The following is a 44,978-nucleotide window of genomic DNA, read 5'->3' as shown; positions in this document are numbered from 1 at the left end:
CTCTTCGCGGGCTTGCCCGCTCCCACAGGTACAACACAGTCTGTGGGAGCGGGCAAGCCCGCGAAGAGGCCGGCACAGCTGCCCCATCAGTTGATATCCCGGTCCTTGGTTTCGGGCAGGAACAGGATCCCCAACACTGCGGTCATTACCGCGATCACGATCGGGTACCACAAGCCGTAATAGATATCCCCGGTAGCCGCCACCATGGCAAATGCAACCGTCGGCAGGAAGCCGCCGAACCAGCCATTACCGATGTGGTAAGGCAGCGACATCGAGGTGTAGCGGATACGCGCCGGGAACAGCTCCACCAGCCAGGCGGCGATTGGCCCGTAGACCATGGTCACGTAGATCACCAGGACGGTCAGCAACAGCAGCACCATCGGGTAGTGGATCTTCGCCGGGTCGGCCTTTTCCGGGTAGCCTGCTTCTTTCAACGCACCACTCAAGGTGGCGGTAAACGCCTCGCTCCGCACTTTGAAGTCCGCTGCGGCCATGCCGCTGCCTTCAAAGCTCGGCAGTACCCGCTCACCAATACGAATCTGCGCCACGCTGCCAGGTTCGGCTGCCTGGTTGGTATAGGGAATGGCGCGCTTGGCCAGCAGGCTCTTGGCAACGTCGCAGGAGCTGGTGAATTTGGCCTTGCCCACCGGGTCGAACTGGAACGCGCACTGGTCAGGGTCAGCCACCACCACGACCGGATTCTGCTCCTGGGCGACGAACACGTCCGGGTTACCGTACTCGGTCAGCGCCTTGAAGATCGGGAAATAAGTCAGCGCAGCGATGATGCAGCCGGCCATGATGATCTTCTTGCGGCCAATGCGGTCGGACAGGCTACCGAAGATGATGAAGAACGGCGTGCCGATCAGCAGCGAACCGGCAATCAGCAGGTTGGCCGTCTGTGGCTCGATCTTGAGCGTCTGCAACAGGAAGAACAACGCATAGAACTGCCCGGTGTACCACACCACGGCCTGGCCGGCGGTACCGCCCAGCAGCGACATGATCACCACCTTGAGGTTCTCCCAGCGGGCGAACGACTCGGTCAGCGGTGCCTTGGATGACTTGCCTTCGGCCTTCATCTTCAGGAACACCGGCGACTCGTTGAGCTGCATGCGGATATACACCGAGATCGCCAGCAGCAGGATCGACAGCAGGAACGGTACCCGCCAGCCCCAGGCCTCGAACACCTCGGTACCCATGACCGTGCGACAGGTCATGATCACCAGCAGCGACAGGAACAGCCCCAGGGTCGCGGTGGTCTGGATCCAGGCGGTAAAGAAGCCACGTCGGCCCTTGGGCGCATGTTCAGCCACATAGGTGGCCGCGCCGCCGTACTCGCCACCCAGGGCCAGGCCCTGCAGCAAACGCAGGGTGATCAGGATGATCGGCGCAGCCACGCCGATCGCGCTGTAGCTGGGTAGCAGGCCCACCAGTGCCGTAGACAGGCCCATGATCACAATAGTGATGAGGAAGGTGTGCTTGCGCCCGATCATGTCGCCCAGGCGACCGAACACGATAGCCCCGAACGGCCGTACGGCAAAACCGGCAGCGAAGGCCAGCAAGGCGAAGATGAACGAGGTGGTTTCATTGACACCGGCAAAGAAGTGCTTGGCGATGATCGCGGCCAGTGAACCATACAGGTAGAAGTCGTACCATTCGAACACTGTGCCCAGGGACGAGGCGAAGATGACCTTGCGCTCCTCCTTGGTAATGCCGCGTTGGGGCGCGCTACTGCCCGTGGATGCGCTGTCGATAACCGCCATGGGTTGCCTCCGTCTTGTCGTCAGGCAGGCCGGAGCACCTCACAGGGAGTCAGTCACACCCCTTTCACCGTCGCACCCAGGCCCTAGGGCTTGCTTTGGTTGCGCGAAGCACGACGAGGCGGGCCGCCTCGGATCGCAGCAAGGTAACTGAAGCATAATCGGGTTTGCCGGGATATCCACCCGCATGGCCATACACAAGAGGGCGACATGAACGACAAGGCAACACCAGGCTGGCAGGGGGATATCTGGTTGGCTGACGATTACTGCCTGCTGCGGTCGACGCTAGGCAGGACCGACAGCCATGTGCACTACGCGCACCAGGTGCTTGTCGGCCTCGGTGCGGATGTCGAGGTGCGCCTGGGCGAGCAGATCTGCAGCGGCCCCCAGGTGCTGATCGCGTCGCGGCAACCCCATGCCATCCTCAGTCATGGCGTACCGTGCCTTACCCTGTTCGCCGAACCGCTGGCGTTCGACCTGGCAAACCTTGCCCACGCCTGCGAGCAAGCCGGCAACAGCGCAGAGCAACTGGCAGAAAACCTTGGGCGCTGGCCGCGCCGCCCGCTCGACCCGCGTCTGGAGAAAGCGCTCGAGCGAATCCGCGCACTCGATGAGCAGACCTTGCCGGCACAGGAACTGGCCAGCACAGCAGCACTGTCGATCAGCCAGCTGGAACGCCTGTTCAGCGGTTCACTGAAACTGTCAGTGCGCCGGCTGGTGCTGTGGCAGCGCTTGCGCGTGGCCCTGCAACGGGCGCTGGGCGGCGCAAGCCTGACCGAGGCGGCACTGGCGGCGGGGTTTGCCGACTCGGCGCATTTCACCCGCAGTGTTCGCCACCAGTTCGGCCTCAGCCCCGGGGCCGCTTTGCGTCACTTGCGCCTACGTACGCTCGGCTAAAGCCTGGCGCAGCCCCGCCGGCAATACCGCAGGTGGATGAACATCCGCGCTTGCCCACGGCTCACACAACTGCGCCAGGTACGCCTGCGGATAGTCCGGCCGATCACTGATACCCATGTCGTCGTCCGCCAGCGCATAGCCAGGCAGGTACAGTAGCGTGCCAAGCAGGCGGTCCCAGAGCGGAAAGAACAGGGCAAAGTTGACGTCGCCGGTGCTGCCATACTTCAGGTGATGCAGGCGATGCACCGGCGCCCAGGCAAACACATGGCGCAAGCCGCCAATGCGCATGTCCACATTGCTGTGCTGTAGCAACAGCTGGATAGACACACTGAACGCCAGCAACGCTGCCACCTCCACGGGTAAGCCGAACAGCAGCAACGGCAAGGTGCCGCCCAGGGTTTCGAGCAACTGGTGTACGGGGTGTTTCATCAAACCATTGAAGCCGTACAAGCGCGTGACACTGTGGTGCACCGCATGCAGACGCCACAGCAGCGGGCTACGGTGGCTGGCGTAATGCACCAGGGTGATGCCCAGGTCGGCCAAGGCAATGGCCAGCAGCAACTGCAAGGCCAACGGCCACTGATCAGGCCAAAGGCCTGTTCCCGGCAGCCAGTGGGCAAGCAGCGGGATGGCCGCCACACTGCAGAGGGTCAGGCATTCATTGATCAGTGCATGGCAAAGGTCGCGGCGGCTATCGCCTTGTGCCTGATTCCAGGCAGTCTTGTAAGGGATGAGCCGTTCGCAGGTGAATGACAGCAGCACAGCACTGGCCAGCAGTGGCAGCAGCCACACCGGGTGGTCTGCCAGTGACAGTGCCGCGGCAATGAAACCGAAGAAGAATAGCGGGGCATAGAGGGTGCGCATGGGTCACTCCAGATAGTCAGGAGCCACCAGTGTCGGGCCTGAGGCCAGGAGGGCGCTTGAAGGAACGGCGCATGTACAGCCGCTGAGTCGTGGGATGGTTCCAGGAGATTGCCCCCTTGGTCTGTGCTGTAATTGAAGAAAACCGTTCGATCCAGTGCTCGCGAATGTACAGGCCCCTCATACCGCCTCCGCGATTGGCCCCTTCAACTCCACCTGGTTGCCATCCGGGTCGTAGCAGTACAGCGAAAGCCCCTCGCCTTCGGCGCCATAACGCTTTTCTGCGGGCTCTACCTTTACCCCGGCAGCGTCCAGGTAGGCGGTCAATGCGGCTTCGTCGAACGGCTCGATACGCAGGCAGAAATGGTGCAGGTTGCGCCCTTCCACCCCAGGTGCCGCCCCGCCCGGCCGCCCCAGCGGGCCGTCAAGGGTCACCAGGTCGATCATTGCCGTGCCCGTGGCCAAGTGCACCATGCCCAGGTCTTCGCGCACGCGGCTGACCGCGCAACCAAGCAACTCGGTGTAGAAAGCAACGCTGCGTGGCAGGTCGCTGACCCGCAACACGAGGTGATCGATATGCTTGATGGTGAACGGTCGCATGCCTGGGCTCCTTATGGCGTTTACGCAATGACGTTCGCCACCATAGCCCAGGTCGCTGGAGCGTGACCAGAATCAGCTACTCGTTCACCAACCGTTGCAGAACGCCCCCTTCATGCTGCGCCAGGATACGCAGCAGCTGGTCGACCAGCGCCCGGTCTGGTGCATCCAGGTGAAAATGGTGCCCGCCCGGGTGCCAGGAGACCTTCGCCTGGCTGGGCAAGGCGGCCTGACGCCGGGTAAAGGCCTCGCCGGTGAAAGCCCCCTGGCGGCCGAACAGCAGGTACAACGGGCAGCGGATCTGGTTCAGCAGGTCGCACGCTTCGCGCTCGGTCAGCGGCATGGGTTCGGGCAACACCAGCCGCGGGTCGTGACGCCAGCAGTAGCCATCGCCCAGTTGCAGCAGGTCGCGCAATGCCAGCAGCCGTGCGGCACCTTCCGACAGCTCGGTGTCCAGGCGCTCGCGGCGTTGCGCCAGGGCGGTGTCCAGGTCGTCGAAACGGCCGACGTCCGGCTCGGCAAAGCCCGGCAGCTGGCTGCGCTGGACCATGCGCCTCAGTCGATAGGCCCGCGCCAGGTGCTGCACGCGGTCATCCTCGGCCACCGTGAACGGTGCCCCCATACCGTCGAGGAAGGTCATGCTGGCAATGCCGCTGGTCATGGCCGCCAGCAGCGACGCTACACCGGTGCCCATCCCATGGGCCAGCACATGGAATTGCGCCAGGCCCAGGCTGTCGGTCACCGCCAACATGTCTTGGGCATGCTCCCATAAGTAGTAGCCACTGTCGTGGCGGCGATGGTCCGAACGACCATGACCGACCAGGTCGGGGGCCACCACGAAGCAGCCGTCCAGCATCGGTGCCAGGCGTTCGAACGAGGCAGCGTTGTCCAGCCAGCCATGCAAGGCCAGTACGGGAATACCGTCTTCGGCGCCCCAGGTGCGGACCGCTATTTCAATACCATCGAGGTCGAGCAGGTGATCTTTCGGACTGCACAGCGAACGCATTGCAATTCTCCTTGGCTGCCTGCGCCTTAGCCTGCCTCACCCTCTCGCAGATCCCCCCTCGCTGCTAGCCCCTCACCGACCCGCGCATGCGCAGGACCGACCGTTGCCGACAACTGTCTACCGCACCATGACGCCTTGATGAGCGTGGACTATCCGCCCCCAACGCAAGAGATCGTTGCCATGACCCACCCCACGCCGTTACATCAAAGCCAGATAACCCGAACATTACCGAAATGGAGCAAGGTTCTTCACCCCGCACATACGCACAAGGTGCTGCAAAGCCTGCGCAAGGATTATCTGGCTGAAGATGGCTCCCCTTACTCGTGGTACGCCGCTGCCGATGAGCCAGCGCGTGAGCAGTTGCACAGCGCTATCGAAACGCGGGACAAACGCCTGGTGCAAGTCAGGCAGGCACTGGCGGGTTTCAAAGACATCATCGGCTTCTGTACCCCTCTGCTGACCGAGCGCTTGAAGGTGAGCGTGCCCGTAGACAGGGCGCAATATGTGTTCCAGCCCTTTGAATCCGATGCCAACATCTGGGTCGGCGCACCCGACGTAGAAACGCCCTTGGTCCCGGACCTTGAGGTGGATGTCCTGGCCACTCGCCCTGTGGGCGAACCGCAAACACGCAGCTTGCTGGAGGCTGCCCTGCACAACTTCGAGGGCCTGGCCGAAGTAGGGGCTTACAGCAGACTCACCAGCGCTGCGGGCAGCGCTACGCCCCTACCGGGCCTGACGATAGCGGACTTCGTCAACCATTGCCGGGCCCTGGACCTTGGCAAACGCTATCAAGAGCACCTGCTGGCAACCCATGAGGGCGTCAATCGCGCCGAAGTCCAGCGCCGGTCGATAGCAGCAAGTCGCGAGGCCCTGAGGGTCCAGGCACTGATTGCAAAGCTCAAAGGCCTGCTGAGCAAACCTGGGCTCAATGCGCTTGGCCAACTCTGCGATGGCGATCCTCACCCCACCTATGAAAAACACCCACTGCATTGCTGGAACTTCAGCCTGTTCGGTATCCCCGTCCACGAAATACTGTTCATCGGGCCAGACAATCCTGACCGGAAAACCCCCTGTGTCCTGTATAAGCCTGGCGATAGCGAGCACCCTATAAGGGAGTTTGCTTCTCGTCAGGAAGCCGGTAAACACCTGCGCAGCCGGCTATTGCAAAGCGAGTTTCGCCGAACCGTGGTGCATTTCGCCTACAAAGACAGGCAAAAGGAACTGGCCGACAAACTGGAGCATGCGCTGTTCGAACAGGATGAAACAGGCAGGCGAAAGCCCCGAAACATGCCCGTGCTCCATTTCACCCCCTCGCCAATCAGAACCGACCCTTGGGCGACCTTGTACAACGCACACCTTGCGCGCATGAAGGCCGACGCAAAAACCATTGCCGTCCCCACCGCCGAGGTCGACGCCAGGGCCCGTGACAAGCGCCTTAAGCAGTGGCTTGAGTTGGGCATGAATGTGCTGAACGTCGCCGCGTTTTTCGTGCCTGGGTTGAACACAGTCATGCTTGGCGTTTTCGCTTTCGATGTGATGAGCTCGGTGTTCACCGGTTTCGAGGCGTGGGAAGAAGGCGATACCCGCCAAGCACTGGCGCAACTGGAGTCGTTGGCAATCAACGCGGCGGTAATTGCCGGTTTTGCCACGGGCGCCAGGATCGTCCAGGCATCAGGCTTTGTCGATGCGCTAACGAGTGTATGGCATGAAGACCAAGAACTGCTCTGGCACCCCGACATGACGCCCTATGCGAGCACAGCGGCTATCCCTGAAGGAGCCCAACCCGACTTGCTCGGCCACGTGCACATCGATGGGAAGACCTTTCTCAAGCTGGACGGGACGCTGTACGAAGTGTTTCAGGGCGCAGAACAACAATGGCACGTGCGCCACCGCGATGACGCGCAGGCTTATGCCCCACGCTTGCTGCACCATGGTAACGCCCGCTGGCAACTGGCCCATGAACAGCCTCTGGAATGGGACCGCGAACAACTCATGCGCCGCCTTGGCGGCTATGGTGCAGGCCTGGACGAGCGCGAACTGGACAACGCCATGCGCAGCACCGATACCGATCAAGACGTAGTGCGCCGTGCCCACGCAGCCGGCCTGCGTCCACCCGCCTTGTTGCTCGACACGCTACAGCGCCTGCAACTGGACAACCAGGCACAACAGATCATCACCCGCGTACGCCATGGGCTGCCGCTGGCTGCGTACGAAAACTTTGCCTTGCCCGAGTTGCTGCGCCTGCCGGGCTGGCCTGAGGGGCACGTGCTCAAGGTTTACCAAGGGCCAGAGCCTTGGGGCAAATCTGTGCACTACGGCCCTGTCCACCCGGTTGGCCAGGTAGAAATCGAAGTTACCCGTAACGACCTGGACAATGGCCAGTTGAGCCAGACAGTGATAGCTCAGATGGGTGAAAAAGCCATTCTCCAGGTGCTCGGCGACACGCCGACCGAGCACCGATCATCCGCATTGAACAACCTGCTCGCAGAACACCTGGAACAACATCGCGGCGCTCTGCTAAGCAGCCTGCAACAAAGTCACCGCCCCACCCTCCCCCCAACCGCGCAACCGCTCGCCCGGCAGTTTCCCGGCCTGCCGGACAGCGCGCTTGAAGCATTGCTGGCCAACATCGGCAACGCCGAACGGGAAAGCCTGACAAACGGACGGGTGCCGCTTCGCATTGCCGAGGAAGCTCGCCTTCTGCAAGCTCGAGCGCGACTTGATCGCGCCATCCTGGGCATTTTCAGGCCCAGCCTGGCCAACGACGACAGCCAGCGCCTGCAACAGGCGCTGCAAGCCGAACACCCGCAGGCTGACTCGGCCCAGTTGCTGCAACTTGCCCTTGGCGATCGCCAGCACTGCGCCTCACTGCTAGGCCAACAACCCATCAACCCCAGGTTCCGCTCGCCCTTGCGGTTGGCCAACGGCCAGCTTGGCTATCCCCTGAGCGGCCGAGGCTTGCAAGGGCGACCCTTGCCGGCCGCGCGTCGACTTCGGGCACTCTACCCCGAACTCAGCAGCCAGCAGATCAGCGTACTGCAAACCGAGCTTGCCCAGGGAGGCGACCTGGGTAGCGCAATCAGCCAACTGGAAGCCGAGCAGCACGCCCTCAACCGTGATCTCAACCGCTGGGTCAGCACCTCGCGCACCCTGGATGAACGCTTAGATCGCCAGCAATTCACCGAGCGACTGATGAGTGCTTCGCGGCGTGAAGGCGGTGCGCAACGCGCAGTGCTTGTGCTGAGCCATATGCAACTGGAAGCGCTGCCAGCGTTCACTGCCCGTATGCCGCATATCCGGCAACTCGTCATTGATGGGTTGCAAATGCGGCGCCTGGAGGGTGGCTTCCTGGCAAACTTCCCTGACCTGGACACCCTGGAAATCGTCGGCAACCCGGACATGGACGCCGAAACATTGTTCGAGGCGCTCAAGTCTGCCCCACGGCTACGCGAACTGGGCCTGACAGGCAATGGCTTGACTACCCTATCAGCCACTGCCCAGCAGGCCATCGGGGCGATGCCTGGCCTGCGGGTACTGGGCCTCAGCCGTAACCGGCTGCGGCTCGATGACGCCAGTCTTGCCTTCCTGACGCGCTTGCCCCTGGATGCACTCGGCCTGGGCCACAACCAGATCACACTGGATGAACGGCTTGCCGCCCAGTTTCAGGACATGATCCACCCCAAGGTGCTGCACATGCCTCGCAACCCATTGCAGCTGGCGCCCGACCTGCGCTTCATGGCCCGCCTCAGCCACCTGGACCTTGAGCGTTGCGAACTGCAGCAGTGGCCCGACAGCCTGACAATCCTCATGAGCCAGCCCCAGTACCAGCTGCGCTATCTGAACCTCTCCTCCAACCGCATTCGTACCCTGCCAGACTTGCCAGGTGTACTGCGCACCCCGTTCGCCCGCGATGTGGCCGCGCGCTTGCCTGAGCGCCGCTGGCTGTTCAACTACAACACGCTGGAAGCCGAGGCACGTGCGCGCTTGGGCAGCAGTGGCGTCAATGTATTCGAGCACGCCGAAGACGTCCCCCCGTGGCAAGGCTTTTTCCGTGACGGGGCGAGCAGTGCCGAAGAGCAGCTGTGGAGCAATCTGTTTGATCAAGGTGAAAACGCAGCGTTGCTGGGGGTACTCGAGCGTCTTGCCCAGTCGGCAGAAGCGCGGCGTGATGCCCAGGCCCTGGGGGCGCGTGTATGGGACCTGCTGGATGCCGCTGCCCAAGACACCGTGCTGCGCGAACGCCTCGCCACCGTGGCCGGGGACTTCCCCCCAACCTGCGGCGACGCAGGTGCCGACGCCTTCAGTGCCTTGGAAATAGAAGTGCTGGCCCATCACGCTGCAGGCCATGCCGGTAGTCGACCGGCCGACCTGCTGAACCTGTACCGAAAGTTGTATCGACGCGATCAGGTCAATCAACTGGCCGACCGCATCAGCTGGAAACGGTCCTTGCGCAAGCAGGCGTTGCTCGATGATGTCTTCGATGAAGATCTCCCCTCATACGATGTGCTCGACGAGCCCTCTGCCTTTCCGGACACAGATTTGGAAACGGGGCTTGTGGACGATATCGAACTGCGCCTGGCCTTGCGCCAGTCCCTGGCTACCGCGCTGGACTACCCTGAGCCGAGCAGCGGCATGTTGTACCGCAGCACGGCCAGGATCAACCAGACAATCATTGACAGGGTGAAAGCTGCGGTGCTTGCTCTGGATACGGATGCCACCGCTCGAGAGCAATGGTTGAACCGGCAGCCGGGCTGGGTTGAGTACCTAAAGCGAGAGCATGCAGCGCAGTTCAGCCTGATTACCGACTTTTGGCGCCCAGGCCTGGACTACCTGTATTACTGCCTGGACGGAACCGCAGACCCGGTGACGTCCCTGGACAGTTCCTTGCTACGAGCCCTGGCCAGCGTCATGCCTGAAAGCCCATTGAATGCCAGCGGCATTCTGCGACGCGTGGCGATCAACGAGCAGCAGTATCGCCAGGGCGTGGACGTGCTGACCGCCGAGCAGCAACAGGTTGAAACCGGTCTGTTGACCAGCCTCACTCGCCAACTGCAGACACTCGGCAGTTAAACCGTACTCTGTCGCCGCGCAGGTCTTCAAAGAGGCCTGCCGGCCATCTACCTGGCAGAACACACGCCGACGACCGCATACGCATGACCGACCTGGGCAGGCAATTATCTACCGCACAGAGCGCCAGCGTATGCGGCCCCATAGCGGCTCCCGTCCATGGAGTGCCGACATGAGCCACACCCCTTATCACCACGCGCAAATGGTGCGAACCCTGCCCGGCTGGAGCAAGGCATTGCACAGCGAGCATGCCAGCCAGATCATGGCGCGCTTGCACAAGGACTACCAGGACAGCCAGGGTAATACCTGCGCCTGGTATCAACAGGCAGACGAACCCACCCGCCAGGCCCTGCGTCGCGCCATCGCCAAGCGTGATGCCAGCAACAGGGCCGTCCACGCGGCGCTCGGCAACTTGCAGGGCGTGACCGAGTTCTGCGCCCCGTTACTGCAAGAACAGCTCAACATCGACACCCCGGTAACCCAGGCGCAATACGTTTATCAAGCCACCACTGTGAAGCAACCACAGGGGGTGCCCGGGGGCCCTGCCGTGCCGCATGAGCGGGGCGAGATTGTGTCCAAGGGTGCCCCTCAGTACCGCAGCCTGCTCGAAGCGGCCCTGCACAATTTCGAAGGCCCGGCCGACACCACGCGGTTCAGCCGCCTGCAACACAGCCGCCAGGACATCAGGTCCATCGCGGGGCTGACGCTGGCAAGCTTCATCGACCAATGTCGGGCGCTGAACCTGGGTCGGCGCTACCAGCAGCACCTTGACCAGGTCTTCGACGGAGCAAACAAAACCGAGCTGCAGCAGTTGGCCATCAACGCCCGGCGCGACGAGTTTCGTGTGCAAACCCGTATCGCTGCCTGCAAAGGCTACCTCAGCCCCGCCGGCTCTTTAGCGCTGCATGGCCTGTGTGCCGAAAACGCCAACCCTACCTATCAGGGCCGCCCCCTGCGTTGCTGGCAGTTGCAGTTGTTTGGCATCCCGATACACGAACTGCTGTTCATCGCGCCCATGCAAAACCGCAAGCATGACCCGGTATTTCTCTACAACCCGGTGGATGGCGATGCGCTAAGGGAGTTCGCTTCGCTGGGCGATGCACGCAAGTACTTGCGCCAGCAACTGCTGCAGGACAGCTACCGCAAGCGCTTCGCCGCCCTGGCATTGCAATCACAACAGGCAACGTTGAACAAGCGGCTCGCGCGCGCCCTGTACAGCAACGCTGACCAGGATGACGGGGCACAGCTGAAACCTCGCAAGTCGATACACCTGGAATCCATCGACAGAAACCTGCCAGATGCCCCTTGGGCATTACTGGAATCCAGCCACCTTGCCCGCCTGAGAGCTGATGCTCGCCGGGTCGCGGTGCCCACCGAAGATGTCGACGCCAGAGTACGCTTGCAGAACATCGAATACTGGCTGGACCTGGGCATGACCGTGCTGAATGTGGCAGCGATGGTCGTGCCATGCCTGAACCCGATCATGCTGACCATCGGCGCCGCGCAGATCATGGGCAGTGTGTTCGAGGGCATCTCGGCCTGGGAGGAAGGTGACAATGACGAGGCTGCAGCCCAGCTTGAGTCGGTGCTGCTGAACATTGTCACGGTCGCTGCCGTAGGTGGCGGTGCCGTGGCGCTGAAGGCTTCCGGCTTCGTCGACGCCATGCAGAGCATCGTCAAGGATGGCAAGGACTACCTGTGGAACGCCACGTTGCAGGACCATGCAAGCCCGGTGTCGATTGCCGAAGACCTCGCACCGGATGTACAGGGCCGCTATACGGTGGACGGGCGCCACTACATACGCATCGAGGGCGTTGTGTACGAACAGTTGCAGGAACGCGGCCAATGGCGGATTCCTCACCCGCAAGACCCGCAGGCCTATCGGCCAGTGGTTCGGGACAATGGCGCAGGCGCGTGGCGCGCGGCACACGAGGTGCCACTGGAGTGGGATGACCTGCAGCTGTTGCGGCGCTTGGGGCCGATCAGTGAAGGGCTGGGTGACAGCGAGTTGCAGGCGGCACTGCAGTGCTCAGGGGTGCAAGGCAATGAACTTCGCCAAACCCAGGTCGCCGCGCAGCATCCCCCCGCCTTGCTGGCCGACGCACTCGACCGACTGAAAGCGCGAAACCAGGCCAGTCTGCCCGAAGAAGCCGGGCCACTGGCCAGGCAGTTCCGGGGCCTGACGCAGCGTGCCATTGGGCAGATCATGGCCAGGACCTGCGCCCGTGAACGTCTGCTGCTGGCCCAAGGCAGGGTACCCTTGCGCGTCGCCGAAGAAGCCCGGGCCCTGCAGGCACACGCCCGGCTGAGCAGGGCCTTGCTGGGGCTCTATCGGCCTGATCTGGCCACTGCCGACAGTGGAGTGCTGGATGCCGCGCTCAAAGCCGAGCACCCTGGCCTTGATGCACGCCAGCGGTATGACATGGCAGTCGCCGATCGGCTGCAAGCAGCCAGGCTGATCGGGCAGCAGCCGATCAGGCCAGGCTACCGTTCGCCGATGCGCCTGGCCGATGGGCGCATCGGCTACCCACTCAGTGGAAGGCTGCCTTGGGCGAATACTGCAGATCGACGCCTGCGTGCGCTCTACCCTGGCCTGAGCGCAAGCGAGCGCAATACCTTGCGGGGCCAACTACGCCAGCGCGGTAGTGTCGCGGCGCAGCTCAGGGCACTGGAAATCGAGCGTGATACCCTGGACGATACGCTGCGTGACTGGGCGAACCAGGGCGACGAGAGCCAGCGCGACGCGCGCACCGTGGTGCGTGACCTGTTCAATGCCGCCTGGCGCCGTGACGACCCTGACAGCCTGACACTGCAAGCACTGGACATCGACGCCCTGCCGTCGTTGCCGGCTCGCTTCGATCACATCACCACCTTGAACATTCGCGCCATCGGCATCCGCCAGCTGCCCGCAGACTTTTTCCAGAGCTTCCCTTCCCTGCACACCCTGCGCCTGGCGCAAAGCCCGGAGCTCGACTTCGAAGGGCTGTTCCAGGCACTGGCCTGCACCCCGCAACTGGAAGTACTGGAACTGGGCAACAACCAGCTCGGCAGCCTGACCGAGGTAATGCGTCAGCGCCTGGGAGGCCTTACCCGCCTGCGCCGGTTGAGCCTACGCCTGAACAGGTTGCAACTTGCCGAAGCCGACTTGCAGACCCTTGCACAACTCCCCCTCGAAAACCTTGATCTGGAGAACAACCACATTGTGCTGAGTGAAGCCCTGGCAGCACGTTTCGCCGGCCTGCGCAGCCTGCGCGACCTGCGCCTGACCAACAACCCGCTGGATCAGGCACCCGACGTGACCGGCCTGACTTTCCTGGCCAACCTGCAGCTGCACAACTGCAGCCTGCACGAATGGCCGCGCGGCCTTTCCTCATTGATGGCGCAGACCGACCTGCAATTGCGTCACCTCAGCCTGAGCGACAACCCGATCGGCCAGGTGCCGGACCTCGATCAGGTGCTGACCAGCCCCTTTGCCGACGCCCTGCGTACGCCAGGTCGCGATACCTTCTGGGACTTCAACGAAAACGCTCTGGACACCGACAGCCGCCGTCGCCTGCGCACGGCTGGCGTGGACCTGCATGGCGACGATGAGCTGTCGGATGCCAGCGTGGAGTTCTGGCTCGTGGATGCCAGCCCGGAACAGGCGCAGCTCTGGGACGAGCTGTTCGAGGGTGACGCAAACCGGCATTTGCGGGAAGTGGTCGAACGCGTAGCGCGCTCGCGGCAAGCCGAGCGCAACCTGCGAGCGCTGACCCAGCAGGTCTGGCAGCTGCTTGAACAGGCGGGGCGAGACGAGGTGTTGCGCACCCATCTGGACAATGTCGCGCAAGACTACCCGCCCACCTGTGGCGACGCCGGTACCGATGCGTTCAGTGCCCTCGAGCTCGAAGCCCAGGTGTTCAGGCAACTGGCCGAGGAAGCGGAGCGCCCTGCCTACCTGTTCAACTTTTTCCGAAACCTCTACCGCCGCGAAATGGTCAACGCCCTGGCCGAACGGATCCAGCTCGCCCGCCAGGCCCGCCAGGCGCGCTTGCTGGAGCTGGAACAGCTGCCCGCCCAGGCTCAGCCCGCAAGGCTCGACGTGCCTGAGCTGGACCGCCTGGACGAACTGAGTGACAACGCCCTGCTCAATGGCGGCACGGACCTGATAGAAATACGCCTGGCCTTGCGCCAGTCACTGGCAGAACCGCTCAATTTCCCTGAAACCAGCCAAGGCATGCTCTATCGCCAGGAAGCGATGATCTCGGCACGTGTGGCCAGCAATGTCGAACGCGCTGTCCTGCGGCTGGACGATACCGCTACAGAACGCAGGGCCTGGGTTGCGCGACAGCCCAGCTGGCAACGCTACCTTGCCCAGCGCTTCGCCAGCCGTTTCGCAGCGCTGGACGCGCGTTGGTACCAAGGCATGCAATACCTGGATTATTGCCTGGATGCCGAAAGCGAAGCAGTTACTTCACTGGATCGCGCGGTGCTGCAAACCCTTACCGAGGTACTGCCCGCGCCACCGCTGGATGCAACCGGCCAATTGCACAGAATGGACCTGGGCAGCCAGGCTTACGACCAGGCCAGCCGGCGCCTGAACGCCGGGCGTGACCAGCAGCGCGAAGCGTTGTTTGAAACGCTCACCCGTGCGCAAGACCCGAACAACTGAAGCTCTCATTTTGAACAGGTTTACCTGAAGCCTCTCAGTCAAGCCATTCGGGGCCGCTTTGCGGCCCTTCGCGGGCACGCCCGTCCCACCAGGACGGCGCATTCCTGAACCTGTGGGAGCGGGCGTGCCCGCGAAGGGCTGCAAAGCAGACCCAGTAATGCTTGGGCTTTGGCCTACTGCCCACGCAGGTCTTCGAAAAAGGCCTGCCTGCCATCTACCTGGCTGGAGGCCCGCGGGGCGGCGACAGCATCACCATTGGCGGCCTCGACATGCCAGTAGCAGTGCTGCACCGCGCGAGTCACCGCCACGTAGGCCAGGCGTTGCACTTCTTCCTTCTGCGCCGTATCGAACGGTTGGGCATCACCGGCCTTGCCCAGGCCGGCCTGGCGATACACCTGGTTCTTGTAGGGCGAGCTGGTCAGGTACTGGCAGTCGCCCAGCATGAACACCGCATCGGCCTGCAAGCCTTTGGCACTGTGGTAGGTCAACTGACGCAGCCGGCGCTGTTCGGCCGGCAATGCTGCCTCGGCGTGCAGCACGCTTTGCAGGTGCTCGCTCATCAAGGCCCTGTCGCTGCCCTTGCGGTACAGCATCATCACCGTCTCGCCCCGCTGGTAGTGCTCGATCAGCGTTTCGCCCAAGGCGGCCTCGTCACGGTCGAATACCTTGACCGCAGAGCCGGGCAACTCGGCCGCCGGGCCGCTGGCGCGGGCTTTCTTGCCGGCAATCGCCGGGGTGCCTTTGACCAGGTGCTCGGCCGCGTCGATCACCTGCTGCTGGCAGCGGTAGTTATCGACCAGCATCACCCGTGTGTTGGCCGGTGACGGGAACGTCTTGCTGAATTCCATGAAGTATTTGGGCGAACTGCCACGCCAGCCATAAATCGACTGCCAGTCGTCACCCACGCATAGCAGCGACGAATGCTGGGCGTGGCGCCCGGTGTGCATGGCCGGGCCACGTCGGCGGATTTCAGCAAGGCTGGCACGCAACCAGCTGACGATCTGCGGGGACACGTCCTGGAACTCGTCGATCATCAGGTGCGCCAAAGGGCGCAACAACGGGTCGGGCAACAGTCGCAGGTTTTCCGGGTTGTTTTCGCCGAACAGGGCGAACATGCGGTTGTAGCTCATCACCGGTGGCGACTGGTCCAGCAGGTGTGCTTCCAGGGCCTTCCAGTACAGGGCCAGGGCCTCGAAAAACAAGGCATCGCTGTCGCCGGACGGGAAGCTCATCGCCGCCACCGCGTTGTTCACGTCCAGGCCAAGGTTCTCGATGAAGTTCGCCGCGCCGACAAAGGCATCCAGCAACGGTGCCGGGGCCAGCTCGCCCTTGACCTTGTACTCGAACCCCGGGCCGGCTACGGCATCGCCAGCCAGCGAAGCGGCCAGGCGCCGGGCCATGGCGTAATTGTCGAGCCAGATCAGCGGCCGATCGCAGAAGGCCTGCAACAAGGTGCGCTTTACCGCCCACTCGGCACGCACCGCCAACTTGGCGCCGGGGCGCTGGTACTGCGCGCTCTCTGCAGGGTCGAAGCCAAGCACGACCAGAGGCCCTTGGCCAGCCAGGCGGCCATGCACATGGAAGCGGCTGCCACGGATATCGACGGTTTCGCGGCAAGGCTCTATGCCCTTGATCGGCCAGGCGCCAGCGGCGAACCACAGGTCCTCGATCACGTCGCACAGCTCTTCGTCGCGCTGGGCTGCTAACTGGGTCACCTGTGCGCGCTTCTGCACGTCGGGGTTGTTCGGGTCCAGGGGTTTGAGTTGCAAAGCTTCGTTGCGCAACAGGCCTGCCAGCTCGGCAAAACGCGGGCTCTCGCCCAGCAAGCTGCTGTAGCACTGGTTCAGTTGCTGACGCTGGGCATCGTTAAGGCGCAGGTCGAACGGGTTGCTGTCAGCCTCGGCTTCACGCCCGGCAGGCATCTCGTTGCCCAGCGTTTCGAAGGCGCGCACCTGGCCAAAGCCCGGCAGGCTGCGCACCAGCGGCAGGATGCGCGAATGGAAGGTACGCACCAGCTCGCGGGCCTGCACCGGTTGCAGGTTGATCTGCCATAAGGCAAATACCTGCAGCAGGCGCTTGATGAAGTCCTTGCGCGACTCGCGGGTGAACGTGACCACGGTCATCGCGTCCAGCTCGTAACCCAGATAATGGCGCAGCAGCAGGGTGCGCAACACCAGCGACGTGGACTTGCCTGCCCCGGCCCCCGCCACCACACAGGTGGACGGGGTGTCACTGAAGATCAGCTTCCACTGTGCGGCGCTGGGTTGCGCCTCGGCGGGCAGGCGCTGGGCGACATCGGCCTTGAAGCGTTTTTTCAGCTCGGCCGTCAGCGGCAGGCGCCAGTCGTCGAACAGGTTGTCGTCCTGGCCGGGTACCGCAGCGGTATCGGGGCGCGAATCGCGAATCACCAGCACCTGGCGCCCAGCCTCATAGCCCTCCACCCGACCGCGCTCGAACCCTTCACGCACGCCATCGGCATGCCCAGTGTGCTGGCCGGTGGCGTGGCCGAGGAACCACGAGTCGCGATGCTGGGCCTGCAGGCGGGTCAGGCCACGCCCCAGCAGGCGGGCGACCAGGCGGCGAAACCAGGGCAATTGGGCAGGAGGGGTAAGGTCGGCGGGGGCCTGGGGTTGCTCGTGGGCCACGGTCACTCCGTTGAAAAACAAAAACAGCCGGCATGTTCGCCGCATCCACGGAAAATCGCCAGCGAATGCTTGCAGATCAGTGGATTAGGCGATGAAGAAAGTCAGGAATCGCTGAAAAAAACATCTATTAACTTGATTGTTTTAAGCCGATATTTACGCTTATTTTCGATGTTTTGTTAGCGCATCATGGCGTCATTCCACCGATTCAAGGAGCACGATCATGCTGCAACTACGACCCTTTGAAGGCCTGGGCCACGCCAACCACGGCTGGCTCGATGCCCACCACCATTTCTCGTTCGCCGAATACTACGACCCGGCGCGCATGCAGTGGGGCAACCTGCGGGTGTGGAACGACGACCTGATCGCGGCTGGCAGCGGCTTCCCCCCGCACCCGCACCGCGACATGGAAATCATCACCTATGTGCGTGAAGGCGCGATCAGCCACCAGGACAGCCTGGGTAACAAGGGCCGTACCGAGGCCGGTGACGTGCAGGTGATGAGTGCCGGCACCGGCATCGTGCACAGCGAGTACAACCTGGAAGACGTCGATACGCGTATTTTCCAGATCTGGATCGTGCCTGAGCGCACCGGTGAAGCACCGCAGTGGGGTAGCCGGCCGTTCCCCAAAGGCGAGCGTGGCGAAGGCTTCGTGACCCTGGCCAGCGGTCGTGCCGGTGATGAAGACAGCCTGCAGATTCGCACCGATGCCCGACTGGTAGCTGCCACCTTGCGTGCCGGTGAAACCGCCGAGTATCGCTTCGATGCCGCACGCCGGGGTTACCTGGTGCCGGCCAAGGGGCTGGTGGAAGTCAACGGGCTGCGGGCCAAGGCGCGCGATGGGGTGGCGATCGAGCAGGAGCAGGTGCTGCGGGTGACCGCCATCGAGGACAGCGAGATCGTGCTGGTGGATGTGGCTTGATGGATCGTGCCAGTGCAGGCTGCCGTGCAATACCTGTACTGGCCTCATCGCCGGCAAGCTAGCTCCCACAGGGACCGCACAGGCCCCGGGCCCACGCTATATTTGTGGGAGCCGCCTTGTGTCACGATAGCGGCGCGCAGCGCACCCGACTGTCGACAAGCAACGCCCAATCCCGCTGAACATTGGCGCCATCGGCCACCCTGCACTAGCGTTGTGCTACCAGCCAGCCCCAACGTTCATGCGGAGGCCTCACCCATCATGCCGGACCTGCGCCCGAACCCGACGCTGTGCCTGGAATACCGTGCCGAACAACCCATTCACCACGCCTTCCTCGAGCAGGCCGGCCGCTGCCCGAATGCAACCGCCATCCTTGCCCGGCACACCCGCTGCAGCTATGCCCAACTGGCGCAGATCAGCCGGGGCATTGCCGCCCACCTGGTGGAAAACGCTTCCAGTGACGCCGATCGTGTGGTCATTGTCGCGAGCCGGGGCGCCGCACTGGTGTACGCCATGCTCGGCTGCCTGCGTGCCGGCCTGGCCTTTACCGTGGCCGACGCTGCGTACCCCCCCGCGCGCATCGGGCAGATCATCCGCACACTGAAGCCAGCCGTGGTCCTGCGCTGTGGCGAGGCATCTGTCGACGCCGACGCCCCCCTTGTCGTTACGGTGCCGGAAGCCGCCGCCGAGGCACTGCAAGCCTTTCCCTGCCAACCGGTCGAGCTGCCCAGCGTCAGCCCCGAGCAACCGGCGTACATCACCTTCACCTCGGGCAGCACCGGTGAACCCAAGGGTATCGTTACCCACCACGCGCCACTGGTGCATTTTATCGACTGGCATGTGCGCCAGCATGGCTTTACCCAGGCCGACACCTTCTCCCTGCTTTCCGGCCTGGGCCACGACCCGGTGTACCGCGACGTGTTCACACCACTGTCAATTGGTGCGACCCTCGCCTGCCCCGCCCAGCCGACCCTGACCGACCCGTCACGGCTGGCGGGCTGGATTCACCAGCATGGCGTGAGCGTGATCCACCTCACCCCGCCGCTAGGCAAGCTGATCGAGACCGGCGCACACATGAATGGCCAGGTACTCGATCAACTGCGCTACCTGTTCTGGGGCGGCGATGCGCTCGGCCCAGCGCTGTACCAGCAGATCCGCGCCATTGCGCCCAATGCTGTCAATGTGAACTTCTACGGCACCACCGAAACGCCACAAGCCATGGCCTTCCATACCCTCAACCCTGATTCGGACAGTTCCCGGGTGCCCTTGGGCAAAGGCATCGCCAATGCGCAGTTGTTGGTGGTCGACTCTACCAATCAGCTGGTCAGCGTGGGCGAAACCGGTGAAATCCTGATCCGCAGCCCCTATCTGTCGCAGGGTTACTGGGGCGACGCGGCGCTGACCGAGGCCAAGTACATCGTCAACCCGTTCACCGGCGCCGCAGGCGACCGCTGTTACCGCACCGGTGACCTGGGCACCTACCTGGCCGATGGCAGCGCCCGTTTTCTGGGGCGCGGGGACAGCCAGGTAAAAATCCGTGGCCATCGCATCGAGCTGGCGGAAATCGAGCACGCCATTACCCGTCACCCGCACATCGGCCAATGCGTGGTCGTGGCCAACCACGACAGCGCGTCGACCCGCCTGGTTGCCTATTGTGTCGCGCAAAAGCCCACCACCGCCGATGAACTGCGCCAGGCGCTCGCCGGCCAGCTACCGGATTACATGGTGCCGGCGCTGTGCGTGTTCGTGGACGCCCTGCCGCTCACCCCTAACGGCAAGGTGGACAAACGCGCCTTGCCTGCGCCATTTGACGACAGCGCCAGCCTTCCCTTGTCCCCCTTGGCCGAAAAACTGAGCACGGCCTGGGCGCGCATTCTGCAGGTGCCGCGCCTGGACGCCAGGTTGAGCTTTGTCGAACTGGGCGGCGACTCGCTGTCGTTCGTGCAGGCCTCACGGGCGCTGGAGGAGCTGATCGGCCACCTGCCGCAGCGTTGGGAAACGCTGCCGGTGTGCCAGCTGGCCGAGCTCAGCGAGCCACCCAAAGGCGCGTTACGGGTGATGGAAATGCCGGTGTTCGTGCGGATGCTCGCCATCATCCTGATCGTGGTCGGCCACCTGAGCGAGTTCGACCATTGGTTGATCGTCGGCGAAACGTCGGTGCTGTTCCTGGTCTCCGGCATCAGCCTGGCGCGGTTCCAGCTCAAAGCCATCGAAGAACGTGGCGATGCGCGCACGCTGCTCAGGTCGCTGGCGGCCATCGTGCTGCCCACGCTGTTGTACACCGCGCTGATCCAGCTGGTGTTCGACCGGTTGCACTGGCAATCGCTGCTGCTGGTGTCCAACTGGTTCCCGGCCAGCGAAGTCAGCCTGTTCAATTACTGGTACATCGAAGTGCTGGTACAGATGATCCTGATCATCGGTGTGGTGCTGTCGATCAGGCGCGTGCGCCACGCCGTCCTCGCCGACCCGTTCCGCTGCCTGATCATTACGGCCTGTGTGCTGGTGGCGCTCGATGTGCTGCTCAGCCAGTTCGTGTTCGACGCCAGTACGCTGCTCAACCGGGTACCGCAGCACTTCCTGGCGGTCATGGTGCTGGGTATGGCCGTGCACCATGCCGACACCACCGCGCGCAAGTGGGTGGCCAGCGCGGTAGCCGTGCTGGTGGTTGGCGAGCTGGACCTGATGGCGGTTGCCGGCGTTGGCTGGGAGGCTTTCTCGCGTTATATCGATATCGCCCTGCCGGCGATGCTGGCCCTTATCTGGTTCCGCTCGGTGCCAGTGCCCGCCCTGGTAGCACGGGGAGGTGCGGTCATCGCATCGTCAACCTTGTTCATCTACCTGACGCATTTCCAGTTCCAGTCGCTGGCGGACCATACTTTCAGGCACCCGCTGTTCGAGGTAGCCCTGGCACTTGCCGGAGGGGTACTGGTGGGTTACTGCTGGAACACCCTGTTGCGTCTGCTGTTTACGCGATGGAACAAGCAAAACCGGGCGCGTGGAGCCGATGCGGCCGAGCGCGCTACCTCTGCTTGAGCTGACTTGCCGGCAATGGAGCTGTGATTGCAAACCCTGAAACACTCTGCCTAAAATGCGAACCATTAACATTTGCAAACATTTTCAGGCGGCATGGATGAGCATCCCGGATATAGCTTTTACTTCTCAAGTCAGCCAGCTATACCGCGCCCAGAGCAAATGGTTGCATAACTGGCTGAAACCGCGGGTGAACTGCAGCCACCTGGCAGCAGACCTTGTCCAGGATGTGTTCGTGCGTGTCATGTCTGCAGCCGACGCCGCCGCCAAGCTGGACGCCGTGCGCGAACCCAAAGGCTACCTGGCAACCATCGCTCGCCGCCTGATGATCGATCACCTGCGCCGGCTGCACCTGGAAAGGGCCTGGCTACAGGTGCTCGCCGAGCAACCCGAAGCACTGGATATCTCACCTGAGCAACGCGTGGCGTTGCTGCAAACCTTGTTCGAGCTCGACGCCATGCTGGCCTCGCTCGGGCCCAAGGTACGTGAAGCTTTCCTGCTTTCGCAGATCGATGGCATGCCCTACAAACACATCGCCACCCAGCTGGGTATTTCCGAAGTCAGTGTGCGCCGCTACATTGCCAAGGCGGCCGAGCACTGCATGATCTACAGCCTTGGGCATGGCCACTGAGCATGAACCTGAATGCCGAGCAACTGGCTTCGTTGCGCCAGGCCGCGCACTGGTTCAGCCAGCTCAACAGCGGTGAGGTGCAGGCCAGTGATTACTCGGCCTGGCAGCTGTGGCTGAATGCGACGCCCGTCAATGCCTGGGCCTGGCAGCAGGCAGAGCGCCTGCAAACGCGCATGGCAGCCAGCGAAAACCCGGCGTCTGCACGCGTACTGGCGCTGGCAGCCCACGGCCGCAACGCTAGCCGTCGGCGGGTGGTCAAGGCTGGCTTGATACTGCTGGGCGGCGGCGCGCTGGGCCTGGGGGGATACCGGGAGGTCAAGCAGTCTCCACTGCTGGCAGACGTGCGCACCGGCGTGGGCGAACAGCGTTCGCTGATGCTGAGCAATGGCACTGCGTTGATGCTCAATACCGCCTCTGCAGTCGATGTGGGTGACGCCCTCGGCCCTGCACGCTTGCTGCTGCGCCAAGGTGAAGTCATGGTCACGGTGCCAACTCGCCAGCATTGCACGGTCAGCACCCGAAACGGCACGGTCGAGGCAGGCGAAAGCCGCTTCGCCCTGCGTTTGTTCGATGACGGCAGCAGCCTGGAGGTATTTGCCCGGCAGGCGCGTGTAACCCTGAGCTCGGGCCAGACCCTGCTGGTAAACAGCGGCGAGCTCTGTCGGTTCAACGACCAGGGCTTCGCCGCGCTGGAAACCGTCCCCTTGGCCGCAGATGCGTGGGGCCGGGGGCTGCTGATCGCCAATGACCAGCGCCTCGACGCGTTCATCAGCAACCTTTCACGCTACCGCCCGGGCTGGCTGCGCTGCACGCCAGCCGTGGCAGGCCTGCGCATCAGCGGCACCTACCGGCTCGACGATACCGACCAGATCCTGCGCGCGCTGACCACGTCACTGCCGGTGCAGGTCCAGGTGCGTACGCGGTTCTGGGTCACCATCACGGCGGCGTAAAAAAATGCTGGGCGCCTGATCACTTTGCCAGGGGTTATCCGACTCATAGGTATCCCGACTTTTACCTATCAGAGAAACGCGACGATGACCTGCCGCTTCAACACCAGGCCTTTCACTGCGCCAGGCCTGCGCACCTGCCTGTTACTGACTGCACTGCTAGCGGGGCCTGGCGCTGCCAGCGCCGCGCAAGCCCATGACTACCACCTGCCGCAGGGCGATCTTGGCGAAACGCTGACCCAGTTCGCTGCCGAGTCTGGCATCGTGCTGTCGTTCGACACCCACTGGACGCGCGGTAAACGTTCGCCTGCTCTTGAGGGGCGCTATGACGTCGACCAAGCCTTGCAGATTCTGCTCAGTGGCACCGGGTTGCAGGCTACCCGGGAAAGCGACGGGCGCTATTCGCTGCTGTCAAGCACCCAACAGGGCGATGCCTTGGAGTTAGCCCCCAGCCGCGTCGATGCCCTGGGGCTGGGTAACGTCACCGAGGGTACCGGCGCCTACACCACCGGCGGTTCTACCAGCGCAACCAAGCTGCCGCTGACCCTGCGCGAAACGCCGCAGTCGGTCAGCGTTATCACCCGCCAGGTGATCGACGACCATGGCTCGCAAGACATCGGCGACGTGCTGCGCAACACGCCCGGGGTTTCGGTTCAGGCTTACGACAGCGAACGCATGGAGTACTCCGCCCGCGGGTTTGCCATTACCAACTACCAGTACGATGGCATCAACACCATCTACGACGGCGTCTACGATGAGGGCGTGACCCACGTCGACATGGCCGCCTATGACCGCATCGAAGTCATCAAGGGTGCGACCGGCCTGATGACCGGCTCTGGCGACCCCTCGGCGACGGTCAACCTGGTGCGCAAGAAGCCCACTCAAGACTTCAAGGCGTCGATCACCGCCAGCGCAGGGTCCTGGGACAACTACCGTACCGAAGGTGATATTTCGGGTTCGCTCAACGACAGCGGTAGCGTGCGTGGCCGCCTGGTGGGTGCCTACCAGGACCGCAAGTCGTACCTGGACCACTACAAGCAGAAAAAGGATGTCTACTACGGCATTCTTGAAGCCGACCTGACGCCAGACACCCTGCTCACCTTCGGCATCGACAACCAGGCCACCACCCCGCGCGGGTCGTCCTGGACAGGTAACCCGACTTACTTTTCCGACGGCAGCCGCACCGATTTCTCGCGTTCGCACAACCCGGCGGCAGACTGGAGCCGCCGCGACTTCCAGTCCACCACCTACTTCACCTCACTGGAGCAGGCCCTGGCCAACGACTGGAAGGTCAAGCTCAGCCTCAGCCACATGATCAGCGATCATGACACGCGCCTGGCGTCCGCCAGCGGCGGCAACCCGGATCCGGCGACCGGCGAGGGCATGTTCCTGTACTGGGGGCGCTGGGAAGGTCACCGCGTGCAGAACACCGCAGACGTGAATGTCTCCGGCCCGTTCACCCTGTTCGGCCGCGAGAACGACCTGGTGGCAGGCTTCATGACCTCTCATTCGAAGCAGACCGGCGATACCTACGACGGCAGCGCGTTCGCCATGGTGCCCGGCTCCATCTTCGACTGGAATGGCAAACTGCCGGAACAGAACTTCCCGAAAAACGGCGACTACACCACCACGCAAAGCCAGAACGGCGCCTACGTGGCCACCCGCCTGAGGCCGACCGACAAGCTTTCGCTCATCCTCGGCACCCGGGTCAGCACCTTCAAGTACAACGATGATCAGGACTATTACCCAACGTCTTCATTGAGCGACACCCACGCAAGCTACAAGGAACACGGTGTGGTCACCCCTTATGCGGGCGTGGTCTATGACCTGGACGACACCTACTCGGTGTATGCCAGCTACACGTCGATCTATCAGCCGCAGGTTTACAAGGACATCAACGGCGCCACCCTCGCCCCCGTCGAAGGTGACGGCTATGAAGCCGGGCTGAAGGCTGCCTGGTTCGACGGCAGGCTGAACGGCACCCTGGCGTTCTTCCGCATCGAGCAAGACAACGTCGCCTCCAACATCGGCACCAACCCGGTGACCAACGAAGGTATCTACAAGGCCATCGACGGCGCCACCACCAAGGGCGTCGAACTGGAGCTGGCCGGCGAACTGGCCCCCGGCTGGAACGTCACCGCCGGCTACACCTACGCCCGTACCCGCGACGCCGACGACCAACGGATTTTCGGCTTCCCTCTGGCAACCACCAAGCCTGAGCACGTAATGCGGCTGTTCAACACCTACCGCCTGCCTGGCGCATTCGACCAGGTGACCGTGGGCGGTGGGCTGCGCTGGCAGAGCGGCTTCTACGGCAACATCTACAGCCCGATCGCCAACGACTATACCCGCATCAAGCAAGGCGGCTACACCCTGGTGGACCTGATGGCCCGCTATCAGTACAGCGAGCACCTGAGCTTCACGGTCAATGCCAACAACGTGTTCGACAAGGTCTACCTGACCGGGCTGGGCAACTTCGATACCACGTACTACGGCGAACCACGCAACCTGATGGTCACGACCCGCTGGGACTTCTAGGGCTACTGCCTTGTGCTGCCCGTCCTGGCCTCATCGCCGGCAAGCCAGCTCCTACAAGAACCGCGCAGTACCTGAGACCTGCGCTGGACCTGTGGGAGCTGGCTTGCCGGCGATGGGCCGCAAAGCGGCCCTGATTGCTCAACCGACCGGTATCAGAGCTACCCCGCCTGCACGATGATCTGGCTTTGCAGGTCGCGGATCATCGCCTCCAGCACCGGTTTCATCTCCATGAAGTCGTCAGGCGAGCAGACTACATCCGGGTGGCTGAACTTGAAACGCCGCACCACCACCACCGCGTTGCCCTCCTGGGAGTAGCGCGCACTGTAGTCGACATCGCCATCATGCAACTGCACAGGCTTGGGGATCGCCAACACATTGACCTGGGCCGGGAACTCGAAACGCGACGTTTCCACCGTGTCGTTGGAAATGCACACGAAGCGCTGGCTGCGTTGCTTTTCCAGCGTGAAGCTGTACACATTCTGCGAGATACCGCCGGCCAGGCTGGTCAGGGTCGGTACGCCAACAGGCCCTGGCAAATTGACCAGGTTTTCCGTGCGCCCGTCCACGGTGCTGACAAAATCACCGCTTGCAGCGGGCGGCGCGACCGTGAACGAACCCGTGCCACGCTGCCCGTAAGCGGTCAGCACTTTTTCCACCAGCATTTCGCGGTCCGCCGGCTTCATCAGTTTCACGCCAAAGCGGCTCACCTCGCTGGCCCAACCCTTCACCGTCGAAACATTGGTGAATTCGGCGCCGCCATCGCCCTTGACCTTGAACAGCAAGTCACTGGAAACCTGGTTCAGTTGCATGGCCGGGGTTTTGCCAAACTCGCCAGTGGCAGTCAGCAGCACTCGCTTGCTCAGCACGGTCAAGGGCAGGTAACCGGCAGCAATCGAAGGGTCGGTCGAGTCCAGGTACAAGTCCAGGCCTGGCACATAGGTGATCACATGGTTCAGCACACCCAAGGTCGGCACTTTGGGGAACACGTAGGCAGTGCCCTGGTTCACCAGCGCCGGGGTGCTCTTGATGCCTGCCGCGCTCAGCAGCGCTTCCAGCAGCGCAACATGGTCCTTGCAGTCCCCGTAGCGGTTGTCCAGTACGGTTTGCGCGGCATGCGGTACCACCCCGCCAGCGCCGACGTACACCGCCACATAGCGGATGTTCTCGCGTACCCAGTCACTGAGGGTCAGGGCTTTTTCCCGCGCGGTGGGCAAGCCGGCCGTCAGGCGCTTCGCCAGTTCACTGATCTGCGGGGTCACCTCGACCGCGGCCCTGGCCTGGTAGGCTTGGGCGAAGTCCTTGAAGCCGGAGAACGTCGAAACCGCCAGGTAGTGGCCGTAGTCCAGGTACGACACTGCACCTGTCTCGATCCGCGCCCGCGCCGCCGGTACATAGTCCCAGCGATACACCGTGCGCCCTTGCATGCTGGCGGGTGACGACGCCTTGAAGCCGCGGGCATCGGCCTGCAGCGGCATGTCCTGGGGCAGGTCATAAGTCAGCGAAAACTGCCCCACCGGGTAGAATTGCGGCACGGTGATGTCTTCGAACTGCCCAGGGAAAAGCGGTGTAGCGCGGTGACGTTGATAACGCAGCACCAACCGGTCACCCACCGCAACCTCGGGGAAGATGACCACTTTGTTGACCGAGTCCTGGAACATCGGCGCCTGCGCCGAGGCCTGCTCCTGCTGCTCCTTGATATGCGCGGCATCCACCTGCACTTTTCGGCCGTCGGGCTTTTGCGTGTAGGCCTCGACCACCTCCAGCGTCTCCAGCGAACGGTTGTAGCTTACCGGGCGCTGGGCGTTGGTCTTGATGGCGCGTTCTTCGTTGATCAGCATGACGCTGTCGACATCCAGACGGAAGCTGCCGTCCTTCTGCACCACGAACGTCTGCGCGATCTTTTCCAGGGTGACGGAACGGTCGATACCGTCGGTAAAGGCGTGGGCAAAACCCGCCCATAGCATTGTGACAGGCAGCAGAACAGCTGCCAGGTATGGCTTTTTAAGCATGGAGATCCTTCTCGATCAGCGGACTACAATCGACAATGATACGCATTGGCACTGCATGATAGCAAAGTGACAATATTGTTTAGGGTTGTCCCGCCAGTTCGGCCAGCACTTCAGCCGAGGTCGTGACCTGGCGGAAGTGATGCTGCCACAGCTCGATCCCCAGCTTGGCCGACCGGTCCAGCGAAGACCCGACCGTCATGTCCGTCACCAGGGTGGGCGTCAGCCCCGCATCGAACAAAGCAAAGCCAGCGGCCAGCACACAGGTTTCGGTCTGCAGTCCACACACCAGCACTCGCTCCACGCCCAGTTGCCTGATGTACTCGATGGCTTCGGCGCTCTGCCCGTAGCCATGCTTGATGAACACCTGGTCGGCTTCGACCAGGCTTTCGTCCTCGGCCGCCGGGTGCCAGCCGAGCTGCCGCTCGAACGGCGTGACCTGTTCGTCGTGCAACTCGACCGAGGCAATGGTAGGAATGTTCGCTGACAACCGCCGCAAGCCATCGACCAGCCACTCGGGCGGGCTGAAGGTGGACTGGACATCGACGATGAGCAAAACCTGGCGCATAGCGTTCTCCCGCCATTGGCAAAATGGCGCGGAGTATACCGCGTGACGCGGGGGCTTGATCACCAGTCGTAGGTCATCTCTACCGACGCAACCCGCTCCTGTCCGTAATAGCAGCCAAACGCGTAGTTGCAGTCCGATACGTACTCGCGATCGAAGATGTTCTGCACGTTTACGCTGGCCTGCAGGCCGCGCAGGCTTGGGTCGAGCTTGGCCAGGTCGTAGCTGACGGTGGCGTCATACACGGCATAGGCCGGTACTTCGAAGGTATTGGCCGAGTTACCCTGTTTGCGGCCGGTATAACGTGCCCCGGCGCCGAAGGTCAGGCCATTGAGGGTGGCCTGGGTGAAGTGGTAATCCACCCACAGTGTGGCAGAAACCGGGGCCTGCGCCTCGTTGCGGTTGCCCTTGTCGCCATAGGTGCTTTTGGTATAGAACGAGTCGATGTAGGTGGCAGCGGCCAGTACATCGACATTCTCGATGCTGGATTTGAGCTCCAGCTCCACACCACGCGAGCGCACCTCGCCATTTTGCGTCTGGTACTGCGGGTACTCGGTATCGCCGGTCAGCATGTTCTTCTGCTTCACCTGGAACACCGAAGCCGTGAACAAGGTGCCGTCGACTGGCTGGTACTTCAGCCCTACTTCGTATTGCTCACCTTCACTTGGCTCGAACGCCTTGCCGCCGCGCTCGGGTGCTGCCGTGCCCACGGTTGGCAAGAACGACTGGGAATAGCTGACATACGGCGCCAGGCCAAACTCGGTGATATAGGTCAGGCCGATGCGCCCGGTGAACTTGGTGTCGCGCTGGGAGGCAATGCTGTGCGCCAGCAGATCCTTGTTGTCGACTTCCGCCCAGTCCTGGCGCCCGCCTACGGTCAGGATCCAGTTGTCCAGCTTGATCTGGTCCTGCACGTACACCCCGGTCTGGCGCAGCGTGTTGTCCCAACGGGTATCCAGCACCGGCGTCACGTTGCTGGTGGGGTAGTTGTTCTTGCCGTACAGGTCGACAGGCAACACGTTGTAGGCGTTGTAACCATCGTACTTGCGCGAGAAGTGACGGTAGTCCGCGCCGGCCAGCAAGGTGTGCCGCAGTGCGCCCGTGTCGAAGGTGTACTCCAGGTTGTTATCGATGGTGTAGGCGATGTTGTGCTGGCGCCAGTCAAGCTTGACCCGGTTGGCGCGGGTGTAGTCCACCACATCGCCTTGCGTCACGAAGCTGCGCAGGTAGAAGCCTTTGTAGCGGTCGCGTACATCGGTGTAGCGCGCGGTAGAGCGAAACGCCAGTTCGTCACTGAAACGGTGGCTGAAGTCATAGCCAAAGATGTACTGGTTGCGCTTGTAATCGTTGTACCGCGAGTCCCCCGAGAAGAAGTCGCGGTCGATATGCTGGCCTGTCGGGCCACGCTTGAGCGAGCCGATCATCGGCAACGTCTGATAATCGGGCAGGCCATCATCGCGCTGGACTTGGGCGAGCAGCGTCAGGGACGTGTCTTCGTTTGGCGCCCAGGTCAGGCTAGGCGCCAGCAACAAGCGCTCGCTGTGGGTGTGAGCGACCATTTCGTTGCCTTTGTCGGCAACGCCGACCAGGCGATAGGTAAAGGCCTTCTGCTCATCCAGCGGGCCGCTGGTATCGAAGGCACCGTTGACCCGGTTGTAGCTGCCGGCGCCAAGCTTCACCTGGCTGCGCTGCTCGCGGGTGGGGCGCTTGGAGACCATGTTGATCAGCCCGCCCGGCTGGTTTTGCCCGTACAACACCGAAGATGGGCCTTTGAGCACTTCGATACGCTCCAGCGTGTAGGGGTCGATCTGAGGTGCGCCCCCAAGGCTACCGGCATACGGCAGGTACGCGCCGTCCAGGTACAGCGGGGTCGGGGCAAACCCGCGGCTGGTGATTTCGTCGGCAATGCTGTTGCGATCGGTAAAGCCGCCGGTAGCCAGGCCTGGGGTGTAGCGCAGCGCCTGGGTCAGGTTGCGCGCGCCCTGGGCTTGCACCTGGTCGGCGGTGACCACGTTGATGGCCTGGGGGATCTCCAGGATGGGCGTGTCAGTCTTGGTCCCAGTGGCACTGCGGCTGGCAACGTAGCCATTCACCGGCCCATAGGCAGACTCCGCAGCCGCACCGGTTACGCTGGTAGTATCAAGCTGCAAGGTCGAATCGTCACCGACCATGGGCAGCAGCGAGTAGCTGCCATTGGCCTGCTTCAACACCTGCAACCGGTTACCCGCCAGCAACTGGCGCAGCCCGGCATCGGGGCTGTAGCGGCCATGCAGACCCGGCGACTTCAGCGCCTGCACCGATGACGGCTCGAATGACACCGTCACCCCGGCTGCCGAAGCAAATTGCGTGAGCGCTGTGGCCAGCGGGCCCGCGGCAATATCAAACGAAGCTTCAGCGTGGCTTTGGGCGATGGCAGGGCTGGCGACCATTACCGTTGCCAGTGGGGCCGCCAGCGCCACGCTGAACAATGCGCGATTCACGGCGCGCGCCAGTTTGGTCCTGGTCGAGTTGATCAATAGGATGCGGTTGCAATCGTTGACAGCGAGCATGCGGTTTCCTTTCGCCCTGCGGCAGTTTTTTCATTGCGCTTGGTGCGCGTCTACCTACAAGTCGAACGAGAACGACAATCGATAACCCCCCAGGCAAAAAAAATCGCAGCCTTCTGGCATTTTGGGGCTGCGCAGCAGACCTAATGCTCCACTGCCGGCATCAGGCTTCAAGCAGCCTCGACGCGCGTCCAGTACCGGCTGAAGCGACGAATGCGCACAGGCAGCGTGGTGGTCAGGTTTTCCAGGACAATATCAATGTCGCCCAGGTGAAACGCCCCGGACAGTCGCAACCCGCCCACGGTCTCATCACAGCCCAGGTACCCGGGCCGATACCGCTGCAGTTCACTCACGACATCGGCGAGGCGCCAGTCATGCACAATCAGCATCTCGCGGGACCAGGCGTCTGCCATCGCCGCTAGCGGTGTTACGCTGCCCATCTTTTCGGTGCCGAATTCCAACTGTTGCCCGGCCTCTACCCGCACAGCCGACATGGTCTGTGCACTGCCCACTTGCACCGCATGCTGCAGCACGCACACCCGCGTAACGTCGGCGTCGCAGCGCACGATAAAACGCGTACCCAGTGCGCGGACGCTACCCTGCCCGGTATGCACGATGAACGGCCGAGACAATACATCCGATGCGGTCTGCACCAGAATCTCCCCTTTCAGCAACTCAAGTGCGCGCCACTGGCCGTCGTAGCGAATATCAACAGCAGTGTCGGTGTTCAATTGCAACTGGCTGCCATCGTCCAGCCGCAACGAACGCTGCTCGCCAACGCCTGTGCGCACGTCGGCCATCAACCGCGCAACGCCGCCATCATGCAACACCACACCCCCTGTCACGCCCGTGACCAACAACAGCGACAACACCTTGAGCACCTCACGTCGCTTGGCCCTGGCACTGCTTAACGTCGGCCGGGCAATACCGGGTGTGACCTGCGCCAGCTTGCCCTGCAAGCGTGCCAGGCACTCCCAGGCCTGCAGGTGTCGCGGGTCGCTCAGCAACCACCGCTGATGCGCCGCTCGCGTGGTGTCATCCGCCTCGCAGCGCAGTTCGACATACCAGCGTGCGGCAGCCTCTAGTGTGTTGCGGTCCAATGGTTCAGCACCCGCCATGGCTCAGGCCTCGGCCAGCATCAGGCAGTGGGTCAGTGCCCGCACGGCGTGTTTTTTGACGGTGGTGAGCGAAACATCCAGGCGCTGCGCGATTTCCACATAGCTCAGGCCATCGAGCTGGGCCATGAGGAAGATCTCGCGGGTACGCGTGCCCAGGCCATCGAGCAGTCGATCGATTTCCAGCAGGGTCTCGATGATCACCAGGCGAGCCTCGGGCGAAACCTCTACATGCTCGGGCCGTGCCGCGAGGGTTTCCAGGTAGGCCTGCTCCACGGCACGCCGCCGGAACATGTCGATCATCAGGCTACGGGCGACACTGCTCAGGTACGCCCGTGGCTGTTGCAGCTCCGCCGCCTTGCGCAGGGTCAGCACCCGCATGAACGTGTCCTGGGCCAGGTCGGCGGCATGCTCCATACACCCAAGCTTGCTGCGCAGCCATCCGCACAGCCAGGAATGATGGTCCTCGTAAAGCGTGTGCACGGCTTTTTGCAACGAAGGGTCAGCACAGGACATGGTAGAACCGATGAGAGCGTCTTTAGTAATGACTCTCATTTAACCCGAGTCTGACCGGGTTTCGCAATTGCTTTGCGCAGCTGACTGGAAACACAGCTTGTGAAACAGTGAACCAGGGTTCGAAGGAGCCTAGGCCACAATGCTTCTGTTCAACCCCAAGGCCCACGCAGCGGCCATCTTCTCCCCTACAGGCTCGAAGGCCGGATGGCTGTTGCGATAATCTGAAAGCTCCGCCATCGCACGATTCATGCCGACTTCCACTCGGTTGAGCAACTCCTCGCAACGCGCTTGCGTCAGGTTGCACGCGGTGCGCCCAAACTGCACCAGCATCTTGCGCTTGGGCCACGCTTTCGAGCCGCCCAGCAACAGCCCCATGATGTCGTGGCTGCTGTACACCGTCGTGGTCACCAAGTCATACGCCGGCGCCAGCCAGATGTCGGCGTCCTCGGCACAGTTCTCGTAGAGCAGGCCGAAGTTCTTCAAATGAGCATCGCCGTTCTGGATACCGGCGCACAACGCAACCATGGTGAAAAAGTCTTCCAGCGCACGAGGTACCCGACCAGGCGTGACATACAGCTTGATCAACTGCGCGCAGCCTTGGTAGCTGCCATCGTACTTCTTGCGCGTGCCCCACCCCGAGAGCACGCACATGTCCTCAAAGCCCAGGTACGCGTTGGCGCCGACATCGAAGCGTCGAACAACCAGAAACCTGCCCTGCTGACTAAGCTGGAATTCAGGCACCTCAAGCCCGCAATGCAATGCCGCCCGCATGCAGAAATACTCGTTGGCCGCCAACTGAGGGAAATCTGATTCGTTGAATGCCTTGACCAGGTGTGTGGCCCCGCGGTGGGTGACCCGATCAACATCGGGGGCGCTAGCATCGATATCCCGCACCAGCACCTTGGGCTGAACACCTGATACGCCTGAGTAGGCCGCGTAGGTCCTCAAAAGCTCGGCAAACAGGTCGTTTGCACCGTCGTGAACCAGCAAGCTGGCCAGGTTCATGCCTGGAAAGGGGTCGTCACCCAGATGCTGGGCGATGCTGATCCGACCCAGTTGGTGGGGGCCGACGATGCCAAGCAAGGCAAAATCGTCAAAACCGCGCACCGACTTGCTGAACCGCCGCATCAGCTCTTCCTTGAGGTGTCCTTCCGGAAGGTTCATCTCGAACAAGGGGTGAATTCCATACTCCCACTTGTAACTCTCCAGGCGCGTTGGCATGGTCAGAGAGACGGCCTGCGCTTCGCCAGCCGATGGGTTGTAAGTGAAGACCGTGTCACGCGGATTTTCGTTACTGCGCCCCAGGGTGCCGACAGTGGCGTCGCCCGCGCCGACGTACAAGCGATCACTCGAACTGATCATGGATACCCCCGGCCTTCAGCTCATCGAGTGTTCGACGCCGGCGCTTGGGCATGGCCGTCAGTTCGTATCCCAAACCCTCCAGGATTGCTGCAACCTTGCGAATGCCGACTTCGGGGATCGAGTTGTTCTCGATCCCAGAGATGGTCGCACGGCTCATGCCGTGACGCTGCGCGAGCTGGGCCTGGGAAAGCCCGGCATCTTTACGCAGCTTCTTGATCAGTTTGCCTAAACCATCCATAAATTTTGCACCGTATACAATGCATAATTTAGAAATCCACATAAATGCATCGTATTTGATTCAAATTAATCTGTACAGGCGTTTCTTGACGGCCATGAGAACCAAGGTTTTCGGCAAGCCTTGAGCCGACTGCACACCATCTGCAAACCGGCTCACTGCCACGCAGCCAGGGTTTCTCCCTGGCGGAAGAACGTCCTCAAGTGCCCGACAAAGCACGACACCTTGGCCGACAGGTTCAGGCGCTCCAGGTACACCGCATAGATGTCCGCAGGCGGGGTGTGGTAATCACCCAGCACTTCCACCAGCCGCCCACTGCGCAGGTGGTCAGCCAGGTTCCACTCGGCGCGCATCAGGATGCCTTGCCCATCGAGGGCCCAGTTCAGGGCGACCTCGCCATCGTTTGTGCTCAGGCTACCGCGCACTTTCACCGACTCGCTCTGCTTGCCGCGGCTGAGCCGCCAGATGCCGAACGCAGCATCGTTCTGGCGCAACACGATGCAGTTGTGGCTGGCCAGGTCTTTTGGCGCTTCTGGGGTGCCGTGGGCCGCCAGGTAAGCGGGCGCCGCGCACAACCGGCGGCGGTTGGCCGCGATCTTGCGGGCAATCAGGCGCGAGTCAGGCAGCTCACCAAAGCGGATAGCCACATCGATGGCATCGTTCGGCAGGGCGATGGGGCGGTCGGTCAGGTGCAACTGCACCTCTACTTCTGGGTAGCGGTTGGCAAACGACGACACGGCCGGCCCCACATGCGTACGACCAAAACCCAACGGTGCATTGACCCGTAGCAGGCCCTTGGGCTCGGCACGGCTGCTGGAAACCTGCCGCTCCATTTCCTCGATCTCACCCAGTATCCGCCGGGCATTCACCAGGTAGGTCTCGCCCTCGGCGGTAAGGCTGATGCTGCGTGTGGTGCGGTTAAGCAGCCGCACGCCCAGGCGTTGCTCCAGCTGCGCCAGGCGCTTGGAGACTGCGGGCGGCGTCAGGTTCAGTTCGCGCGCGGTGCCCGCCAGGCTGCCCACCCTGATCAGCTGGGTGAAAAACGCCAGCTCCGATACCGGATTCATAATTAACCTGAAGGAAACAATGAGTTGAATTTCATTGTATTACAGCACTTTTAAAAAACCATTACCTTTTGCCCTGCGTGATTAACCACAAAGAAGCTGGGCTTTTCGGCCGCCAAGGCCAGGTGTGACCTGCACCCCACGATCAGCCCGGCCGCCAGATAAATCCGACTCACAACAATAATTCGGAGACGGCAATGGCCAAGCGATTGTTCGGCAAGCTTTACGTACAGGTATTGATCGGCGTAACCCTCGGGGTGCTGATCGGGGTGTTCTGGCCACAGGTGGGCGCAGACTTGAAGCCTATCGGCGACGCCTTCATCAAACTGATCAAGATGGTCTTCGCCCCCATCATCTTCGCCACCGTGGTGCTGGGCATCGCCAAGATGGAAAACATGAAGGAACTCGGCCGCGTGGGTGTGCGGGCGCTGATCTACTTCGAAGTGCTGTCCACCTTCGCCCTGGTACTGGGGTTGGTGGTGGTCAACCTCGTACAGCCCGGCCAGGGCATGAACGTCGACCCTGCCACCCTCGACGCCAAGAGCATCTCGACCTACACCGCTGCCGCTGCCGGCAACAGCGGCGGCTTCATCGACTTCATGCTGCATGTGATACCCGGCAGCGTGACCGACGCCTTCGCCAAGAACGAGATCCTGCCGATCCTGCTGTTCAGCACCCTGTTCGGCATCGCCCTCTCGCACCTTGGCCCTCGCGGCAAGCCCATGGTGGATGTGCTGGAGGCCTTCTCCCACGGCATGTTCTTCATCGTCGGCATGATCATGCGCGTGGCCCCGCTGGCCGCTTGCGGCGCCATGGCCTTCACCGTCGGCAAGTACGGCTTGGGCTCCATCGTGTCGCTGGGCAAGCTGATGGCAACCATGTACCTGACCTGCTTCCTGTTCGTGGTGATCGTGCTGGGCACCATTGCCCGGTTGTCCGGCTTCAACCTGTGGAAGTTCCTCAAGTACCTGAAGGAAGAGCTGTTCACGGTATTGGGCACCAGCTCGTCCGAGTCGGTGGTGCCGCAGTTGATGAACAAGCTGGAAAAGGTAGGCGTGTCAAAACCGGTGGTGGGCCTGGTGATCCCCTCGGGCCTTACCTTCAACCCGGATGGCCAGTGCATCTACTACACCATGGCCGCCATCTTCATCGCCCAGGCCACCAACACGCCGTTGACCCTGATGGACCAACTGCTCGTGCTTGGCGTGCTGCTGCTCACCTCCAAGGGCTCTGCTGGGGTGACCGGTTCGGGCTTCATCACCCTGGCCGCAACCCTGGCGACCATGGACAACATTCCGGTGGCCGGCATGGTGCTGCTGCTGGGCGTGGACCGCTTCATGTCCGAAGCCCGCGCCATCACCAACACCATTGGCAATGCCGTCGGCACCGTGGCTATCGCCAACTGGGTCGGTGCACTGGACAAGCAACGCATGGCCCAGGCCCTGGACGGCCAGCTACCGGCAGAACCAGAACCCGCTGAGACCCGCCCTGCCCTTGCACAACTGGAGGCCGGCACACCCACACCCTGACCTTTCGATAACAGCAAAAAGAACCCGCCTTGTGATGCAGTGAGGAAATAATCATGGACAAAGAAACCGCCGTGTCATCGCTTACCGACGTGATGGCCAAGTTCACCGCCTATATCGGCAAACGCCTGCCCAAAGACGTGAAGGAAAAGACCGCCAAGTTACGCGCCGCCGAAACCAACCCACTGGCCATCGCCGTGTACGACTCGATGGCCGACAACCAGGAGTACGCCGACAAGCTCAACCGGCCCAGCTGCCAGGATACCGGCGTGATCCAGTACTTCGTCTCGGCCGGGGCGCGCTTCCCGCTGCTGGGTGAGATGGAAAGCATCCTCGAGAACGCCACCAAGGAAGCCACCATCCAGGGGCCGTTGCGCCACAACGCGGTGGAAACCTTTATCGAGAAGAACACCGGCACCAACACCGGCTCGAAAATCCCGTGGCTGGACTGGGAAATCATCCCCGATGCCGACTACGCCATCGTCGATGTGTACATGGCCGGTGGCGGCTGCACCTTGCCAGGTTCGGCCAAGGTGCTGATGCCGGGGCAAGGCTATGAAGGGGTGACCGAGTTCGTGTTCGATGTCATCACCTCTCGCGGTGTCAACGCCTGCCCGCCGCTGCTGGTGGGGGTCGGGGTTTCGACCTCGGTGGAAACTGCGGCACGCCTGTCGAAGAAGGCCATCCTGCGCGAGGTGGACTCCAGCCACCCCAACGAAAGCGCGGCAATGATGGAAAAGCTGCTGGAGGACGGCCTGAACGAAATCGGCATCGGCCCCCAGGGGCTCACCGGCAATAGCAGCGTAATGGGCGTGAACATCGAGTCCTCGGCCCGCCACCCTTCCACCATCGGCGTGGCAGTGTCCACCGGATGCTGGGCGCACCGTCGCGGCAAGATCCGCATCAACGCCGACCTGTCCTACGACATCCTCTCGCACGAAGGGGTAGTACTGTGAAAAAGATCCTGAGCACACCGATCAGCGACGAAGACCTGGCCAACCTCAACGTCGGTGATGTCGTCTACCTCACCGGCCAACTGGTGACCTGCCGTGACGTGGCACACCGGCGCCTCATCGAGCTGGGCCGCGAACTGCCGGTTGACCTGCGTGGCGGTGCGATTTTCCACGCAGGCCCCATCGTCAGGAAGAAAGACGATGGCAGCTTCGAGATGGTTTCCATTGGCCCGACCACCAGCATGCGCATGGAAAAGTTCGAGAAGCAGTTCATCGAGCAGACCGGTGTGAAGCTGATTGTCGGCAAAGGTGGCATGGGGCCTGAAACCACCACCGGCTGCCTGGAAAACAAGGCGGTGCATGCGGTGTTCCCGGGCGGTTGTGCAGTGCTGGCTGCAACCCAGGTGGAAGAGATCGAGCGTGCGGAGTGGCAGGACCTGGGCATGCCGGAGACGCTGTGGGTGAACCGTGTTCGCGAGTTCGGGCCGCTGATCATCTCCATCGATACCAAGGGCAACAACCTGTTCGAGCAGAACAAGGCCCGCTTCAACGAGCGTAAAGGGGCAGTGATCGAGAAAATCAACAGCCAGGTGCGCTTCATCAAATAATCAAGCCACTTTGGGGCCGCTGTGCGGCCCATCGCCGGCAAGCCAGCTCCCACCCCGATCGCATGAGCCTCAGGGCATACGCAGTCCCTGTGGGAGCCTGGCTTGCCGGCGATGGGCTGCGAAGCAGCCCCAAGACAACCAAATCAAGCCTTCGACAGTTCGCCAATTTTCTCCAGCCGCGCCCGCACGATGTTGCGGCTGATGTTCAGCAACCGCCCTGTCTGCAACTGGTTGCCGTGGCAGTACCGATACGCCGCCCTGAACACCGTCTCCTCGATGTGCTCATACAAATTCGGCACGTTCTGCTCGAACAACGCCAGCAACGCGCTTTCCAGGTCAGGCGGTGCTGCGCTCGCTGCCGGCAAGTACGCATGGGCCGCAGGCGCCGCCACCTGTGGCCGCATATCGACCAAGTGCAGATCCGCCGGTGCCACCACCTGATACCGGCAGACCAGTAACGCATGGTGAATGGCATTCTCTAGCTCGCGGATGTTGCCCGGCCAACTATGCGCCAGCAATTTGCGCTCGGCATCCGGGCTCAACGAGGCACGCTCGTAACCCAGGCGTCGGCAATGCTCTTCGATGAAAAATTCCGCCAGCGGCAGGATGTCCCCCGGCCGCTCGCGCAGCGGCGGCAAGCGAATCGTCGCCACATGCAGGCGGTAGAACAGGTCTTCACGAAAATGCCCCGCCACCACCGCATCGGCCAGGTTGACGTTGGTCGCCGCCACCAGCCGCACATTGATCGGGATCGGCGTACGTGAGCCCAGGCGCACCACTTCACGCTCCTGCAGCACCCGCAGCAACTTCACCTGCATGTTCAGCGGCAGGTCGCCGATTTCATCCAGGAACAATGTGCCGCCATTGGCCGCTTCGAACCAGCCGGCCTTGTTGCTGGTGGCGCCTGTAAACGCGCCTTTCTCGTGGCCGAACAGCTCGCTCTCCACCAGGGTTTCGGCAAAAGCACCGCAGTTCACCGCCACGAATGGTTCGCGCCCACGGCGGCTGAGGTGGTGGATATGACGGGCGACCAGCTCCTTGCCGGTGCCGGTTTCGCCGATGATCAGGGTATTGGCCTCGCTGGGCGCCAGGCGCTCGATGCGGCTGAGCAGCTCCTGGGAGCGCGGGTCCTTGAACACGAGCACGGTGGCACGTACCGACTTGGTCAGCTCGCGGGCATTGGGGTGGGTGATCAGCGACATAGGGGCATTCCTGGCAGTTGACGCGCAGGCCCATAGTGCATGAAACAAATTAGATCAAAAAATTATTAATTAATATTTAGATATTCGAATTTGGAATATTAAAATTTCCAGCAACCGATTGCTGCTACAGCAGCAACCCGGCAGCACTCGCCTGCCTGTCGACCAGCAGACCTTTAATTCCATACCCACTTCCCCTTGGCTGGAGCCCCTGTAAATAAAGGGCTGTAGCTCCTTCATGGCATGCTGGCATGCATTTCGCTCTTGGCCTGTAGAACCTTTGCCTGGAGCTGCACATGAACAATCCCTGGCGTAATGCCCTCGCCCTGCTGGGCGGCCTGTTCTTCAGCCTGGCTGCGCTGGCAGCCGAGCCACCGGCGGCGGTGCGCATCGCCATCGTCGCCTTTACCCAGGGTGGTGCGCCGGTGTTCGGCGGCATCCCCGGGCGGGTGATTGAAGAGGGCTGGCTGGAACAGCAACTGGCCGCCCGCGGCGTGAAACTGCAATGGACCGCCCTGCCCCATGCCGGCGCCGGGCCGCAGATCAACGAAGGCTTCAGCAACGACAGCCTTGACTTTGCCGTACGCGGCGACCTGCCTTCGGTCATCGCCGGTGCCGGCCAGGTGCCGGGCAAGCTGGTGGTACCGGGTGGCAGCGGCAACAACATCTACCTGGTGGTGCCGAGCGACTCGACGGTGCGCAGCATCCAGGACCTCAAGGGCAAGCGCCTGGCCTTGCACCGCGGCCGCCCATGGGAGTTCGCCTTCAGCAACTTCCTGCAAAGCCAGGGCCTGGCACTCAGTGACTTCAAGATCGCCAACCTCAACCCACAGGTGGGCGCCGCTGCAGTGTCCGCCGGCAAGGTCGACGCCGCGGTGCTGCTCAACGAAGCCTACGCCCTGGAAGACAAAGGCGTCGCGCGCATCCTCTGGTCGACCAAGCAAGGCGCCAACGACTGGCGGCTGGTCTCGGACCTGTGGGGCACTGACCGCTTCGTGCAGCAGCACGCCGACCTGACGCAGCTGGTGGCCACCGCCTGGGTGCGCGCAGCCTGGTGGATCTCCCAGGAGCAGAACCGCGACGCCTACTACGGGCTGTCTTCGCGCGCCGGTGTGAGCGAAAGCGTGCTGCGCCGAGACGACCAGGACGACCCGGTCGCGTGGAAGGCGCGCTGGGCGCCGAAAAGCGATGCCCAGCTCAAGGCCCACTACGACGCCCTGGGCCAGTACGCCCTGGCCAACCGCCTGATCCGCACGCCCTACGACATTAGCAGCGACCTGGCCACGGGCTTTACCCGCCAGGCGCTGATCGACCTGCAACTGACCCACTACTGGCCGTCCCTCGACGCCCAGATCAGCCAACAACCTTGAGAGCCTTACCCATGAAACTGCCTGCTTCGCTCGTCTTCGGCCTCAGCGCCCTGGCCCTGTCCATCGGTGCCATGGCCGCCGAAACCTACGCGCCCAAACCTGACCCGCAACAGGGCGATGGCCGTGTGTCGGCCTTCTACACCTGGAGCAAGGCCATCCCCGCCACGCCTGGGAAACTGCTGCGCAGCGAACCGTTGGACCAGGCGCTCAGCCTGCCCAATGCGGCCAGCGCACAACGCATTCTGTACACCTCGCTGGATGGCATCGACGGCAAGACCCCGATCGTGGTTTCCGGGGCACTGTTCATTCCGAAAGGTAAAGCACCGGCAGGCGGCTGGCCGGTCGCCAGCTGGGGCCACGGCACCGTCGGCGTGGCAGATATCTGCGCGCCGTCCTGGGCTGGCCGCAGCTACCGCGACGTGCAATACCTCAACCGCTGGCTGGATGAGGGCTACGCCATCGTCGCCACCGACTACCAAGGCCTCGGTGTACCGGGCGGCCACCCGCTGCTGAACAACCGCATGGCGGCCTACGGCATTCTCGATGCGGCCAAGGCTGTGGTAGCCGGCGTGCCAGGGCTGGCAGACAAAGTGCTGATCATAGGCCAGTCGCAAGGTGGCGCGGGGGCCTTTGCCGCGGGTGCCTATGCGGCGACCTATGCGCCGAAGCTGGGCGTCAAGGGCAGTATCGGCACGGGGGTGATCTACACCGTGGGCTCGAAGAATGTCGGTGAACAGGACCAGGACAAGGTCGACCCGGCCCTGGCCTATGGCTTCTACACCCTGCTGGCTGCGCAGCAGTATGATCCGAGCATCGACCCGCGCGACTTCTACACCGACAAGGCCCTGCCGCTGTTCGAGCAGGCGCGCACCAGCTGCCTGTCATCCTTGGTCAGCGACGTGGTCGGCACAGGTCTGACCCCGGCCAACGCCAAGAAAGACTACAAGGGCGACCAGCTCAAGCCATGGCTGGCGCAGGTGTCGTACCCGACCCTGAAACTGGCCCAGCCGATCTTCATCGGCACCGGCGCCGAGGACAAGACCCCCGCCGCCGCCACCCAGGTGGCGCTGATGCAGGACGCCTGCAAGGCCGGCTCGGTGGTGCAGGGCCACCTGTACAAGGGCCTGGGCCACAGCGAAACGGTGAATGCCTCGCTGAAGGACTCGATCCCCTTCGCCCGCCAGGTCATCAGCGGCCAGCCGGTTACCCCCAATTGCAGCCCAAGCGTCCAGTAAGGAGGCCCGCCCATGAGTATCGAATTCTTCACCCGCCTGCCCTTGCATGGCGAAACCCAGTTCCTCCCCGGCGACCCACGCAACCGTGGCGACTGGCATGCGGGCGGGCCCAGCACCGGTGCGGTGTCGGGGTTTGCAGTGGGTGATCACTTCACCTATATCGATTACCTCGGCCAAATCGCCCGCGCCGCTGAAATAAACGGCTTTGGCGGCGCGCTGATGGTCAACGCCCCCACCGGCGAGGAGCCGTGGACGGTGTGCTCGCTGCTGGCCCGGGAAACCCGCACGCTGAAATTCGTCACCGCGTTCCAGCCCTATCACTACACCCCCTGGGTGGCCGTGCAGCAGGCCGCGACCTACCAGCGCGCCACCGGCAACCGCCTGGTGTGGAACATCATCAACGGCGGCTCCGATGCCATCCAGCGCCAGGTCGGCGACTTTGAAGACCATGACCAACGCTACGCCCGCGCCACCGAATTCATGGACGTGGTGCGCGGCTATTGGAACAACGAGCAGTTCCACTACGAAGGCACCTACTACCGCGCCGAGGGCGGTGGCCTGCGCGGCCCGCTGAAGAAAGCCGAGTTGCCGCTGATCTGCACCGCTGGCTCGTCGGTGGCAGCGCGCGAGTTCGCCGCCAAGCACGCCGACTTCTACCTGATGCGCGCCGAGCACCCGGACGAAATTGCCGCGCTGATCGCCGACATCCGCGCCCGGGCGCTGAAGTGGGGCCGTACCGACATCCGCTTTGGCCTGTCCATCGACGTGATCGCCCGCGACACCGAAGCAGCCGCGCTGGCCGAGGCCAAGCGCTTCTTCGACGAAGGCGTGGCCAAAGGCACGGTCAAGGCCCGCGCCGCCCACGCTGGCCTGCGCACGGCGCGCAAGCTGAGCTACGAGCACGGCTACAGCGACCAGGACGGGCAGCAGGCGTTCGACGACTTCTTCATCCACCCCAATGTGTGGACCGGTTTCGGCTACATCGGCGTCCCGCCGGGCTGCGCGCTGGTGGGTAGCTATGCCAATGTGGTGGCGCGTATCCGCGAGTACCACAGCATCGGTGTCGACCTGTTCTTCCTCGCCGGCTACCCGCATTTGGAAGAGGCCTATCGCATCGGCGAGCATATCCTGCCGCACTTCCGTGCACAGCGCGCAGGCCTTGCCCGCCCGCTAGCCGAACCCGTGCAACTGCACGCCAGCAACGGGGCCTGACGCCATGGCCAGGGACGGTTACCCACTGAGCCGGCGCGGCTTCCTCGGCCACGCCGGCGTGCTGGCGGGCGGGCTGCTGGCCGGCTGCGGCCAGGCCGAAAGCCCGACCCATGCTGCAGCCGACCAGCCCCGCCATGGCGGGCGCCTGCGCCTGGGCATCATCGACGGCAACCAGAGCGGCAACCTCGACGCCCACAAGCCCATTGGCAGCGGCATCGTGCGTGGCTTTGCGCTGTACAGCAAACTGTGGGAATGGGACGAGCAGATGCAGCCGCGCCTGGCCTTGGCCGAGTTCGCCGAGCCCAATGCCGATGCCAGCAGCTGGACCTTGCGGCTGAAACCGGGGCTGGAATTCCACCACGGCAAGACCATCGACGCCGACGACCTGATCTTTTCCATCCGCCGTCTCACCGACCCGCAGCTGGCCTCGCCCTATGCGGCGCTGCTGCACTGGGTGGACCGCGACAACCTGGTCAAGCTGGACGACCGCACCGTGCGCCTGGGCTTTCGCGAAGGGCGCAGCTACCTGCCGCTGCCGGAAACCTGGGTCAACTTCGGCGGCATCGTGCCGGTGGATTACCACCCGGTCACCAACCCGGTCGGTGCCGGGCCGTACAAGCTGAAAAGCTTCACCCCGGGCCAGCGCTCGCTGTTCACCCGCTTCGACAACTACTACAAGCCTGGCAAGCCCTACGCCGATGAACTGGAGATCATCGACTTCAAGGACCAGACCGGCCGCCTGGCGGCGTTGCGTGCCGGGCAGATCGACATGGCCAACGTCATGTCCACAGAGCACCTGCAGGTGCTGCAGGCCGACCCACGGCTGCGGCTGCTGAAGTCGGTGAGCGGCAACTGGCTGTCGTTTGACATGAACACCGCCAAGGCGCCGTTTGACGACCCGCGAGTGCGGGAGGCGTTCCGCCTGCTGGCCGATCGCGAGGAACTAGTGCGCCGTGCGCTGAATGGCCAGGGCCGGGTGGCCAACGACCTGTATGCACCGTTCGATCCCACCTTCGATCACAGCATCGGCCCGCGTCCCTACGACCCGCAGCGGGCAGCGCAGTTGCTGCGCGAAGCCGGCCATGAACAGTTGCAGGTGGACCTGGTGACCACACCAGGGCCGGGGCTGGCTTCGGCCCTGGTCTTGGCCGAGCAGGCCCGGCGCATCGGCGTCACCGTCAACGTGCGCCAGGTCGACCTAGCCACCTTCCAGGGCCCGCAGCGCGACGACTGGACATTGAGTACAGGTGGCAGCATCGGTGCCCCATTCCTGGCCAGTGCCATCCACACCGACGCGCCGTTCGCCGTGGCCAACAAGACCCACTTCCACGACCGCGAATTCAGTGAGGCCTTCCTCGCCGCCATGGCGCAGCCGGACCTGGAGCAACGCAAGGCGCTGGTGCACCGCGCGCAACGCATTCAGTACGAGCGCGGCGGCATGCTGATCTGGGGCTTTGCCGACCTGCTCGACAGTGTCAGCACACGCGTGGGTGGCGCACAGGCGGAGCAGTCGCTGTTCAGTACCTGGCGCTTCGAGAGCCTGTGGCTCAGAAGTTGACCTGCAGGCCCTCTACCGCCTGTCCCGGCCCTATCGCCGGCAAGCCAGCTCCCACAGGGATAGCGCCAGCCTTCAGGCCTGCGCAGGCTCTGTGGGAGCTGGCTTGCCGGCGATAGGGCCGGGACAGACAACACAACAACCAGACCAACCACAGGCGCGGCTGCGCCCTCGTTTCTCCCACATTCCTGCTATTGAACGAGGCCCAGCCAATGCCCCGCGTGACCTTGCTGCACCCCAAATTCCCGCTCAGCGCCCTGGCGCTGGCCATTCTGGCCGCCAGCGCGACGCTGGCCCACGCCGAAGACACCCAACTGCAAACCGTCACCGTGCAGGCCGAACAGACCGATGACGACGCCCTGCCCACC

General features: G+C 62.9%; 29 protein-coding genes. 15 read left to right on the top strand and 14 right to left on the bottom strand.

Annotated elements, in window-relative coordinates; genetic code table 11:
- Positions 1-86: 86 nt before the first annotated feature.
- Positions 87-1,760, bottom strand: a complete 1,674-nt coding sequence (locus JOY50_RS27035) for an MFS transporter (RefSeq protein ID WP_132839820.1) — start codon at positions 1,758-1,760, stop codon at positions 87-89.
- Positions 1,761-1,967: 207 nt separating this feature from the next.
- On the opposite strand from JOY50_RS27035, the gene JOY50_RS27030 reads away from it, so the two are divergent.
- Positions 1,968-2,654 carry a helix-turn-helix domain-containing protein gene (locus JOY50_RS27030; RefSeq protein WP_019473836.1) on the top strand — a complete coding sequence of 229 codons (687 nt, stop codon included), beginning with the start codon at positions 1,968-1,970 and terminating at the stop codon, positions 2,652-2,654.
- Here the strand turns inward: JOY50_RS27030 and JOY50_RS27025 are convergent.
- From JOY50_RS27025 to JOY50_RS27015, 3 genes are all read right to left on the bottom strand, one after another.
- Entirely contained in the window at positions 2,637-3,518 is an 882-nt protein-coding gene (locus tag JOY50_RS27025; RefSeq protein WP_243056107.1) for a sterol desaturase family protein, read from the bottom strand. The genes JOY50_RS27030 and JOY50_RS27025 overlap by 18 nt on opposite strands.
- Before the next feature lie 177 nt (positions 3,519-3,695).
- Entirely contained in the window at positions 3,696-4,115 is a 420-nt protein-coding gene (locus JOY50_RS27020) for a VOC family protein (protein ID WP_132839816.1), read from the bottom strand.
- A 76-nt stretch (positions 4,116-4,191) separates the two neighbouring features.
- Positions 4,192-5,118 carry an alpha/beta fold hydrolase gene (locus tag JOY50_RS27015; RefSeq protein ID WP_028613550.1) on the bottom strand — a complete coding sequence of 309 codons (927 nt, stop codon included), beginning with the start codon at positions 5,116-5,118 and terminating at the stop codon, positions 4,192-4,194.
- Positions 5,119-5,256: 138 nt separating this feature from the next.
- On the opposite strand from JOY50_RS27015, the gene JOY50_RS27010 reads away from it, so the two are divergent.
- Together JOY50_RS27010 and JOY50_RS27005 are read left to right on the top strand one after the other, a co-directional pair.
- Entirely contained in the window at positions 5,257-10,188 is a 4,932-nt protein-coding gene (locus JOY50_RS27010; protein ID WP_259375102.1) for an NEL-type E3 ubiquitin ligase domain-containing protein, read from the top strand.
- A 169-nt stretch (positions 10,189-10,357) separates the two neighbouring features.
- Entirely contained in the window at positions 10,358-14,836 is a 4,479-nt protein-coding gene (locus JOY50_RS27005) for a dermonecrotic toxin domain-containing protein (RefSeq protein ID WP_243056106.1), read from the top strand.
- Positions 14,837-15,009: 173 nt separating this feature from the next.
- Here JOY50_RS27005 and JOY50_RS27000 read toward each other — a convergent pair whose 3' ends face one another.
- Positions 15,010-17,526 (bottom strand): UvrD-helicase domain-containing protein, encoded by a 2,517-nt coding sequence (locus tag JOY50_RS27000; RefSeq protein WP_243056105.1) that lies wholly within the window; start codon positions 17,524-17,526, stop codon positions 15,010-15,012.
- Positions 17,527-17,701: 175 nt separating this feature from the next.
- Between JOY50_RS27000 and JOY50_RS26995 the strand changes: the two genes are divergently transcribed.
- The 5 genes from JOY50_RS26995 to JOY50_RS26975 all read left to right on the top strand — a co-directional run bounded on the left by JOY50_RS26995 (position 17,702) and on the right by JOY50_RS26975 (position 25,543).
- Positions 17,702-18,400: a pirin family protein gene (locus JOY50_RS26995; RefSeq protein WP_132839809.1), complete on the top strand. Its 699-nt coding sequence runs from the start codon at positions 17,702-17,704 to the stop codon at positions 18,398-18,400.
- Positions 18,401-18,658: 258 nt separating this feature from the next.
- Entirely contained in the window at positions 18,659-21,430 is a 2,772-nt protein-coding gene (locus tag JOY50_RS26990) for an amino acid adenylation domain-containing protein (protein ID WP_243056104.1), read from the top strand.
- A 97-nt stretch (positions 21,431-21,527) separates the two neighbouring features.
- Positions 21,528-22,058: a sigma-70 family RNA polymerase sigma factor gene (locus JOY50_RS26985; RefSeq protein WP_132839804.1), complete on the top strand. Its 531-nt coding sequence runs from the start codon at positions 21,528-21,530 to the stop codon at positions 22,056-22,058.
- A 2-nt stretch (positions 22,059-22,060) separates the two neighbouring features.
- A complete protein-coding gene (locus JOY50_RS26980; protein WP_243056103.1) occupies positions 22,061-23,008 on the top strand; it encodes a FecR domain-containing protein in 948 nt (315 codons plus the stop codon).
- Between the two features lie 84 nt (positions 23,009-23,092).
- Positions 23,093-25,543, top strand: a complete 2,451-nt coding sequence (locus JOY50_RS26975; RefSeq protein WP_243056102.1) for a TonB-dependent receptor — start codon at positions 23,093-23,095, stop codon at positions 25,541-25,543.
- A 158-nt stretch (positions 25,544-25,701) separates the two neighbouring features.
- Here JOY50_RS26975 and JOY50_RS26970 read toward each other — a convergent pair whose 3' ends face one another.
- The 8 genes from JOY50_RS26970 to JOY50_RS26935 form a co-directional block, all read right to left on the bottom strand.
- On the bottom strand, positions 25,702-27,552 hold the full coding sequence (locus JOY50_RS26970; RefSeq protein WP_243056101.1) for a DUF3857 and transglutaminase domain-containing protein: 1,851 nt from the start codon (positions 27,550-27,552) through the stop codon (positions 25,702-25,704).
- Between the two features lie 79 nt (positions 27,553-27,631).
- Positions 27,632-28,117: an isochorismatase family cysteine hydrolase gene (locus JOY50_RS26965; protein WP_019472931.1), complete on the bottom strand. Its 486-nt coding sequence runs from the start codon at positions 28,115-28,117 to the stop codon at positions 27,632-27,634.
- Positions 28,118-28,176: 59 nt separating this feature from the next.
- On the bottom strand, positions 28,177-30,663 hold the full coding sequence (locus JOY50_RS26960) for a TonB-dependent siderophore receptor (RefSeq protein WP_243056100.1): 2,487 nt from the start codon (positions 30,661-30,663) through the stop codon (positions 28,177-28,179).
- Positions 30,664-30,830: 167 nt separating this feature from the next.
- Positions 30,831-31,778, bottom strand: a complete 948-nt coding sequence (locus JOY50_RS26955) for a FecR domain-containing protein (RefSeq protein ID WP_132839794.1) — start codon at positions 31,776-31,778, stop codon at positions 30,831-30,833.
- A 3-nt stretch (positions 31,779-31,781) separates the two neighbouring features.
- Positions 31,782-32,291 (bottom strand): sigma-70 family RNA polymerase sigma factor, encoded by a 510-nt coding sequence (locus JOY50_RS26950; protein ID WP_243056099.1) that lies wholly within the window; start codon positions 32,289-32,291, stop codon positions 31,782-31,784.
- Positions 32,292-32,420: 129 nt separating this feature from the next.
- On the bottom strand, positions 32,421-33,653 hold the full coding sequence (locus JOY50_RS26945) for a type II toxin-antitoxin system HipA family toxin (RefSeq protein WP_243056098.1): 1,233 nt from the start codon (positions 33,651-33,653) through the stop codon (positions 32,421-32,423).
- Positions 33,637-33,891 (bottom strand): helix-turn-helix domain-containing protein, encoded by a 255-nt coding sequence (locus JOY50_RS26940; protein ID WP_243056097.1) that lies wholly within the window; start codon positions 33,889-33,891, stop codon positions 33,637-33,639. The genes JOY50_RS26945 and JOY50_RS26940 overlap by 17 nt, the downstream gene beginning before the upstream one ends.
- 152 nt (positions 33,892-34,043) lie before the next feature.
- Complete coding sequence (locus JOY50_RS26935) at positions 34,044-34,955, bottom strand: LysR substrate-binding domain-containing protein (RefSeq protein WP_132839783.1); 912 nt, start codon at positions 34,953-34,955, stop codon at positions 34,044-34,046.
- 194 nt (positions 34,956-35,149) lie between these two features.
- Between JOY50_RS26935 and JOY50_RS26930 the strand changes: the two genes are divergently transcribed.
- The 3 genes from JOY50_RS26930 to ttdB are packed head-to-tail and all read left to right on the top strand — an operon-like array spanning position 35,150 to position 38,039.
- Positions 35,150-36,481, top strand: coding sequence for a dicarboxylate/amino acid:cation symporter (locus JOY50_RS26930; protein WP_132839780.1), 1,332 nt, complete (start codon positions 35,150-35,152; stop codon positions 36,479-36,481).
- A 53-nt stretch (positions 36,482-36,534) separates the two neighbouring features.
- A complete protein-coding gene (gene ttdA, locus JOY50_RS26925) occupies positions 36,535-37,434 on the top strand; it encodes a L(+)-tartrate dehydratase subunit alpha (protein ID WP_243056096.1) in 900 nt (299 codons plus the stop codon).
- Positions 37,431-38,039 (top strand): L(+)-tartrate dehydratase subunit beta, encoded by a 609-nt coding sequence (gene ttdB, locus JOY50_RS26920; RefSeq protein WP_003259286.1) that lies wholly within the window; start codon positions 37,431-37,433, stop codon positions 38,037-38,039. The genes ttdA and ttdB overlap by 4 nt, the downstream gene beginning before the upstream one ends.
- A gap of 143 nt (positions 38,040-38,182) precedes the next feature.
- On the opposite strand, the gene JOY50_RS26915 is transcribed toward ttdB, so the two are convergent.
- On the bottom strand, positions 38,183-39,241 hold the full coding sequence (locus tag JOY50_RS26915) for a sigma-54-dependent Fis family transcriptional regulator (protein ID WP_016486053.1): 1,059 nt from the start codon (positions 39,239-39,241) through the stop codon (positions 38,183-38,185).
- A 293-nt stretch (positions 39,242-39,534) separates the two neighbouring features.
- Between JOY50_RS26915 and JOY50_RS26910 the strand changes: the two genes are divergently transcribed.
- Genes JOY50_RS26910 through JOY50_RS26895 form a run of 4 tightly spaced genes read left to right on the top strand, consistent with a single transcriptional unit; the run spans position 39,535 to position 44,613 of the window.
- Positions 39,535-40,608 carry an ABC transporter substrate-binding protein gene (locus tag JOY50_RS26910; protein ID WP_243056095.1) on the top strand — a complete coding sequence of 358 codons (1,074 nt, stop codon included), beginning with the start codon at positions 39,535-39,537 and terminating at the stop codon, positions 40,606-40,608.
- Positions 40,609-40,619: 11 nt separating this feature from the next.
- Positions 40,620-41,843, top strand: a complete 1,224-nt coding sequence (locus JOY50_RS26905; protein ID WP_243056094.1) for a lipase family protein — start codon at positions 40,620-40,622, stop codon at positions 41,841-41,843.
- A 12-nt stretch (positions 41,844-41,855) separates the two neighbouring features.
- A complete protein-coding gene (locus tag JOY50_RS26900; RefSeq protein ID WP_138736731.1) occupies positions 41,856-43,055 on the top strand; it encodes an LLM class flavin-dependent oxidoreductase in 1,200 nt (399 codons plus the stop codon).
- 4 nt (positions 43,056-43,059) lie between these two features.
- Positions 43,060-44,613, top strand: coding sequence for an ABC transporter substrate-binding protein (locus JOY50_RS26895; RefSeq protein ID WP_243056093.1), 1,554 nt, complete (start codon positions 43,060-43,062; stop codon positions 44,611-44,613).
- Positions 44,614-44,978 lie beyond the last annotated feature (365 nt).

This window comes from Pseudomonas sp. BP01 (assembly GCF_022760795.1).
In the GTDB taxonomy this organism is placed as follows: Bacteria; Pseudomonadota; Gammaproteobacteria; order Pseudomonadales; family Pseudomonadaceae; genus Aquipseudomonas; species Aquipseudomonas putida_Q.
The sequence above is the reverse complement of the archived record's forward strand: the minus strand, read 5'-3'. Positions and strand labels throughout refer to the sequence as shown.

Coding starts and splice junctions, on each gene's coding strand:
- JOY50_RS26990 (WP_243056104.1), top strand. CDS start 18,659: ATGCCGGACCTGCGCCCGAACCCGACGCTGTGCCTGGAATACCGTGCC.
- JOY50_RS26915 (WP_016486053.1), bottom strand. CDS start 39,241: ATGTCGCTGATCACCCACCCCAATGCCCGCGAGCTGACCAAGTCGGTA.
- JOY50_RS26935 (WP_132839783.1), bottom strand. CDS start 34,955: ATGAATCCGGTATCGGAGCTGGCGTTTTTCACCCAGCTGATCAGGGTG.
- JOY50_RS26910 (WP_243056095.1), top strand. CDS start 39,535: ATGAACAATCCCTGGCGTAATGCCCTCGCCCTGCTGGGCGGCCTGTTC.
- JOY50_RS26930 (WP_132839780.1), top strand. CDS start 35,150: ATGGCCAAGCGATTGTTCGGCAAGCTTTACGTACAGGTATTGATCGGC.
- JOY50_RS27030 (WP_019473836.1), top strand. CDS start 1,968: ATGAACGACAAGGCAACACCAGGCTGGCAGGGGGATATCTGGTTGGCT.
- JOY50_RS27010 (WP_259375102.1), top strand. CDS start 5,257: ATGAGCGTGGACTATCCGCCCCCAACGCAAGAGATCGTTGCCATGACC.
- JOY50_RS26985 (WP_132839804.1), top strand. CDS start 21,528: ATGAGCATCCCGGATATAGCTTTTACTTCTCAAGTCAGCCAGCTATAC.
- JOY50_RS27025 (WP_243056107.1), bottom strand. CDS start 3,518: ATGCGCACCCTCTATGCCCCGCTATTCTTCTTCGGTTTCATTGCCGCG.
- JOY50_RS26955 (WP_132839794.1), bottom strand. CDS start 31,778: ATGGCGGGTGCTGAACCATTGGACCGCAACACACTAGAGGCTGCCGCA.
- JOY50_RS27035 (WP_132839820.1), bottom strand. CDS start 1,760: ATGGCGGTTATCGACAGCGCATCCACGGGCAGTAGCGCGCCCCAACGC.
- JOY50_RS26975 (WP_243056102.1), top strand. CDS start 23,093: ATGACCTGCCGCTTCAACACCAGGCCTTTCACTGCGCCAGGCCTGCGC.
- JOY50_RS26995 (WP_132839809.1), top strand. CDS start 17,702: ATGCTGCAACTACGACCCTTTGAAGGCCTGGGCCACGCCAACCACGGC.
- JOY50_RS26895 (WP_243056093.1), top strand. CDS start 43,060: ATGGCCAGGGACGGTTACCCACTGAGCCGGCGCGGCTTCCTCGGCCAC.
- JOY50_RS27000 (WP_243056105.1), bottom strand. CDS start 17,526: ATGCGGCGAACATGCCGGCTGTTTTTGTTTTTCAACGGAGTGACCGTG.
- JOY50_RS26980 (WP_243056103.1), top strand. CDS start 22,061: ATGAACCTGAATGCCGAGCAACTGGCTTCGTTGCGCCAGGCCGCGCAC.
- JOY50_RS26960 (WP_243056100.1), bottom strand. CDS start 30,663: ATGCTCGCTGTCAACGATTGCAACCGCATCCTATTGATCAACTCGACC.
- JOY50_RS27005 (WP_243056106.1), top strand. CDS start 10,358: ATGAGCCACACCCCTTATCACCACGCGCAAATGGTGCGAACCCTGCCC.
- JOY50_RS26900 (WP_138736731.1), top strand. CDS start 41,856: ATGAGTATCGAATTCTTCACCCGCCTGCCCTTGCATGGCGAAACCCAG.
- JOY50_RS26945 (WP_243056098.1), bottom strand. CDS start 33,653: ATGATCAGTTCGAGTGATCGCTTGTACGTCGGCGCGGGCGACGCCACT.
- JOY50_RS26965 (WP_019472931.1), bottom strand. CDS start 28,117: ATGCGCCAGGTTTTGCTCATCGTCGATGTCCAGTCCACCTTCAGCCCG.
- JOY50_RS26970 (WP_243056101.1), bottom strand. CDS start 27,552: ATGCTTAAAAAGCCATACCTGGCAGCTGTTCTGCTGCCTGTCACAATG.
- JOY50_RS26905 (WP_243056094.1), top strand. CDS start 40,620: ATGAAACTGCCTGCTTCGCTCGTCTTCGGCCTCAGCGCCCTGGCCCTG.
- JOY50_RS27020 (WP_132839816.1), bottom strand. CDS start 4,115: ATGCGACCGTTCACCATCAAGCATATCGATCACCTCGTGTTGCGGGTC.
- JOY50_RS26940 (WP_243056097.1), bottom strand. CDS start 33,891: ATGGATGGTTTAGGCAAACTGATCAAGAAGCTGCGTAAAGATGCCGGG.
- JOY50_RS27015 (WP_028613550.1), bottom strand. CDS start 5,118: ATGCGTTCGCTGTGCAGTCCGAAAGATCACCTGCTCGACCTCGATGGT.
- ttdA (WP_243056096.1), top strand. CDS start 36,535: ATGGACAAAGAAACCGCCGTGTCATCGCTTACCGACGTGATGGCCAAG.
- JOY50_RS26950 (WP_243056099.1), bottom strand. CDS start 32,291: ATGTCCTGTGCTGACCCTTCGTTGCAAAAAGCCGTGCACACGCTTTAC.